Source organism: Paenibacillus senegalensis JC66 (genome assembly GCF_000285515.1).
In the GTDB taxonomy this organism is placed as follows: Bacteria; Bacillota; Bacilli; order Paenibacillales; family NBRC-103111; genus Paenibacillus_L; species Paenibacillus_L senegalensis.
Map to the genome: position 1 here is coordinate 282,563 of NZ_HE610960.1, position 56,426 is coordinate 338,988.

Consider the following 56,426-nt stretch of genomic DNA (forward strand, 5'->3'; position numbering starts at 1 on the left):
ATTAACGAATTCAGCAGGGTTCTCCACTTCAAAGCAAACCAAATCTATTCTTTTTGTTAAATGAATCAATTCCTGAACAGCAATGACGTTTGGGACATTGATTCGTTCTTCCATTTTACCCCTTTTATTCTGGAAACTCTGTGGGTTTATTATATATTTGGTGTATTCTATGAAGACAATCAAGAAGTCACCAGAAAACGTTGAGCGGAATCTTTTCACACTTGCACATTGTAGCCGGGCTGGGCTTCAGTTGCCCATTTTTCATGTGATCTCCTTCATGCGCATAAACGTGGCGTCCGGATCCATTTTGGAGCAGCTGTTGCGATCGCCAAAGCAAGCTTTCTGGGTCTCATATTTGGCAAGTCGAGAGGTTCTTCTGGCGATTCCACTTCATATTCACCTGTTTCCTCGTGCGTGATGGTATGGATGTGCTTTAGCGTTGCCTGCACCTTTGCTTTTAGCTTTTCTTCAAAGCGCAGCGTCGATTTTTTCCACACAAAGGAATACTTATTGGTATCGGCTTCGATCTTCGTGCCATCCAAAAAGTATTGCTCCATCGTGATGTAGTTGTTCTCTTGTTCAATTGAACAAATCAATCTTTAACAGCGATCGGAGACCCCTCTATCCCGCAGTGGTCACCTCATTCTTCAATCAAAAGCCGGAAGTCGTAACCTGATTGCTGCTATACAACAAAAAACGGGGCGTCCAGTCGTCAGTTTTCACTGACTTCCTGCATTTATACGATTTGTCATACAAATCTCGGGTAATCACCCTCAATCCCCTGCGTTTGTACGATTTGTCATACAAATCTCGGGTAATTGCACTTCAATCCCCTGAATTTGTACGACGTTTCGTACAAATCACCGGTATTCGCGCTTCAACCCCATGCATTTGTACGACATTTCGTACAAACCGCAGACAACAGGCCCGCACAGCCTTCCACCCCCGCGAGCCTTGGCTATTTTCATGCTGGAGTTGTGCCTGAAAATTCAATGGCATGACCGTTTTAGCATACACTTTCGCAACAATTTCGCATACACTTTCGCATACAATTCGCCTCGTGTCCGCTGGCCTCAGGTTAGCTGCTTGGGGGTTGCTTATTCTAGCTAGCGGGCTATATCTTTTTCCGCTCATTATATCGGATCGAGGGGAAAATGTAGCCTCAAACCTCGACCGCTGTCAAGCCTTCCAGCATTATGCCGATCACCTCTTCATAGATTTGGGGAAACTGCGATATAGGCAGCGGATTAACACCTTGGCCCGCTTCTACCGTAAAGCCGGGGCGCCTGAACTCCAGGATGAACCAGTCTTTGTACCCTGCATCGCTGCCGGTCAGCCTGACTGGACGATAGCCGCTCACCTCGCCGAAGCGATTGGCGATCGTTTCCGCTTCCGGCGGCTCATAGTCACGATAATTCCAATATATCTCTCTTCCCTGGGTATGAAAGGCGATCACCAAATCAAAGTCCGTATTCCTCGTAAAGTTGGCCATAGTGATCGCTTCCGGCTCCGTCAGCGGAGCCGTGCCCGGATAATCCCTCGGTCCGGGACCCAGAGTAGGCCGGCGATCACGCTCTTCCTCCCAGAAGGCTGGATACTGGTCATTCAGATCCACTCCGCGGATGTTGGCTTTCCAGCCAGTAAAATCATAAGAACCATTGTTCCATTCGAGCAGCTGCCGGTAAAAGGGATGCTGGGAAGAAACCCCTTCCTGAACAAGCTCCACTCCATCGGGATTGACCATAGGCACCAGCCAAAGGGAGGACTGATTATATAAATCCACCGCGCTTCTTCCCCGGATAGTTCCACCCTGTGCATAAGCCGCAGCGTAATCCTCCAGAAATTTCATGATTAAGGGAGTCGTTATCCATTCGTTAGCGTGAAACGCCCCGTTGTAATGGACTTTTACGGGACCCCCTCCAATTTTAACAGCTGTGATTGGTTTGCCCATTACTGAATATCCGATTACAACGGTTTCTAAAAAAGGGTATCTCTCCCGAAGCAAGGCCAAATCCTCCTGCATTTCAGCAAATCCGTAGGGGCCCAACGGGTCGACAATAGTCATTCTGTTTCCTGCAGGAATCACAATGGTCTGCCCAATTTGCAGCGATTGCGGAACAACATTCGGATTGGCAGCGAGCAAATCCTGGATACTGACATTAAAGCGCCTGGCAATATAGTAAAAGGTATCTCCCGGCTGGATAACGTAGCGGTTAACCGGCCGGTCTGGAATTGTAATCACCTGTCCGGGGACTAAGTAGCTTCCATCACCCAGCTGGGGGTTGGCAGCCAACAATGCGGAAACCGATATTCCGTAGCGTCGGCCAATCCGGTAAAGCGTATCGCCTCTTTGCACCACATACGAAGATGGCATGAACGAACCTCCTGAACGTTTGGCTATATTCTATATGTATGTGGCTGCCATTGGCATCATGCTAAATGGGATCAGGCGCCTTTACAATGGCAAAAAGCCCCGCATCACAGGAACGCGAGGCCGCTTATTTTGCCTGACTTCAGCTGAACTGGGCAATTTGCCAGACTACGGGAGTTACTCTAATCTGCTCTTTCAGCCAAGCTTGAGTAATTTGCTGAAACAGCTTTGGATCCCCACTGCAAAAAAATTGGTGAATAGGCTCTTGTCCCTGCCGGGACAGCTGATTACGATGAGACAATAAGGCGCTGATCTCTCTGGCGGTTTCTTCAGCAGAGCTGATCAAAGCCACTGACGGACCCATGAAATCAGCGATTTCATCCGCAAGGAACGGATAATGAGTGCATCCTAAAATTAAACAATCCATAGGTCTGTCTTTAAACGGCCGCAGCACCCGGGCAACTTCATCCTGAGTGTGCCTGCCTTGGAACAATCCCTTTTCCACTAGAGGCACAAAGCTGGGGCAGGCTAGACTGTACACCTCTGTTTGCGGTGAAATTTCTTTCAACGCCCGGACATAGGCGCCGCTTCGGATTGTCCCCTCGGTACCAATGACACCCACCGCACCGCTGCTAGTTGTTTTGATAGCGGCCCGCACACCTGGAAAGATTACGCCAACGACCGGAATGTTCACCATGGAGCGGATATCCTCCAAAGCGACCGCTGTTGCTGTGTTACAGGCAATACAAATCATTTTCGGATTGAACTGCATCAGATATCGGACGATTTGATAAGTAAATAATTTGACTTCCTCGGGAGTACGCGGGCCATAGGGCGCTCTAGCCGTGTCTCCGAAATAAATGATTTTCTCCTGGGGAAGCTGGCGCATCACTTCCTTGACTACGGTCAGCCCTCCAACCCCGGAGTCCAGTATGGCTATCGCTTGCTGCACATTTATACGCTTCCTTTTCTGTAAGTTAGTTTGCAGACTATATGTATAGAGTATGAACGATACCGATTAAATGTACGGGGAGCTGCTGATTCCCAAGCAAATAATTGGAAATTTCTTCATGATCTCCACGATTATTCGTCTGCCGCCGCTTTGCGAAGAAACAGCTGCAGAATGGCAATCAGCACAAACGCGACTAAGGCAAGAAACGGTACCGTTATGAAACCAAACCAATCCAAAGCATCATAAGTACAAGGCACAGGTCCGCAGGTGCCCCCCTCACTGAACAGCGGCGTTTTCTGCATTAAATAATGGTACACAGAAAAGCCTCCTCCAATGATAGTCAGCGGCAAAGCATATCTATAAATTCGGTAATCTTTTTTAATACTGGCGACGGCAAATAAAAGAACGAGCGGGTACATAAAGATCCGCTGAATCCAGCACAGCTTGCAGGGCTCGTACCGTAAAATTTCAGATAAATATAAACTTCCCGACGCAGCCACCAAGGCGATCAAAAAGCTGAGCTGATTTCCGTTGTTCAGAACGAACCTTCTCCAGTCCATTCCTCCATTCCTCCATTTCTGCAAGCAAACTTATGAGTATAAAGTATCTGCTCCGCCTTTCGGATGAGCCCGACAATTCCAAGCTTACCAGATTCCGTTGAAACCCACAAACTTTCATAGAAAACGACTCCGAACTTTCATAGTAAACGACTCCGAAACTAGAATTGTTAAGCTTATTTATCTGTTAAGAAAAAACCATTGACAGATAGGCCAGACTGCTGTATCGTCTATTCTGTTAAACGTTATCCTCGTTAGGTGAGGCTCCTGTGCTGGAGATATGCTGCTGCCCAAAAATGTCCAAAGACGCCAATGGGTCAACAGAAACTATCGACATAAGGTAGTTTTTAATGTAGCTGGCTGCAAGCCTATGCCGCACAGTGCTAAAGCTCTACGACTGGAGGGGCTATTTTGCATGCCGGTGTGTGAAAACACCGTATAATTTGTGTGCAAGCACCTTCCTTCAAACAAGGTGCTTTTTTGTATTGCTGCTAAGTCCTAAATTATTCCTTAAGGAGGTGGTGCAGAATGGACAGTTACCCCGAACCCAGGCCGGAAGATCGACGAACCGTTACGGGTCATGACCCGTGTTGGATAAATGAAATGGAGGGGCTTTATTCTGCACCTGTATACTTGCATACGGAATGAATAGGTTCTCCTCGCAACTAAGAGGAGGTAGCAAAATGAACAGATTGAATGTCAAAAGAAGAAAAGAATATAAAAAGCAAGTTGTTGAATTGCTGATCAAGAGAAGAAGAAGAGTGTTCCGGGAAATGTTCTTGGAGCTGCATCCTACTGATCAGGTAGAGATGTTTCACTCTCTGGATAACATCCTGCGCAAGCAGGTCATTCTCTTTTTAAATCCTGAGGAATTTGCAGAAATCTTCCAGGGGCTTGATCCTGAGGATCAACGGGCTGCTTATGCGGAGCTGGGAAGTCCTTATGTGATCTCCATGTTCAATCATATGTCTGCTGATGATGTTGCCGATTTTCTGGCTCAGCTGGAAGCCGGAGAAACGCAGGCCATTCTCGCGTCGATGGATCAGGAGGAAGCGGAGAGAGTCATTGAGCTGATGGCTTACGCTCCCAAAACAGCCGGCGCTATTATGACTAAAGAGTTCATCAGCCTGGAAGCTTCTTCACTGACCAAAGACGTAATTGAGGAGCTGCGCCAAACAGCGCCGGAAGCGGAGACCATTTATTATTTGTACGTCGTCGATGCAGAGCAAAAGCTCGTTGGCGTCATCTCCCTGCGGGACTTGATCATTGCTTCCCCGCAAGCCATGATTCGCGACATTATGAGCACACAGGTCGTGTCCGTTTCCGAATGGTCCAGTCAAAAGGAAACCGCTGATCTGATTAAAAAATACGATTTTCTCGCCGTTCCAGTGGTGACTAATGAGGGGCGGCTCGTCGGGATTATTACTGTAGACGATGTTATCGATGTCTTGGAGGAGGAAACGACGGAGGATTTCGGCGAATTCACAGCTTCGCGCGGCGCAACGGATCTGACGCTAGGCGCCTTTACCGCGGCCAAGAAGCGCGCTCCCTGGATTATTATTCTTATGTTTTTCGGGCTGGCTACTGCCGAGCTGATCGGGCGCTTTGAGGAAACCTTGCAGCAAATCGTTCTCTTGGCGGCCTTTATGCCGCTAATCATGGGGACGGCCGGAAATACCGGCACCCAATCTCTGGCCGTTGCCGTTCGTGGTCTGGCTGTCGGAGCGATAGAAAAAAACGGAGTGTGGAAAATAATAAAGCGGGAATTCGGCACCGGACTCTTGCTTGGGCTCGTTTGCATGGTTGTGCTGATGGGGATTATCGGACTCTTCTATCAAGGCAATTGGCTGCTTGCGCTCATCGTCGGGGTTTCCTTGTTCTGCGCTTTAAGCATAGCGGCGGTAATAGGGGCAACGGTCCCCTTGATCATTAATAAGCTGAAATTTGATCCGGCCATTGCTTCCGGACCGTTTATTACCACTTTGAACGATGTGCTTGGGTTGCTGATCTACTTTTCCATCGCCACCTTGCTGCTGGGCAGCTTGTAATCAGCTGTCTCTGCCTACTGGCCTTTCTGCGCACTATTGCGCCAGCTTGCCAATTGTGCCAATTGTGCCTTCATTGCGCTATTGTAGCTTCTGTGCGCTATCGCGCCAGTTGTGGCTTCTAGCTCTATTGTGCCCACTCGATCACACTCGATCACACTCGATCAGCTACCAACAGCAGCTGTTTCGTATCACTCGGCCAGAAAAGTCGTAATGAAGGTGAGCTTCTGTCGTTTAATCGGCATTCAAAAAGTGAGCAAGGAGCATGTTTCGGTATACAGCAGTTTTTGCAGCCCGATTGTTGTCCGCGGTAGTCCAGAATGCGGCTCATTTTTGTCCATTGCAGCTAGTTTGCTGTCCATTGTAGTCCGAGTACGGCTCATTCTTGTCGGTTCAAATTCTAACGCTCGCCACCGTCCCTATTTTGCTTCAGATAGCGGTTTTTCAGGCTTGTTGTCACAAATAAGAGCAAGGACGAGCGTTAGAAATAAAAATACAGTATTTTCGCATGAATAAGAGCGAGGGCGAGCGTTAGCGCTGGACACAAGCTGAACAAGTCGCGGGCGCCTTGCGCAGCTGCTCGCTGAACAGCTCGCCCGGCGCATTGTTTCACTAAAAAAAGCGCCAGAGGCCATCGCCCCCGACGCTTTGGTTCACATTACTGAGCTTCTTCGCTTTCCGGTTTTTCCAAGGCCAGTATTTGATCTTGCGGATCGGTTTCAGTTACTGCATCAGTTACTGTTTCTTTCGCAACAGCGACTTCCTTACGCGTTTCTCTCCAAGCTTTTACGTCTTCCGCAACCGAGTTGGCCACGCCTTTGGCCTTATCGATCAGCTCAGAGGTCTGGGCCCCCACTTGCTTCGCGATGTCCTGAGTTTTGTGACTGACCTCAGTGGCTATTTCCTTAGTCTTTTGTCCGATCTGATGAGCCTGTTCAGAAATATCCTGACGCAATTCCTTACCGGATTTAGGTGCTAGCAGCAGAGCGGTAACTGCGCCTACGATACTCCCTACTATAGCTCCTACCAGAAAATCCTTGCCATTTCCGTTTCCTTTTTCAGACATTTGTCATCTCTCCTTTTCATCTACAATATGTGCTTTTCTCGCTTTAATTTGCTGTCGCCATGCGTACCACATTTGTGCGCCTGCAGCCGTCCATTCAATCAAATCCATCAGCCGAGGGGTGGACGAAACCTTACCTTGCTCTCTGGTCGTGGAATTCCGCGTGGAAGATGTCACAGCGCTGGATACTTGGCGAACCGTGTTGGTCACTTGCTGCAATGCCTCACCCGTATGGCCAATCGATTGGCAAAGCGGGTCAAGCGTTCGCAATTTGGCATGAATATCATTTGTTACTTCTTCGCTCGTCTTCACCAAGCGGACCGTTTCTTCTTTCAATACTGTCAGATCATTCTGCACCTTCTGCAAAGTACGGTTAGTTTCGCGTAATGACTCCTGAGCCGCTTGAAGTGTGCGAACTAAGAAATAGACCAGGACCACGAAGCCGACAGCAATGACGACCACGCCTACCTCCCACCAGTTCAATACTACTCCTCCTTTTGTCAGGATAAACCTGGGACAGATGCCTATAGTCTACTCATAGTATAAGAGAATTTCAATCGATTTGACACAAAAAAGGGAGAAAAGTTGAAAAAAAGACAAGGTTTTTCTGGAAATCCAGGAAAATCCCATTTTTCGCGTATTCCTATGTATTCATTACCCTGTTTTTACTATTGTGAAACACCGCCTGAAATTCTGCCCTTAATCTATAAGAAGGTTGCTATATCTGTATGGTGACTTCTACCTGATATGATCAGCTTTTCCCGCTCTGTGCTTCTTCTGCTCCGTGATCAGCCTCTCCCGCCCTGTGCTTCTCTCGCCCTGCTATCGATTTCTTCCGCTCCCGGATCAGCCTCTCCTGCTTTGGGATTGACTTTTCCTCTTTTTAATCCGCGGGATTAACGGTATAATGACTGCATATCTCTAGCGAGCGGAGGAACAAGCTATGAAGTTGGAAGAAGGTTTGCAGCAAGTAAATCATACTCGGATTATCGCAATTGTAAGGGGAGTTGAAGAGGCCCGGATTCTGGATACAGCCAAGGCGCTCCTCGACGGCGGCGTTTCCGTAATGGAGGTCACTCTTAACACGGAAGGAGCACTGTCCATGATCGCCAAGCTGCAGGAGCAGATGGGCGACCGTATGTTTATCGGGGCGGGAACTGTGCTGGACTCAGATGACGCCAAGCAAGCCATCAACGCCGGGGCTTCCTTCCTGGTCAGTCCCAATACGGATGAGGACATGATCTGCTATGCATCAGATCAGGAAATTCCTGTCTATCCGGGGGCTATGACACCAACCGAAATCGTTAAAGCATGGAAGGCTGGAGCTGCCGCTGTTAAGCTCTTCCCAAGCGCAAGTCTCGGTCTGCCTTATCTGAAAGAGCTGTTGGCTCCCCTAGACCGTATTCCTATCATTGCTGTCGGAGGCGTCCGTGAAAATAATATCCGCAGCTACCTCGAAGCCGGCTGCTACGCTGTTGGCATTGGTGGCTCGCTCATTGATAAAGCAGCCATCGCCAGCGGTGAGTATGCAATGATTACTGCGAAGGCTTCCGCTCTGATGCGGGAAGTCCGAGCCTTTCACCAAACGGGAGCACGCTAATGTGCAAAGTCTACTTACTTAAGGAGTATGTTTGAATGGACAAGCTGACCTTTCTGGGCACCGGAGATTCCATGGCTGTGCCCAGAGTTTATTGCCGCTGTAACGTGTGTGAGGAAGCGAGAACGAGCGGGATTAACCGGCGATTGCGCTCGTCCGTCCTGGTAGAGAGCCATCATGAGCACTTTATGATTGACTGCGGCCCATCTTGGAGAGAACAAATGGAACAGCAGCAGCGAACCGATCTGGATCATTTGCTTATAACCCATGCTCATTACGATCATATCGGCGGGCTGCCGGAATATGCCGACCTTTGCCGTTGGCTTCGCAAGAAGGGAAACGTCTATGCTTCGCCGGAGGTTATTGAGCAGCTTCGCACCATCTACCCTTGGCTCGAAAACAATGTAAGCTACCATCCCGTAGACGGTCACCTGAATCAGTGGGGCTGGTCGATTACCTGCTGGAAAGTTTCCCACGGTCATAATGGATTTTCCTACGCATACCGTTTTGACAAGCCGGATTTTGCCTGGGCCTATTGCCCGGATTCCATCAATTTAAGCGCCAAGGAAAAACGTCCGCTTTACGAACTCGATCTTCTCATCCTGGGAACAAGTTTTTATAAGGAAGAGGCGCCTTTTCATTCCCGCTCCCTATACGACATCGTCGAAGCCCTGGAGCTGCTTAACGAAATCCGGCCCGCCTATACCTGCTTTACCCACCTGTCGCACGGAATTGACTGGAGAGAAGATTACGGGCTTCCGCCTAACTGCCGACTGGCTAAAGAAGGACTGAGCCTGCTGTTGGCCAAATAAAATAACGCCGCACCCGCCAAGTGAATCATAGCTTGCAGCAAGTGTTCGTGCTTTGCGGGAGAATCCCGGAAACCGTTAATTTCTTTAACAAAACAAAAACTCTGATGACAGGAGTCAATCAGAGTGAATAATGTATTTGCACTTCCGGCCGCCCTTCGTCAGGCATTCGGTTCTTTCCACACGCGTCCCCAGCAAATCCTCAAACAATGCCTTCTCGCACCGGCAAGCATCCTGGTACTGCTTGGCCACTTCCGCGATTGGACAATTGTATTCCTCCAATACATAATGCCCTTGACGATCATGTTCCACCTTAACCATATAGCCGTTCTCGTCTTGGATTTTGGCGAGTGTCTGGACTTTATCCTCCAGGCTCCTGCCGTCCAGCTGCGGACGGTATTTCTTCAGCAGCCTCTGTTTGCGCGAATCAAATAACCGGCTGACCATCGCTTCGCCCTCTTCGGCATCAAGCTCACCCAATAAGTCCAAAGTCAATATGTGGTAATTTTTAGGAAATAAATGATCGGCTTGATCGGAAAGCGAATATAATGTCATCGGCCTGCCCATAGGCTGACGGGACAACTCGGTTTGCAGCAAACCATCCCGCTCCATGACTGATAGATGACGGCGTACAGCCATCTCGGTAATGCCCAATTCTTGAGCCATGAAGCTGACGCTGATTTTCCCGTTTGTTTTGAGCAGGTTCATCAGCATTTGCCGGGTGGATTGTTCTTTCTGTGCGGCCATTTGTCCATCACCACCTGTTATTTAACATTCTAACGTATTACAGGTGATTAGTAAATTAACAACTAAAGGGACTGCCCGGCCGCCCCAAGCTCACGCTCGATAAAGCTTTGCGCTGAAGCGGCAAACTGCTCAAGCAAGCCGGGCAGCCGCTCCAGATGAGGCTTCAAAGCGGAGCGGTCCAACTCAAAGTAATTCTGGACCAATGGCTTTCTTAACTTGACCAGCTCAATAACAGGTTTCCCGACCTCTTCCGGGAATACCTTCTCCCCCAGCAAAATTTCAACAATGTCTTCATAACTGCTGGCGTCTCTCATTAAAAATCCATCAATCATCAGGCTTCCAATATCGGTTATATTTTCGATCGCCAGGTGAAGAAGCCGCTCTTCTGCCAGCCGCTTCAAGGCATGACTTCCGTCCTCATCGGCTTGGCCTATGACTTCCCTGGAAGCCTCGATCAGCCCTGCCATGAATGCAAAGCGGGCATTTAATTGTTCACGGTTAATATAGTACATGTAAGGCTGCCTACTTTCCTTTTCTTTTTTTCCTCCGGCTCCAAACATACAAGATGATGAAGGTCAGCGGGAGCAGTAAAATAAGCAACATCGCCTGCCCCAGATATTCCATATTCAAAGCGGTCATCTCCTAAGTAGGTTTCAAAATGCCTAGCTCTCTTGGGCAAACAAGGCAGGAGCCTGCGCTTACGCCCGGCTCATCTGCTTGCTATAGGCCCAATGGTTGGTCGGTCCATGACCGGATCCCAGCCCCAATTCTTCCTGAATCGCGAGCGTAATAAACTGCTTCGCCAATCGTACTGACTCGTGCATGGACATCCCCTTGGCAAGCCCTGATGCGATCACCGACGAGAAGGTACATCCGGTTCCATGGGTATGTCTGGTTTCCAGTCTTTCCCCAGGAAGCAGATGACATTCTGACCCGTCAAAAAAAACATCCGTCGGAGGCCCGGAAGCATGGCCGCCTTTCACTACAGCCGAACGAACTCCGATCACTTCAACCAAGTATTTCGCCGCATCTTTCATTTGCTCCAGAGAAGCAACCTCTCTCCCCGTCAAAACTTCGGTTTCCGGCAGATTCGGAGTTACGACAGCTGCCAGCGGCAGCAATTTGCTTCGCAACGCCATAATAGCCTCTTGGGCCAACAAGGACGCTCCCCCCTTAGCCACCATAACCGGGTCGACAACAAGCTTTTCTATTTTGTAATGAGACACTTTGTCGGCTATAAGATCAATGACTTCCGGCTTGGAAAGCATGCCTGTTTTGACGGCATCGGGAGTAAGATCCGTCATAACGGCATCCATTTGCTGGTTAATCCCCTCTAAAGAGACGTCATACACTCCATGAACCCCAAGAGTGTTCTGGGCCGTGATTGCCGTTATGACGGACATGCCATACACCTCGAGCATCTGGAAGGTTTTCAAATCAGCTTGAATTCCGGCTCCTCCGCCACTATCCGAACCCGCAATCGTTAAGGCCTTAGGAATGAAACTCATGATACGCCTCCTCAAGTCCGTCTTGCTGGTTTTTCCTCAATTCGCTTATATTTGCTTATAAAACTTACTTTCTTCAGTGTAGCCCTCGGGCTTATACAGCGTCAAGCGGTGATACAGTTTCGCCACAATTGAAACACTCACGCTATTCCTTTAACCCGGCTAGCATTAATTGCCTGCCAGCTTAGACAGCAGCGCCCAGCGGCGCTCGGATTTCTTCTTGTACTTCGGCAGCCCGCGATAAATATCCAGAGCCTCTGCAAATGCCTGCTTCGCCTCCTGCTGTCTGCCCATCTCCATATACAGCTTACCTAAGCGGTAATAGGCCTCGCAGGAGGAAGTGTGGACATCTTGAAACTGCTCGAGGTAATGCAGAGCTTTATCCGGCGCCTTATCCGCAAAGGCTTTCCCGAGGTGCAAATAAGGCTCCCCGTAGCGCACTCTCGGATTCAGCTCCAAACTAGTGAGCATGTGCTGCTCTCCGCGTTCACTTTGACCGATCTGCAAATAAGCAAGGCCCAGCCCGAAGTGGACCTCGGCCGAGTCTTCCATCTGATGCAGTATGGGCTCCAAATACGCAAGAGCTTCCTCGTATCTTTTCTTTTGCAGCAATAAATTTGCCAGTTCCAGCTTGGAGCTGGTATTGTGTGACTGCAGCTTCAGCTCCTGCTTTAATTGGTTGATTTTTCGGCTTTGCTTGAATGGCTTGGAGATACTGGGAAGCAGCCCGATAAACCTGCGATCCAGGAAATAGAGCACGGCCAGAAGGATCAGCAGGGCAATAATTGGGTTCCCAATCAGCCACCAGAGCAGAGCAAATACAAAAAAACCACGCAAGGGGCAATACCTCCCATATCTTGAAATGAACAGTACCGCTTCTTTTTACACCCGGCTCAAAATCCCGTTATAACCGGCGGACAACCTCAACCTCTGCCTGAGTGTCACCCATTTGATCTACAATCTGATTATAGGAAGCGGAAGTGTGGAAAATGCCTCCGTTCTGCTCGTAAAACGATGCTGTCAGCTTATACAGGCCGTCTGTCGTCTCTGTCCACTCGGCATGCCCCATAGGATGATAGCCGCGCATCCTTTCCCATCCTAAATAATTTTGATGACCGTTGGATTCCAGCAATCCCATCTTGAGGCCAGGCAGCGGCTTCAGCCTGGAGGCGACCATTTTGTTCCAGTCTACCATCCATGGGCTTGCTGTCAAATCTGCGCAGAAGCACGGAATATCTGCATCGTAGGCTGCTTTCGCGACTCTTAGGGAGAGGCTTAATGTTTTGGCCACCGGCTTCAAGGCAAATGCACCGTATCCCAAACGAATTCGCTCTATCGCATCTTCAACGCTGTGTACACTCTCGTCCGCAGCAACACGAACGGGCAGATCGGATACGTCCTCCAGATTCTCCTCGTCAAAAGGCTCTTCAAGCAGCAGAATCTGCTCCAGCGCCCCGATCGCTTTGGCATAATCGAGTAAAGCCTGAACTCTTTGCTTGCTGTCATAGCGGCAGTTCAGATCCAAGTAGTAAGCTATTTTGCCATTATCGGTATGCTTGCAGGAACGGTCTTTGGCCAGCTGATGCACCTTTTCCAGCTGCCTGCAATCCCACTCAAGCATCTTGTCCTGATTGCCGTCCTTGTCGGGGTCAGCCCCAAGCTTAAGCTTTAAGACGAAATAGCCCTGGTCCAACAGCTTCAAAATTTGCTCATCACTCATCCCATAGCTGACAATCGGTGTGCTCGCCAATGTACTATGATGAACAGGCAGCGCTTCCGCAACTTCTTTCGGAATCAGCTTATCAAATTCGGCGGCCGGCGCCTGCTTTGCATAAAGCTGCCATGCTGCAAAATCCAAAGGCACGAGTGCGTTCAAGGCAAATGTCAGCCGGATTTTGCGGTCGATTAACGAGCAGCCCTCTTCATGAATCGGTCCGGCCAAATGATCCAGAAGCTCAAAAGGACTGCTCGCTTCCTGATGTTTTCTCCCCAATTCTACCGCCTTGGAGGTCAAAGCCGCCATCAACTCATTGCCGCGCTCATTGCCTAATTCGGCAAAGAGTCCGGAATCCGACCAAAGCACGCTCTGTACTCCGAGACCTATGCCGCTTTGTCCCTTCTCATTTTCTAGCCTAACGATAGACTGCCATAGCTCATCAACATAGCCACCCTTGAAGCCAAAAGGAGAGATCAGTTTTTCTTTCATTATGGTATGCGTGCCTGCGATCCATTTCAATTTCATGAACTACAACAACCTTTCTTCTATCAACTTGTATGATGCCAGCCTAAAGCCGTACAGCAAAAGGTTTTGTTTTTGCATCGGCTGCTGCATCCGTTAATTCCCTATGGGTCTTATAACAGGATAGCTTGCTAAGGCAGGATGCATTTGCCTGCGCTAGTCGCCTACACTAGCTTGCCTGCGCTAGTCGCCTATGCTAGCTTGCCTGCGCTAGCTTGCCTGTGCTAGCTTGCCTGCGCTAGTTGCCTACGCTAATTTACCTAGCTCTACACTAGTTGCCTGCGCTTGTTGGCCTATGGTATTTATCCGTAACGAAGGGAATATCCATGTTCTAGTATACAGGAAGATCAAGCAGGCGAACAGAACCGAAAGGGGCGACCTGCAAGCCCCCGCTTTGAGCAAATGTCACGAGATCGTCAACAACCGTCCAGCTTTAGGGATTGTATGGCATAGCCAAGAAAGGCTACAATAAGGAGAAAGCCTTCTTGCCGGAAAGGGGTTTTACCATGAATAAGGAAGCTGCAGAACGATGGGGTCAGAGAAGACAGATAGGAAGATCCAAGTTTCTCATCAACTATTGCATTCTTGCCATTGGTCTGCCGATCGCGATCCTGTTGACAGCTTTGGAATTGTTGTATGCTCAAGAGATCCGCTGGCCATTGCTGGTTAGCCGGTTTCTCCTATTCCCGGTCCTCGCCATCCTTTTTGGAATGGGTTATTGGGACTCCAGGGAAAGAAAATACATGGACTATTTAAAAACAACCGAGGAATAAAGACAAGGGTAAGCATCGTGTCCATGCACCCACAGCTCGTTTTTCTTACGAAAACATAAAAACAGATATCAAAATAAAAAAGCGTATTCCTAAGCTCCGCTGCCCTGGAACACGCTTTTTATTTTTCCTAGAAAACTGTGGAAGTACAGGAAACTGTGAACTCCGGTACTGCTTGCAGCCCGCCAACAGCTCGCGCCGGCCTGTAACGCCCGCCGTGAGGCTCGATTAACTGTGAATTGCAGTTTGCTGCGGGCAGTGAGCCCGTTTGCAGACTGCTTCGATTTCTAACGCTTGCCATCGTCCCTATTTTGCTTCAGATTCCGGTTTTCTGGGCTTCTTGTCACAAATAAGAGCGCGGATGAGCGTTAGAATGAATTACCCTGCTTTTTCAGCCAAATAAGAGCGAGGACGAGCGTTACAACTGGGAGGGTTTCTGGGTTTCTTCCTGCGTCTCAGTCCCTGCAGACGCGCAACAGAGGGGCTTTCGCAGCGGCGCCCCCCGCTCCATGCCTGACGTCCAACGACTATTTTTTATAGAATATCGTCATTCAAATTGTCGTAATACGACGGATTCACCATGGTATACCCAGATGATATATCAACATTCAGGGAGAAGCGGATGTGCTCCATGCTTAACAGCTGCTCTATGAGCTTCGATCCCCACTGGTCGTTAATCTGCATCGGCGAGTAAGAGCCAGCTTGTTCCTCGTACAGAGTTTGGAGCGTGTAGCCGTTATCCCCATCACTTTTCAGCGTGGCTATGTACAACTGAGAGGTCCCGGCAAGCTCCAGCTCTACTTCTGCTTCGACTCGACCATCCTCTTCGGAAACAGACAGCCAGCGGGCTTTTTTGATTTGGGGCATCATTCTGAAGTCCCTCCTTTGCTAACACCATTACAAAGGAGTCTTCCCGCACCTCCGTCTTTTATTACCTCTGCGAAAAATTCCATACCGTTTGTTTAGTTATATATCCCGTTGATACCTTTTCGTTCCTCTAGTTTTTGATTCCTGTTGATATCGTTTCCTTTGTCTATTTTTGTACCTTTGATTCCATTACATCTGTTTAGTTTCGGGGCCGACGCTTTACAAGCAATAAATACCCTACGCCAACTGCAGCAATAACCAATAGCCCGCCGGCAATTATAATCAAAGCCAGATTCATGGTTGAATCAGCTGATTCTGTAAGCAAATCAACTTCCCTCTCCGGCTCTGCTCCTGTGCCCAGCGCTTGCAGATCTTCACCCGCCAATTGGATGCTCGCGGTCCGGCTGCACAGGCTCACATTCAAGCGGCCTCCTTCGTCAGCCATCGCATAAATCAAGTAGCTCTGCCCTTTATCAAAATCAACCCCACATGCCGGTTCACTGTAGGCGGTATATATCCACATTTGATTTTGATCGATTCCTTTCCAGATTTGATCCACCTCAATCAGCACTTTCTTAATTCGCTCCCCGGCAGCATGCTTTTCCTCCCGTATCTCCAGCACTTTGCCTGAAAAGACAGCGCTCGACCGGCTTGCCTCGCTTAATGGGTCCAGATTTATTGCGCAAGAGCATGCCTGCGCCGGTTGTGCGGAAATGCCAAGCCCCACGACAAGCAGCAAAACCGATACTAGAATGATTAGCAGCCTCTTTGCTGCGGTAAGCTTCATAAATAGCGGTCACCTCCCTGTTGTTATACTTAAACCTACAGACGGAGGAAGCTGACCATTTGTTCCAAGCTGCTTTTAAACAAATCTTTTTCATACAGGTCAAGCATTTAAGAATGGACGTCGCGCATCTGCCACTGCCTGCAGCTTCGCTTCACCGGAAGCCTGCCCTGGGTCGGCATCTTGGCCAACATCAAATCATTAGAGCAGTACTATTCAAATTTGGGCGCAATTTCATCGTCCAATATTATGACTCTTCCGGTAATTACACCGTTTTCGTCCCTGTGAAATATAACCACTCTATAGACATCGTCAGCGCCGCCGCTTGCGGAAAACCGCTTATCCGTAAAGCCGACTTGATCTTTTTCGAACAGGTTGTCTGAATTTATTTTTATACTCCTTTCCCCATCCGTATAAATAATATTTCCGGAATCGTCAAAGGTCACTTCCTTGATAGAACCGGGTATGGTCTCACCGATTTCTTCTCCCTTTCGCAGCTTGGCCCGAAATTCCAATGACCATCTGCCCCATTCCTCGTGCTCGGAACTCGTATCCTGTGATGGATTCTGCAGTTCTTCCAAATATGCCTCTGCCTTGACAGGATCCGCTTTTGTAATGTCTAATGGAAGATCGAACAGCACCGAAGCGCCGGGATAGTCTTTTCTCGCCTGGATTTCTCCTGTAATCTCATCATACCTGAACGCCTCAACGCTATAAAATGTGGTATCACTGCTGATTGCTAAATATATACCCCTATCTGCAAATATTTCCACCTGATCGCACTCAATCAGTCTGTACATGACTCCATTTATAACAGTCTCATTATATCCGCCCCGCATCGAAGCAATGTTATACCTCACTGGATTCAGTCCTTTAACCAGCGGCGAAACGAAGAACGGTTCCTTGCCATAGTCAGGGTCAGCGGTAGCCGGCATCGCCTTGCCATCCTGCCTGGCGATCGATACTACGGCATAGGTCTTATCCGGGTAGATGTCTTCTGTAGAATGCTCAAACTCTCTCAGCCCTGTTCCCGAAACAACACCATGCAGCGTAAATAGATAGTCTCCAGACGCAATAGTTTGATTAATATGAATAGCATCCTTGCTGGCAAACGCATCTGCTAACAGCTGCTCACCCAAATTTTCGGCAACCTGCTTGGCGCTGAATAACTCAGCCGCCGCATAAGTTGATACCGATAGTACTAGCAACATTACAGCAGCTAGTAGTACTGCGGATACTTTTCTGCTATGTTTATTTTTCATCTGGCCGCGCTCCCTTACTTGATGAATTATGATTTGATTCAACCTTTCTTCAGGCTCTGCTGCAGATGTCAAAGATTGTTTAAGCAATCTCTCCAAATCCTCTTCTTTCACAGGGGATCAACCTCCAATACTTTTCTCATTGTCGCACGGGCTTTATGCAGCCTGCTCTTCACCGTTCCCTCTGGAATTTTCAAAGCCAAGGCGATTTCTTCAATACTCATGTCGGCCGTATAATACATGTATAAAGGGAGCTTCAGCTTGTCATTCAGCCGATAAGCAGCTTCCTGAATTATAGTGCGAAGCTCAAGCGAGAGCACGGTATCCTCCGGCGTTGCTCCGGCTGCAAACAAATCAGGCATAGCTGCCGCTTCCTCAAGATTGGCTGTAGGAGCGATTCTAAATCTCCAAGCCAGCTTGCGACGGTGATTTTTATGCAGCCGAATGGCGATAGATATTAGAAAAGCTTTAGGGTTGCCGTTCACATCCATCCTGGCTTTCAGCTCCACGGCCTTAAGAAAAGTATCCTGGTACAAATCGTCCGCATCTTCTTTATTCCTCGCAAGCTTATAGCAAAAGCCGTAAACCGACTTGCCATGAAGCTTTACCGTTTCGATTAATTCATCGATTTCCAATTAACTTCTCCTTCCTGAATGGCCATTCATCTATATATTGTCATAAGCCAAGGATTGGGTTCATTGATTTTTGCTAACCTCAAAAACAGGAACTCAAGAGCAGTAACTCAAAAGCAGGAACTCAAAGAGCAGGAAGCCGGGGTTTTCATTAATAAGCTTAATGAAAAATCTCTAACGAAGCCCTTTCGAAGAGGAAGTAATTGCGGCAGCTTTCCATGCCAATTAGAAAGCGAGTTTTCAAATATCGAAAACTTCTACTTTCTGACTGAAGCAAAAAAAACAGCTGAAGCCTCTCGTATAAAAGAGACTTCAGCCGTTTAACGCAATTGGTTTGAACCCGGCCCGTCAAGAGGCCCGGACTAATTAATTGACAGCAAAATTAGAATGTGATTTCTTTACCGGTTTCACTGGATTCATAAATTCCGCACAAAATTTTCATCATTTCCACGCCGTCCTCTACAGGGCTAAGCGTTTCCTTGCGTCCGTGGATCGCATCGATGAAATGATTAATTTCGTTCTGGAAGCCACTCTTGAAGTTGAAAGTGGTATCGTTAATTTGCGGGGTCATATTCAGAATCGTATTGTACTTCTCTCCAATAATATGCAGCTCAGGCTCGATTTCCGCGCCGCCCTTGGTTCCATACAGACTGACCGCCAAATTATCCTTCTTCGCATGCAGGGTAAAGCTTACTTCTACGGCCATGGATGCACCATTTTCGAATCGAATCAGGGCATTAGCCATGTCTTCAACTGAGTTCTTGTTGGCATCGTAGTCAGCAGCCTTGTAAAAATCAAGGTTCTGAATATTGTTACGATTGCCGAGCTTGTTGTAGGCATTACCGGTAATCGATTTAACCTTCGGTTTACCCATCAGATACCAGGCCAAGTCAATGACATGGACACCGATATCGATCAGCGGGCCGCCACCGGAGCGTTCCTTGTCGGAGAACCAGCCGCCCGGATTGCCCAATCTGCGGATACAGGCCGCTTTGGAATAATAGATTTCACCCAGATCGCCTTGATCGATAAACTCTTTCAATACTTTCGCATTGTTGCCGTAACGTCTGACAAAACCAACCTGCAGTACCTTGCCGCTGCGTTTTACCGCTTCTTGGACCTCTAGCGCTTCTTCCACAGTCATACAAAGCGGCTTTTCACAAAGCACGTGCTTACCCGCATCCAAAGCAGCGATGCTGATCGGAGCATGTCCATTGTTCCATGTGCACACGCTGACTGCATCAATTTCCGGTAGAGCGAGAAGCTCGTTATAATCTGTGAATACGTGGGTTGCCCCGTACTGTTCTGCTTTTTCCCTAGCTCTTTCTTCGTTGAGATCACATACCGCATAGATTTCAACTTCCGGATTGTTGTGATAGGACTCGAAGTGAACGCCGGAAATGGAGCCCGCTCCAATGACACCTACTTTGGTTTTGGCCAACTTGATCCTCTCCCCTGAATGTTTTCGCTTTCAGTAATAATTTATAGGAAATCTCCACTAGATTCAACACATATGATAGATTGTTTCATAATTTTGATCATTTTGCATAAACATTTTGCAATATTCGTTAAAGCTTCGCTGGAAAATACGCAAAACGCATTATAAATTTGTGGAATTCAACTCCTTTTCATAAAAGGACCATCCCTCTCCCACATGCTCCGGGCGGTGGGCATCAGATCCAAACACAACAAGGATATCCTTGGAAATACACTCCTGGATGAACCAGCTCTCTACATAAGGCTTGCCGCATGCAGGTACTCTCAAGCCTGCCGTATTGACGTCCACCCCAACCTTGGCTTTTTGCAAAAGAGGCAGCAAAGAGCGCTGTCTTTTTTCTAACTGCTGACGATCGAGTTCAGGCAGGACTTGCCGGAACTTCTCAATCAGGTTAATGTGGCCGACCCGCTTCCGTCCCGGCAAGGACGAAGCCCATTCAATCGCTGCTTCCAGATGATTGTAATACTCATCCACCACTGCTTCCATGGATCCATAGTGGGCGAGCAGCCCCTCCTTAAAGTCATCCGGGGTATAATCAATCGACCGCATTCCGCCTTTACCCGGCAAATAATGCAAAGATACGACCAGTTCCTCCAGCCTGCCGCCAAACTGATCGAGCAGCTTCAAGCCTTCATCTGTGCGGCCATGCAAATAGTCCAGCTCCATCCCAACCAGCACTTCCAGCTTATCCTCGTATAGCTGTTTATGTTTTTCCACATAAGCGATGTAATCAGGAATGTCCTCCCAGCTCATCGCGAGCTCCTGCATTAATACTTCGTCATTAATCCAGCCTGCAGGTACCGGGGAATGCTCCGTGACCGAATAGCGGGAAAAGCCCAGCTCCACCGCTCTGTCCAAATATAAGGATAATTCGGCGCTGGTACCGTGAGGGCAAAAAGCGGTATGGGTATGCCCATCCCATTTCAGCAGCTGCAACTCCTACACTCTCCTTCTTCAACCGTCGTAAATACTTAATCTATCCGACTGCGGCTTGGTCGCTTCTTCCCAATCGCTCAGAATTGAGAAAGCTTCCTCGTCCGTATCCCCACACATGTCACGATCCGGCTGCAGGTTGCTGCAAACCGCGGGTCTCTCCGCCTTGCCAAACAAAGAGCATCTCCGCTCAGCCGTTAAGTGCGGACAAGGTACGCCAGCAGGCTTGCCCTGCGGCATTCCCGGCAGCGGGGATGAAATCGATATCACTATACAGCATGCTGCGCAGCCTGGTCTGCATTCCATAGAGACAACCTCCAGTCAACCGATTGTACATAGTGCTTATAGCCATTATAACGAATAACCGCACTCCTAGCTCGCAAAATAATCCCACATAAAGCTTTGCACTCCTTCGAAGCGGCGTCGGATACTATGCTTGGGAGCCTGAAGAAAGTTGGCAGGCCTTCCTATATGGACTGCCTGCAGGATACGCAAAAAAAAGAGAGCCAGAGGGGGGCTCGGCTCTCTTTTTGATACTAGGAGGGGAAACTCCTATGGCAGAAAAAACTGCTGTGAGATATATAGATAAACGTTGAGCAGAAATGCCAATGCAGAATGGGGTACCTGCAGCAAAACCGCCCAAACGTCATCCGCAAGTTACAAACATCTTCCAAACGATAATGATAATCGTTATCAATACAAATAATCTAACAGATCATTTTATTGTTGTCAAGCTTTGTCCGGTGGTTTGTGTTGTTCGGTGCCTTCTTCTGTTTACACCTATCTACTTCTGTTTACACATATTCGGTTATGGGTAACAAAGCTTATCCCCTACCAGAAAGGAGTATTCTCGTTATGGGTAAGCGAAGTTATTGGGTAAGTGTCTCCAATTATGAGATTATAACCGCGCCACAGGACAGCTCCGAGCTGGAAATCGAGGCGACTAAAGAAGAAGTTACCCGTCTTCAGCAAATGTTTGACCAAATAGATCATGAAGATAAGCAGGTAACCGTAACCCGCTCCAAGACACCTTATGAACGATTTGACACGCTGCCGCATGATGAGGATCAGGACAAGCGGAATGAACCGCTGGATCAAAGCCTGGTCGACATTTACCGAATGATCTATGATCTCGGCACAGAGCGAACACGAAAGCACATCGAAGATATGGAGCTGCTGGAGAAGGTCGATCCCCGAGACTAAACTCCTCCTTTCTTCTTCGGCCGCTTTTTCCAAAATATAGGCTCCTGTCTACAGCAGCCCTCTCGTTTCCGCATAGACTATAATGGAATAGGAATATCTGTCTATACTTCTGTCTATACCTATCTCACGCAAAGGGGGCAATCGTGGAAATGCCGGACAATCGCTCTACGCCGCCAAAATCAAAGTGGCCCACCCGCAAAGAAATGCTGGAGGCCCGCAAAGGCCTTGTTTATTTTAGAGGTGATCTTGTTAAAAAAAGAAATCAGCTCCGCGGGCAAACGCGCAGCTTAAAAAAACAGGCTAAAGCGCAAGCAGCGCCGGTATGGGCGGACCAGGTCTATGATCTGTACAGCCAGCCCGATTACAGCTTCTGGAAGATGCTTCGTATTCTGCGCAAGCATAAAATTCTCTAGCTGTCCCCAGAGGACCGGTTTGTTTTCGTCAGACTGGTGCTACCGGGGGAACCGGAGGTACGGCGACCGCCGGCACTACAGGAGATATAACAGGCTCCGCAGCCTCTGCACCCGTGCCTCTGAGCTGGCGGATATGCTTGACTCGGCTTATCGCATGAATATGATGATTGGAGCCTAACTGCAAAATGGATGAAGCCGAAACGCCGAGAATGTTCATAACGCCCACTTGCACCGTGTCGTTCTCATGATGAATGGACAACTCCAGCTGTTCCGTAACGTCTGGCATCGGTACATAGCTTCTGAAAATGGGAAAGGCGGATAAGTTCCCCTCATTGCCTAAAAAATTAGCCCCTTCTCTTTGTACAGCAAATACATTAGCTGCCGGGAAGAGGGAACCAGCATCCCCGGCGATCATAATCGAGCTTAATTCCACCGAGTTTACTTTTATCCATCCGACCACCGTCGTTCTTCTCACCGTCTTACTCCGGAGAGAAGGGTACAAACGGACCCACGATTACTGATTCCGGAGGGGTATCGAATACCGACCCGAGCTGAATTGTTTCGGTATCGCCCACGAGAAGCACGGAGGAGCTTGCCACCCCGATCACGCGGATTTCACCTACTTTAATTTCCTTGTTGACCACTTCCATCTTCATCTTCCTCACTGTCCTTTCCGTAATGTCTTTCAAAAAACTGGCCGATCGCCAGGCGGATATCCCGCTTCACCTTTTTGACAATGTCCGTCTTCGTCTGCTCATCCTGGGAAGCACCCTGCCGCAATTGCTTCAGATAAACAGTAATACGGTGATCCACCTGACGCTGTATATCCCGTACTATCTCTGCTTTCACCTGATCATCCAGCTTTTCATTATAGTTTGTTTCCAGCTTGGATAGATCTTTTTCCAGCTCATTGCTTATATAACGGCGCACCTGGTTCTGAATTTGGGGATATAAAAAATCAGGCGCTCCGTCTTGAGCTTCCTCCGGATCCGGCGCTTCGTTCGAGGGGGAGGATGGAACAACCATGTCCTCAATAGCATTCATGCCATTTGGCGTTAACCCGATGTTCAAAGTTCCTTCCAGTGTTTCCACTTTCAATTGGTCAAAATTGTATTCAATTTTCTCGATATGCGTCCCATGGGAGTCCTTGAGAGCAGATAGCTCGGCCTGCTGCCTGAGCAGAAGCTCCTCCAGCTTTTGAATTTGCCCGTTTTGCCAAAGCAGCATCCCGTGGATTTCCTGGAGCCACTGCAAAAATCTGGGGTCCATATACACGTCCGTCCACCTCCTCACTCTCCTACCAGTCTATGCCGGTTGAAGAATGAGCAATGACAGTTACTTTGCTGCTCACCGAAACAATTAAGCTCAGGCAAAGCTTAAGTGGAAGGAGGAAAGGGAACCAGAGATAGCGGAGACTGCCCGGGCAAAGGGGCCGGACCGGTAAAACCTCCTGTGTTGTACAGATTAGATAATGGTTTGATAATTCCCGCCGTACCAATCTGCAGAACCGATGAATTGGAGACGGCTTCGACTTTTAAGGTATGAATATTGATCGTTTGATGAACGGTTAGATTCATACGCCTCCCGCCCTTACCGTATTGCTGTCCAACAGGTCCGGATCATACGTATTCGTAGCGCTGATTCCGTTATTGACGACGGGCAAATCCCCGGTGATAAAGGAACCGGCACCGGCAAACGTTTTGGTCGTGCTTTCTGGAGAGAGAAAGACGGCGTCCCCGAATTGTACAATGCCTGAGGAGCCGACACTTAATATTTTTACATTGCCGACAATACAAGGCATAGACAGACCTCCTTACTGCCTGGTAGATCCGGTTTTAATAGTTCTCTATCCGTATTGTATGTATTGCAGTGCCCAGACGTTCATATGCTGTCGCGAAGTCACCTCGTTTTTGCAGAGCAGTCCAGGCTGCGCCAAAGCAAATTAACCGGACAAAAAATGAGTTCCCGCTTTTAGCAGCAATCTTTCATGTCAAGTAACCAGCTGGGCTAAGCTTCATACACTGTCGTAAGAATGATATTGATAAGTGAAAGGCGTGAGCCCCATGGCTGGTAAAAACCCGTTCTCGTTTGATTGGAGTTCCATGGAAAAATGGTTTGGCGATTCCTCGCCCTTCCTTAAGGAGATGATCAAATCCAGAGCTAACCAGCAGCAAAACGAATCCTGGGTGGAAAGTTATGTTCGCGAGATGCTAAGCGGCAGCTCGGTTAAGCCGCCAAAGCAAACTTCAATTGAGCATGAAATTACGGAAACTCATAACGACATTATTGTAAAAATACGAGTCCCCGGCAAAACGTCCCCACGGGCCATCAAAGTTCAAGTTAGCGGGTATGCCCTTAAAGTGTCGGGCCTGGCAAACAGCAATCCGCTGTTGATCAATCTGCCTAAAAGCGTCCTCGGCGAATCTTCACGCGCGTACTTTCAGAAGGGCATTCTTAAAGTAAAAATGCCTAAAAACTTCGATGGCGATTTTTTCAATGATATCAAGGTTAAAATCCGCTGAGATCCGTCATCCGCGAATGAAAATAACCGCAGAGGGACATTCTACTAAAAAACAAAAAAAGCGGCATCTGACCGCTATTACGGAGGTTTTATTGAATGAAAGTAGAAGCACCCGAATTTGATATTGCCGACTTGTCAGGTCACGCTCACTTTATTGAAGAAATGACAGAGCTGGAAGCCCGGATGAGAAAGGAGCTCGGACAACAGATCAATCTGATCGCCTACACGAACGAAGCGCAATCATCCCCGTCTGCAAAGCAGTAACAGCCAGGCGCCGGCAAGCCGGCTTTTTATTTGCCAAACCAGCGAAACAGCATAAACAATAAAGAGCCTGCGGCACTGATCAATAAACAGGTCACAATTGGAAAATAAAAGCGGACGTTCTCCTTTTCCACTACGATGTCTCCCGGAAGACGGCCCAGGTTCAGAAAACGTCCGCCCAGCTGCCAGATCAATCCGAGCACAATCAAAACAACGCCACCGCCAATTAACAGCTTCGCTATCGGGTTCAAAATTGCCGCCCCCTTCGTATTTGTATTAGCCTTCGTATTTGTATTAGCCCTCGTAATCATTTTAGCCTTCGTGTTCGTCTCAGCTTCGTTCGTTGCATAAACTGTGAGGTCTTTGTTGTATGTTTGCGCCAAGTGCCCTCTATCTCTTCCATTTACTTTCATTAGCATGCATTCACTTACATTTTCACTATTTACTTCTTATTTTTGCTTACTTGTTATTTGTACAACCTTATTATGGCTCTAATGCAAAATTCAATGCCCGAAATTAAAAAGCTGCTCCACAAGCAGTTAGTTCTTTATATTCTTAGAATCGCTGTTAAGGCAAATCTGCAATCTCTATCCGCTGGCCTTGAGCAGCAGACAGATTAGAGGCTTCCATCAACCGCGTTAAATCCACAGCCATTTCAATATTTTCAACCGCTTCCGTACCTTCTAGAATATGCCGGGTCCACTGCGTAAACGCATCCGGGAGCTCATCAGCAAAGCGCTCGAGCTTCTGCCACTGCGGCGCTGCACCATCTTTGCCCTCTCCGGCACGATAACGGATCGTACGGTCAATATCGGAATAGATCAGGCTGCCCTCGGTTCCATGAACTTCAAGCGTGAACGGCGAATACCGGTTAACAAAGCCAGCCTCTACAATCCCGACCGCTCCATTCCTGTAATGCAGCGTGCTGACCGCATTATCTTCCACCTCTTTGCCTGTGACGTAGCCATACACAGAGTGAACGGCATCCGGCATTCCTAAGATAAGCCGCGTCAAGTACATAGGGTGGCAGCCCAGATCAATCATGGCTCCGCCGCCGCATTCCTGCAGGTTAAAGAAATGCTGCGGAAGCCAGCCCTGCGGGGCTTGCTCGGTAGCAATCGCGCCATTGTGCGATAATCGGCTGCGCACCAGCGTCAGCTGGCCTAATTGTCCTGAGCGTACCAATTCCAGGATAGACTGGGTATAGCCAAAATAAAGACGCGGCAAAGAGACGGTTAATTTGACTCCATTACGGCGTACTGCCTCAACAATTTCCGCAACCTCTGTTAAGGTTGGGGCCACGACTTTTTCCGTAAAAATATGCTTCCCTGCCTCAGCTGCCGCAATCATTATATCGCGATGCATCGTGGTAGGCGTGTCCACAACGACGGCATCCACTTGAGCAAGCAAATCCGCATAAGAGTCCACGAATGGAACTCCCCGCTTCTCCGCCTCTCTCCTCCCTCTGTCCGGGATTTCATCCCAAATACAAACGAGCTCCGTGTTCGGATTCTCCTCAACCTGACGAGCGTAATCACTGGCATGTACATGCCAAAAGCTGGCCATTCCCACTTTTATCACGGGCTTCTCCTCCTAATCGGCATATGAGAAAAAATGCTATAAACAACCCATTCTTAAATGGATTTGTTGTCTGGATTATACCACTCCAAATCCTGGGGGAACAAGAATGGTTCCTTCGAGATTTTATAAAAAGCCCGCTTTATTTTATAAATTCTTTATAAATAGCTTATACAATCAAATAGTCCAGCAATACAGCGCCGCTTTGTTTCTTACCCCTGGATTTAATTGCAACAAATCATGATAAACGAAAGGAAAATTGCCATGCAGCCCTTAACTACTAACAATCGCATTCAGCTTCTCGATATCGCCAGAGGCTTGGCCATTCTCGGCATTCTGCTGATCAATATGACCTTCTTCACCACTTCCCTGCAGGCCATCCAGTTCCAATTGGAGCTATGGCCCGGTTTCTGGGACCGGACGGTCAAGTCCCTGCTTACCTTTTTTGTCTCAGGTAAATTCATTGCTGTGTTTTCATTTTTATTTGGTTACGGCATGATTCTAATCAAAGATGGGGTCGCAAGAAGAAACTCTCAAAACCAATCAAAGGGCCGTTTTGCCGCCATTTATTCCCGCCGGCTGTTCGCTTTAGTGCTGTTCGGCTTAATCCACGGCTTGTTGATCTGGTATGGAGATATCCTTCTGCATTACGCCCTGCTTGGGTTTATTCTTTTGCTGTTCCACAAATGCAAACCAAGAACGCTGCTGATTTGGGCCTCCCTACTATTGCTTCTGGTTCCGGGACTGATGATGCTGAGCGGAACCTCCGGCAGCTACGAGCTGAGCCCTGAGATGAAGTCACAAGTCCTTGAATGGGTGGCCATAGAGGAAACGGTCTACAGCAGCGGCACCTGGGGAGAAATCCAGCAGCTGCGGATGCAGAACTGGAATTCTTCCTTGTTGAACCAGATCATCTTCTATCCGCAAATTCTTGGCCTGTTTCTGTTAGGCGCCTACTTTGCCAAGAAAAAGCTGTTCAACGATCTGGCCGGCAATCGCCCAAAGCTGCTGCGAATTGCCGTATGGACCGGCGGATTTGGTTTTCTTACAGCGCTGCTTCCTTTACTGCTCAAGTTTACTGACCTTTCTGATACAGGGCTTGCCAACCAACTGGAAATCATCCAGTATATGATTGGCCAGCCGTTAGTCGGAGTGTTCTACATTGTGCTGCTGGGTCTCTTGCTCCAGCGGAAAACATGGCAGCGGGTACTAAACCCACTGGCTAATGTTGGCCGCATGGCGTTCACCAACTACTTGCTGCAATCGGTAATATGCACCCTTATTTTCTACAGCTACGGGCTGGGCTGGTTCGGCAAGGTTGGCCCTGCCGCTGCATCGCTGCTCGCTATTGCTATCTTTGCGCTGCAGCTGGTGTTAAGCTCGCTGTGGTTCCGGCGCTTTCGGATCGGGCCTATGGAATGGCTGTGGAGGGGGATTACTTATTTATCCTTTCCCCCTTTATCTGCCACACGGTCTGCGGAGAAATCTACCGAAAGCTAGATGCACAAACGAGCTGTCCGAAAAGTCACAGTTCAACCTTATAACAATAAAGGGAGAGGCTGTCCAATAAGTCCCCAAAATGAAAAGTTGGGCGGAAATTTTCCGTCCAACTTTTTTTGTACAGCTGCAATTGCTCCAGCTCCTTAATAGCTTAAAAGCCTCTGTATTTGTACGACATTTCTGTGAATATAAAACGCCCCACATGATGAGCACTCTCCGGTAATCGGCCTTAATCCCATAACTTGCTGCGAAATTTCGTCTGAAACACTGATGGCATCTCCTTATACCCCGGCATTTGTACGATTTGTCATACAAATCTCGGGTAATTGCCCTTCAATCCCCTGCATTTATACGATTTGTCATACAAATCCTGGGTAATCGCCCTTTAATCCCCTGCATTTGTACGACGTTTCATACAAATCTCCGAAAATCGCACTTCAACCCATGCTTTTGTACGACATTTCGTACAAAGCGCCACAAAGCGCAGGCAACAAGCCTGCGAACCCCGCCAACCTTGGCTATTTTCATGCTGGGGTTGTGCCAGAGAATTCAATGGCATGACCTTTTTCGTATAAAACGATGGGTGCAAGCCCTTAACCCCTTAAATTTGTAGCAGCCCCGATTTTAATGCGTTATTTCAAAACGGATAAGATTTAATTCTAAATGAAACGTACGCACCGCCTTCTGCGCGGTTGGAAAGCGATGCCGTTCCCCCATGCTTCTCCGCCAATGTTTTAACAATGTAGAGCCCTAATCCGGCATGACCCTTATTCCGGGTGCGCGACGGGTCTCCCTGATAAAACTTTTGAAACAGATAGGACATATCCTTGGCGGCAAAGCCCGGACCGCTGTCCTCAACCTCCATAACCGCCTGATTCTCCTCAAGCGTTATGCGCCATAGAATCGTTCCTCCGGGTGGCGTGAAGCGCATGCTGTTGCCGAGCACGTTATCGAGCATTTGCTCCAGCCTGTGGCTATCGACCGTCATCCATCCATTATTGCGGCGCAGAATCAGCTCCGGCACGAATTCAATCTGTTTAGCTTCGCATAAAAGTTTATATTCCTCTATTTTACTCTGGCTGAATGCCACTAGATCCGTATTCTGAAAGGTAAGGGCAAAATCAAGCCGTTCGATTTCTGAAACAGCGTTCATTTCATTGAGCAGCCGAACTGCCCGTTCGGTGCTTTTGCGAATCGTCTGCAAATAATCCTCCAGCCGTTCAGCTCTCTTCGATTCGTTCTCCAGAAGATTATCAACATGCCCCTGAACGATTGTAAGCGGCGTTCTTAAATCATGAGCCAGCGCTGCTACCATATCTCGCCGTTCCTGCTCCATTTGCCATTGTGCTTGCAAGGAAGCATGCAGTGCACTCCGCATCTCCTCAAATGCGGAAGCAAGCTGGGTGATCTCCTTCGAGCCTCCCTCGCCCGTGAAGGTAAAATCAAGATCCTGCCGCTGGATTCGTTCAGCCCCTTGAATAAGTCTCGATATAGGCGGCTCCAGCCTTTTCCCTACCTTGCGGGCCAGCAGCAGAGTAAACAATAAAATAAAGAGAAACGGCGCCGCCATATTACCGATGATAAACAGCAAAATAAAAGCTGAATTGCTCGAATTGCTCGATACAAGATCAAGAGAGTAGCGAAAAATAATCGCGCCGGACAAATGCCCCTGCTCATTCATTACCGGGTGATAGGAATGAAATTTGCCGTTTTTGTATTGTGTGGTATTTAGACTGTCTACTATTTCATTCGGACTGGATACCCAGCTTTCCTCTGTTGAACCATACACGGGCTCGCCGGACAGAGCTACCACCTGATAATCCATCCCTTCAAGCGGGACGACTTCTTCAAGCTCCTCCTGAAACTCCCGCTGCAGCAGCTTTTCTTCATTCTCGCGGACAAACAATGCAATGTCTGGTATCTGCTGTTCGTAATGATTAGCCGGCTGGAATTTGTCGCTATACGTCTTAAGAAAGTATATGCTTGCTCCCCATACAGCTAACGTACACACGATGCTGAGCAGGAATGTAATAGCTAAGGTAATGGCGAATTGGCTGCGGAAGGATAGCTTCTTCATTAGCGGTTTTTCTCCCATTTGTACCCTACGCCCCATACCGTAGCAATATAGGTTCGCCCGGGATCAGCCTCGGCAAGCTTTGCTCTGATTTTCTTGATATGTTCCGTGACTGTGGTAGCATCCCCCTCAGCGTTGAAGCCCCACACCTTCTCATAAATTTGCTCGCGCGTGAATACCTGTCCGGGATGAATGAGCAGGAACTGGACGATTTCCAGCTCCCGGTTGGTCAATGGAACCTGGCGGTTGCGAATATACAGCTCATAGGCGCCCGCGTCCAGCGTAAGATCCTGATCATGCAGCAGCTGCCTGGGCGTGCCTGAACCGCTTCGCTGTTCCCGGCGCAGGTGAGCAGCAATCCTCGCTTTCATCTCTTTTACACTGAATGGTTTGACCATATAATCGTCGCCGCCAACCATCAGTCCTTTTACCCGATCCTCCTCACTCTGCCGCGCACTCAGAAATAAAATCGGGCAGGAAACCCTTTCCCGGATTGCCTGACAAACTTCCCACCCGTTCATGCCGGGCATCATAACGTCCAGGATGATCAAGTCAGGCTGTTCGCCAAGATGGTTAAACACCTCTTCTCCGCTGTAAGCTGTTAACACACGGTAGTCATCATCCATTAAAGCATCTTGCAGAAAGTCGATGATTTCGGGTTCATCATCAACAATAAGAATCGTTTGTTTCATGCAATAATCCATCCTATCCCTCTCTGTGAGCTTTTCTTGCAGCTGTCCATCATGTATTTGTTGATCTCCTACTCCCGTGCTCGCTCATAACGCGTCACCTGCAATCTTGTTCAGCACAGAGGCGGCCGCACCGATTACGATCGCTTCCTCTCCAAGCTTACCCAAGCTGAAGTGAACCTCATACAAGGAGGCTGTATGGGTTTTACTTTTCGCTACGTCCGCGGCCACCTGAAAATATGCCGGATCGGCGTTAAGCAAGGGCCCGCCAAGAATTACCTTTTGCGGATGCAGCATATTGATCGCATTTGCCAATCCGATACCAAAATAAACAGCGGATTGGTGAAATAATTCCCGGACAAGTTGATCACCCTGCTTAAGAGCATAGACCAGCTGCTCGAATTGTACAGATTCCGGAGGAATCTCCTCCAGATAAATGCTCTTTCGTCCCTGCTTGAGCCTGGCTCTCGCCTGATGCTCCAAGGCTGAGATGGTCGCATAGTTTTCCAGACTGCCATAATTCCCGCCTGCCTGAAGCCGGGGGCCATCACTTTGAACGACCATATGACCTAAGGAATCTTCCAAATCAGCCGCACCGTATACGATTTTCCCATCGCTCATCACAGCCGAGCGCAAGCCTACACCGGCATGCACATATAGTAAATGCTTGGCGCTCCCCTTCATCGTAGACCAATATTCTCCGAGAATCGCCATATTAGCTCCGTTATCCAGTACAACCGGAAGTGACAGCTCCTGCTCCAGCAGCTCGCGAATCGGCACACCGTACCAGCCCTCCGCGGGAAAGTGCTGAGGATAGATGAAGCCAGTCGTACGGTCAAGCGGGCCGACGGCGCCAAGTCCCATGCCCATAATCGAAGAAAAAGCCAGCCCTAAAGGCTCAATCATAGCGTGAACAGCAGCCGCAATTTCTTTAACCAGCACGTCAGGGGTTAAAGTGGCGTCCATCTCCCACCGGCGGGAAGCCAGCTTTTCCAGCCGCATATTACACAGGATCAGCAGTGAGTTCTTGCGGGAAATATCGAGACCCAGCACATACCCGTAATCCGGATTAATGCGATACAGGATCGGACGGCGCCCCCCTGTTGATTCGCCAAAGCCGGACTCAATAATCAGCCCTTGTCCGCACATTTCCTCCAAGGTGCGGGTCATCGTGCTTAGCGACCAGCCCGTAGCCTCCAACAGCTGGACCTTAGACACCTGATCCTGTTTGCGAATAAGACGGTATAATGCTCTAGCTTTATCGCCCGCGATAGACTTGATTGATTCCATGGCAGCAGCCTCCTCCCTATGTTTCCAAATTATACACGACAGCAGCAGCCAGTTCGATTTTCCTTTCTACTTTTATCCATTCAGGAATTTTCTTCCTTGATATTACAAAAATTTCTACCGAATGATACATTCTCTTTGTTTTATTCTCATGAATTCATCATACTTTATTTCATAATGGAATAAAGTATGTTAAGATCAGCTTAACTATTATTAACTGACATACTAATGAGGAAGAGAGGTGACCCCTGAGCTTATGAAAGAAAAGGATAGCTGCATTTCGAGCTCGGAATCCTGGCTCCATACCTTGCAAATCGGCTGGGCATTTATGAAGATCAGTCCTATAGCTTTTGGCGGGGGGTTCTCGATGATTCCCCTGATGGCCAGGGAAGTGGTTACCCGCAAGCAATGGATGAGCGATAAGCAGTGGGAGGAAGCCATTACTGCAGCTACCAGCGTACCTGGCGGGGTCGGCATCAATGCAGCCGCTTATATCGGGTACAGGCTGCAGGGCTGGCGGGGATTGGCGGCAGCAGTAAGCGGTATGATTTTCCCCTCTTTCATTATCGTGCTGGCTATGGTGGTCTTTTTCACCCGATTGAATGAACACCCCGCAGTGCTTGCAGCCATGAAGGGCGTGCAAGTCGGTGTTACAGCCCTAATCGCTCACATTGGCGCCAGGATGTTTCGTTCCTCTGTGCGGGATCTAAAGGTGTTCGCCTTGTTCGCGGTTAGCCTGGCTCTGCTCATCCTGTTCTCCGTTCCACCTGCCTACCTGCTGGCGGGAGGCATAGCTGCAGGCTTCTTATGGTATGCCCTCCGTCAAAAACAACAGCAAAAGCGACAGCCTAGAAGGTGAACTTATTGATCTGGTTATTGTTTTGGTCGTTTTTTAAAATTGGTCTTCTGTCATTTGGCGGGGGGTATGCCATGCTTCCCATCATTGAAAGCGAGGTTGCCCGTTATGAATGGATGAGCGGAAACGCTTATGCTCAGACGGTAGCATTAGTCAGTCTCGCACCTGGACCGCTGGCGGCGAACATGGCCGTCTCCGTCGGCTATCATACAGCAGGCATTGCCGGCAGCGCAGCCGCTATGGCCGGTTTTGTCACGCCCTCTATTCTGCTTATCGTTCTTATTGTCGTTATCAGCCAACGCTTTGCCAACAAGGAGCTCGATTCTTTTTACTATGGCATAAGGCCTGTGATTGTTGCTTTTGTTTTTTATGGCGCCTTCCGGATGGCCCAGTCTACCCCTCTCCTGCACTCCTCCCCGGCCGACATGGCTATTACCTGGATCATCGCTGCAGCAGCCTACCTGTCATTCTCCCGCTTCCATCTTCACCCGCTGCTTGTTTTGTCAGGCTCAGGTGTGGCTGGCTGGCTTCTTTTCCAATGAACGGATAATCAGAATCAAGCTGGCGCACTCTAAACATTAAGACTTACCCCACGATTACAAAGAAAAGAAGTGCAAACTATTATGCCCCGTCAATCGGAGCCTTTAAACGAGCATTCTGCGGACGACCTTATTTCAGCCAGCCAAGCTGCCGGCTCTCAGTCCAATGCTGTTGAACCCGCGTATCCTATCAATGAAGCAGCGAGGAATATTTCTTTATACGGCAACAACACGGGAACAGAAGGCTACAATGCATCGCTGGAAGCCGATACAGCAGAGCATCCGGCATTGGACGCAAACCATGCACAAGCCTCCGAGCAATCCGAGCAACCGTTACAAGCAGCGGATACAAGGATTCACTCCGAGAAATTGCGCTATGAGAACGCCGATAACATCTATGAATAAGCCAGCCGCTTTACAGCCGGCATAGTGCTTTAATCTAACTTAAGAGGTGAACGCATGACAGATAAAAAAAATGAGGAGCACCTTACCGACCGGTGGTTCGCTTCCGCCAAGGAACAGGAGTATTACACGAAAATTATTGAGCAAACCTCAGAGGAAACAGCGGGCATCCCTACTCCTCCTGACCAGGAGCATATGGCGGCTACCGATGGAGTCGATGAGTTTGTTGAGAAAGCGATGGATCAAATTCAGGAAACCCTGTTTCCTGAAGAAGAAGAGGACTCTCGATGAGTCCTCTAAATTATTGCAACGCACCTCAATGGTAACGCACCCTAACCGGCAATCGCCGCTTTCGCTTTAATGTTAGCAATCTGTAAAAAACGCACTATTTCTGTGAAAATAAAACTCCCCGCATGATGAGCAATCTCGGGTAATCGTACCCGCGTCATGAGCAATCTCGGGTAATTTAGCTCAATAGTTGAGTCCCTCAATCACATAACTTGTACGAAATTTCGTATGAAACACCGGCTGCACGCCCTTAGTAGCTTAAAGCCCTACATTTGTACGATTTGTCATACAAATCTCGGGTAATCGCCCTTCAATCCCCTGCATTTGTACGATTTGTCATACAAATCTTGGGTAATTGCCCTTCAATCCCCTGTATTTGTACGACGTTTCATACAAATCTTCGGTATTCGCACTTCAACCGCATGCATTTGTACGACATTTCGTACAAAATGCAGGAAATAAGTCCGCGAACCCCGCCAACCTTGCTATTTTCATGCTGGAGTTGTGCCAGAACTGGAGAAGACATGACTGTTTTCATACAAATCTCCGGTATTCGCACTCCAACCCCATGAATTTGTACGACATTTCGTACAAATCCCCCATGGCCTGTCGGCCATCGCCCGCGCAGCCCTCAAACCCCGCCACCTCGACTATTTTCATGCTGGAGTTGTGCCAGAACTGGAGAAGACTTGACTGTTTTCATACAAATCTCGGGTAATCGCACTCCAACCGCATGCATTTGTGCTAATGCTGGTACTACAAAGTACTACAAAAATAGGCCGGGAGGAAGTTAATCATGTCTTTAAAGCGAGTAAGCTTGTAGGTCCAGCTTGTTATTTGTTGCGAATAAAAGCTTGAATGGCCTCGTTAACCGCCGCCGGGTTATCCAGATTTGTAGCATGATGTGCGTTCGGAATCACCTTCAATTCAGCATCGGCAATCTGCTTGCGCATATGCTCCTGCTGATAGTTAGTCATTGTGTCCTGGTCACCAATTAACAGCAATGTGGGACATTTGACCCTGTGCAAATCATGCTTGCTTTCCATCCGCGTTACTGCCGACCATATTCTAATCAAATTGTCATGCGGAATCATGGAAAATGCCTTGAAAATGTAGGCATAATTGGCCGGGTTGTTTTTGGAGAGCATCTTAGCCTGAAGGGACGCACTGGTCTTAACAGGCAGCCACCGGCTGCTGAAACGGTTGATTGGCACAAACAGTCTCTCATACCAATTAAAGCTGTTGCTGCAAGGGGTACCAATCAGAACAAGACGGCTCACCTTATCCGGATACCGGATCGCAGTTTGCAAAGAAATATGCCCTCCCATCGAGAGCCCGACGAGATTGGCCTTTGGCAGCCGCAGGTGATCCATCAAAGCCGCCAAATCCCGGCTGAAATCTTCGGAATCTACCTTACCCTCCGGTAAAGTAGAGTGTCCATGTCCTCTGACATCCCAGGTAACCACCTGATACTTGTCTTGAAAGCAGGCAACTTGTTCCTCCCACTGCCTATGATTCCAGGAGGCACCATGTGTGAAAATGATCGGTTCGCCTTCCCCAGACACCTCATAGTACAGCTTAGTCCCGTTACTCGTAAAATAAGCCATTGCAATTCTCCTATATTTGCATTTGCAGCTTTTTATTGAACAAGGATTGTAATAAGCAGAACGATTTCTCGAGCGGATCGTGAGCTGGTCACAGTTTGTGATTATTATGTCAGAAAAAAATTAGATTGACAATTGAAAATGTCCATGTTTAAAATAACTTTAGCCTAAATTTTGCATTAGGTAAACATTTTTTGTTATATGACAAATTTGTGCCCTGATACACAAATCCAGGAGGGAAGCTGTGCTTGAGAAAACAAAAAATAGATGGACAGAGCCATCTACGACGAACAGCAAGTTAACACCCGCACCGAATTATGCCATGTATAAAAAATCTATCATCATCCTCGGTCTGCTGGCGGTGACCTTACTAGGCGTCATCATTCTCGCTTGTTCCCTTGGCCCCGTTAATATTCCCTTTAGGCAAACGATGATGATTTTCCTTGAGTTCTTACACATCCCCTCCGCAGCATCATTCAGCGAACGGGATTACACGGTGATTACCGAAATCAGGCTGCCGAGAGTTATGGTAGGGGCGATGGTCGGGGCCGCCTTGGGCATTTCCGGCGCCGTTATGCAGGGCTTGTTCCGCAACCCGCTGGTAGAGCCCGGCTATATAGGGGTTTCCAGCGGCGCCGCGGTCGGGGCGGTTCTGGCGATTTTTTGGGGCTGGACCCAAATCAGCAAATGGTTATTGCCGGCTTCTGCTTTTATTGGCGCCTGGGTATCGATTTTCGTCATTCTGTTCATCTGGAAGGCTAGTAAACGAAATGCCATCTCTACCCTGCTGCTAATCGGGCTGGGTATGAATCTATTTTTATCAGCTGTGATCAGTGTATTTGTCGCCAGTGCTCCCAGCGAACAAGAATTGCGAAGCATCGTGTTCTGGCTTCAAGGAGGGCTGGAGGCCCGCACCTGGCAGCATGTTCAGTTAATCAGCCCGTTTATTCTGGGAGCTATCCTGCTTGTCATCCTTTTTGCAAGAGAGCTTAATATGATGCTGCTCGGCGATGAGCAAGCCAAAAGCTCCGGGGTTCATGTCCGCCGAACCCGGTATTTCCTGTTAGGCGCTGCAGCGCTCATGATCGGCGTAGGCGTGGCGGTTAGCGGCACTATCGGATTTGTCGGACTGATTATCCCCCATGTCATCCGCCTGCTTGCGGGTCCCGACCACCGCCTGCTCCTCCCTGCCAGTGCCTTGGGCGGAGCGATTTTTCTGGTGCTGGCTGATATCGTCTCACGAATGATGCTGAATCCGGTCAGCTTGCAGGTCGGTGTGGTGTGCGCCTTGATTGGCGCCCCTGTGTTTTTGCTTTTAACCGTTAAATCCCGAAGGGGGAGTATGTAAGTGCATCAGCTAAATGTCAATCATATAGGCGTGAGCCTTGCCGGACATCCTATTCTTCAATCGATATCCTTTGCGGCCCGGAGCGGGGAGCTGATCGGTCTGATCGGACCAAACGGCTCCGGCAAATCGACACTGCTGCGCACCCTCGCCGGACTGCAGCCCTATCAGCAGGGGGAAATTAAGCTTAATCAAAGCAAATTGCCGGCTTTCCGTCCGCGGGAGCTGGCCCGAATCATCGGTTATGTGCCGCAGGATACCTCGCTTGGATTTGATTTTTCGGTGCGTGACATCGTATTGATGGGCAGGCATGCGCATATTCCCCGGTTCGGCTTGGAAAGCCCGCGGGATTTGGAGATTGTTCAGGAAGCTCTGGAGCGGACAGCTATCGCTGATCTCGCTGACCGCTTGGTTACCAGCCTTTCCGGAGGACAGCGCCAGATGGCCTTTATCGCTAAGGCGCTTGCACAAGAGCCGGGCATTCTGCTCTTTGACGAGCCTGTTTCGGCATTGGATATTAACCGGCAGCTCCAGGTGCTGGAATTGATTCGCGAGCTCGCGAACGAAGGGATTCTGGCGATTGCCGCTTTGCATGATTTGAATCTGGCAGCCCGCTTCTGCGATCGTCTGATCCTTATCCAGGACGGGCAGCTGCAATCAAACGGCGCGCCTGATGAAGTGTTGAACCCGCACACTCTGCTGTCCAGCTATCAGGTGCTGTCCGCTGTGCGTCATGACGAAATGGTCGATGCGGCAGCCGTTACGGCTCTTGGGTACAAGGAGGCCGGCCAATCCTATGAGACGGATGCGGAGCCGCGGCCTTCGGTGTATGTAGTTGGCGGTGCGGGCAGCGCTTCGGGGCTGTTGGCCCTGCTGCACCGGCTCAACTGCAAGGTCACCGCAGGCCCTATGGAAGCCCACGATCCGGATGCGCGCCTGGCTCGGGACCTGGGGATGAAGGTCATTATTTCTCCATCCTTCTGCAAAATTTCTCCCGGGCTTCTGCACCAATGTCAGAAGGAACAGCTGGCTGCGGATTTGGTTATTGCCGCTCCCGTACCGATGGGGGACAACAACCAGGAGTTGCGGAGTGTTTTATCTACAACAAATGTGCTAACATGGCTGCCTGACCGCGAGCCCGGAACAGCTGGCACACCCTTGCTGACCGATTATTTGAACAGCAGCAGCATTGTAAATAAAGAAAACCTGACTACAATCATTCAGCAAAAAAAGGAGGAAATTGCCCGTGAAACGGTCCATTCCTGATTCGATTCCCTTTATCCCGCTAGTACTCTCTCTTTTGTTGATTCTGTTATTTGCCGCCAGCTGCGCATCCGCTGAAGGCCCTGCCGCCCCGGATTCGAGCCTCGACTCGATCTCCCCTTCCCCGGCGGCTAATTCTCCGGAGATGCAAAAAGAAGATGAAGAGGAGACCGGACAGCCATTTCCCCGTACCGTCAAGCTCTATGAGCAAGAAGTCTTAATCGAAGAAAAGCCGCAAAGCATAGCGGCTCTCTCCCTCGATGTTTCGGAAATTGTATTAAGCCTGGTAGAACCGGAGCGGATAGCTGCCGTATCCCGAAGCACCGAAAACGACTATTTATCCCATCATAGCGAGCAAGCCCGGGAAGTCAAAACCAAAGTAGTGGGGGCCAAGATTGATCCCGAGCAGGTGCTCTCCTTCGATACCGACCTCGTGCTCATCACCCTGACCCATGGAGCGGAACAGGATGCTACTGAAATGCTGCAGTCTGCCGGTATTCCCTTGGCCTCCTTTGAGCGTTGGCATACGATTGAATTGTTAAAACAAAACATCGGGCTGATTGGCCAGTTGGTCGGAGAAGAAAATAAGGCACAAAGCCTGATTGAGCAGATCGATGAAGAGATAAGCAACGTTCAGGCCGCAGTGGAAACATTCAAAGAAAAGCCAAGCGTTCTGGTCATATCCCAGGTTTCCTCCAATTCCGGCCCTTATGTTCTGGGTCCTACCAGCATCGCTTATGATATTGTCAAGCACGCGGGTGGCACTCCGGGGTCGGATTTGTTAAACCTGGACCGCACCGCCTCCGTATCTATCGAGCATTTGATAGAGGCCGACCCGGATTATATTATTCTTGCCGAATGGGGAACGGCCAGTGATGAGTTTAGTGAATTGATAGCTTCACCAGGCTTCCAGACGCTTCGGGCAGTCGCTACAGATCAGGTTAAGACGATGAAAGCCAGGGATTTGATGATTTCCAATCCGTATGCTGTGCTGCATGGTATGAAAGAAATCAGTGAATGGCTTCATCCGGACAAATTTCAATGAATGACAAGGAAAGAGGGACTGATATGATCGGCATCATCATATTTGCCTACGGAGCACCTAACTCTGTGGATGATCTGGAAAGCTACTATACCCATATCCGTTATGGAAAAAAACCGACTGCGGAACAATTAGAAGCGGCCAGGCAGCGGTTTGCCCGAACAGGCACGGCCGATTTGCTTGGAGCTGTGACGCAAAGGCAGGCACAAGCCCTGGAGCTGCTGCTGAAACCATACTTCACGGAGCCGCTTAGGGTTTATACCGCATTCAAGCATACCCCGCCATTCGCCCAGGATACAGTATCCCGCATGGTAGAGGAAGGCGTCACCCGCATTCTGACACTGCCCATCAGTCCTTTGTACTCCAAAACCGGTGCCGGACAATATCAGCGTAAAGTACACAAAGCTTTGACCCGACAGTGCCAGGGGGAACCCATTGCGGTTATTGATGTGGATAAATGGCATAATCATCCCGCTTTTGTAAGGGTGATGAGCAAACGGGTGAATACCGCTGTACAGTGGTTATCCGAGCAAGCACGGCTGCAAAGCGTGGTCATCTTCACCGCCCACAGCCAGCCTGGTGCAGCAGAGTCCCATGAGCGGTATCATTCCGAATTTGCTGAGCTGGCTCAGTTAATTGCGCAGGCGCTAGGACTCAGCCGCTGGACTACAGCATACCGCAGCGCCGGCGCCAAAGCCGAGCTGTGGTCGGGCCCCGATGTTAAAGAGGTTATCCAGACCGCAGCGGCAAACGGAATTCGCGGGATTGTCACCTGTGATCTATTGTCCGTCACAGCTAATATCGAAGCCCTGTTCGATATGGGCTTCGATTGCCAGGAGTTGTGTCAGAAATTGAATTTGGAATTCGTAAGAACAGAGTTTTTGAATGATTCTTTTGATTTTATGAACGCGCTCGCTGCTATTGTAAGAGAAAGACTGCAGCAGAGCGTATAGTCAGAATCTGCGGTGAGGGGGTCATAGAGGACAGCATGCTGCCGCAGGCCAGGATAAGGCCGGGCCAGGTCAAGGCCGGGCCAGGGATTAGCTGAAGAATGCGATTGTCCGACACACCCGGCAATAACGGCTCGGCTCCAGGCCCGCTAGCCGTCTGGCGGCCCCGGAGTCCTCAGAATCTGACCTCATGAACCCGCTTGCCGCTTGGAGGGGTCGGCTTTTTTGTGCAGAAGTCCTGCAAAAGACGCCCTGTACACCCACAGCAAAAAAACAGTCAGAACCGTGACAAGAACAGCCAATGGCAGAAGCCCAGGGTCGACAAAAAGATGAAAGGCGAGTATGTTGGCTGCCAGCGGCACCAATGCGAGCAAGGATAGCGGCACGAAGCGCCGGAGCAGAAGCAATAGCCCGCACACCGTTTCAACCGATTTTACTATGGCCAGCAAGTAACCATCCCCGAGAAATTCTGTCGCTTCAGCGCTGGTAGGCATAATGGGATCCAGCTGAACTACCACCAGGAAACCATTCAACCCGGCACCCAAGAAAACAATCCCCAATACAATTTCCGCCAAGCGTACAACCACCCTACTCAATACAACCAGCTCCTCTCCCTTTTTGACCACATGGTCAATATATGCCATATTGTACACAGCATTGACCACATGGTCAACATATGCTATTTTGTATACAGTACCGACCACACGGTCAACAAACCATGCCCCATTGTGCATAGCATTGACCATCTAGTGGACAATATCCTATTGTGCATAGCATTGACTATCTAGCAGACAATGTTCTATTGTACATAGCATTGGCCATCTAGCAGACAATGTTCTATTGTATATAGCATTGGCCATTGGGTGAGCCAGGGGAATGTGAAAGGTTTGAGGGACGAATGCAATCAATTTGGGAGAACGAAACGGATCCGAAAAAAAGAGAGATTGTGAAAGCAGCCTTAGAGGAATTTGCCGTAAAGAGATACGAATTGGCATCCACCAATCGGGTGATTCAGCAAGCAGGCGTTTCCAAAGGGCTTTTATTTCATCATTTTGGCAATAAAAAACAGCTATTTCTTTCCATCGCCGATCAGTGCATCGAATATTTTTTCTGGTACATAAAACAGGCATCCGCTTCATTCAGCCGTGATCCGTTGGAACGTTTGCGCGACCTCCATACCGCCAAAATGAACTTATTTGTTCAGCAGCCCTATATCTACCAGTTATCCGTCTATGCTTTTGTCGAACGCTGCAAGGAAATCCAAGCAGACATTCAAGCTATTGAAGATCAATTTCAACAAAGATACCTTGCCCTGTATCTTGAGAACCTCGATGTTGGCCAGATACGCGAGACCATCCCCCGGGAGCAGGCGCTGCGGCTTTTGCTTGAATCAGTAGAAGCGATCACAAGAAATATCGTGCAAAAACATAAATTCAGCGCAGATAAAGGCCTGGCTTTCCTCGGGACGCTGAATAACGAGTTGGATGCTTTGATCGGTTTGGTGAAGCATGGCTTGTATAAAGTGGACTAGGCGGCCCTTTCGTATAGCAAGTGCTTTTCCCGCGCACCTAACATCATGCTCGATCTTTTCCCGCTTTTATCTAAAAGGGTGGTGAAAAAAGCTATGCGAGCTCTGCCACGGGTCCATTGAATTCCTTTGAACGATTTATCATAATTTATCATACTAAATAAAGGATTTTGAGAGCATTTTGGATGAGAATGTACGATTCATCATGCAAATTCCAGTACCTCAATCACATGATCTGGAGCTTGTACGATATTTCGTCTAGAACACTGGCTGCACGCCCTTAATAGCTTAAACCCCGGCATTTGTACGATTTGTCATACAAATTTCGGTAATCGCACCTCAATCACGTGCATTTGTACGATTTGTCATACAAATCTTGGGTAATTGCCCTTCAATCCCCTGTATTTGTACGACGTTTCATACAAATCTCCGATATTCGCCCTTCAACTCCATGAATTTGTACGACATTTCGTACAAAACGCAAGCAATAAGCCAGCGCAGTCCTCGAACCCCGCGAGCCCCGCCAACCTTGGCTAGTTTCATGCTGAAGTTCTGGCTGAGATTTAAATGGCATGACTGTTTTCATATATGACTGTTTTCATATAAATGAAAGTACGCTGGATTTGCAGGTCGCAGCGCGCAGCGCTGCAGACGGCTTTTGTACTGATTGTCGGGCGCTGTCTGGGCTTTTCGTTCGCAAGCAATATAATCCTGCATCGTTAAAATATCGTCTCGCGACAAGCGTATTTCGGGAGCATATGCTAACAGCGATCGGAAGCCCCCTCATTCCCCGCAGCGGCATCTCTGATGGAAGTCAAGCACTGATTTTTAGATTGAGCCTTTTTCACATATGAAAAAAGCAAGTTCCAGAAGAAGCAACATTCTCTGAAACTTGCAAATCTTGCTCTGAAACTTGCAAATCCTGCTCTAAAAAAATGAGTTATACAATAATTTCTAGCGGGCGGCGGCGAGCTGGGTAAGCTTCTCCAGATGCCTGACCGAAGGCGTCAGATTGGCGAAAAAATAAGCCTCGCGCAAACGCCGGGAAGCGCTGCTGTATTGCGTGTAACCGGCACTGCCTTGATGAAGCATGCCGTATTGCGCGGCCTGCAGGACCAGGTAAGCTGTACGCAGCCGAAGCTGCAGCACGCTCTCCCAGTACTCAGCCACATTGCCTCGCAATGCCAGCTGATGAGTTTCGTCAATCAGACTATTTACTTGCTCTTCCAGCTGTTCGGGCTGAACCTTAAGGTACCGGTTGCAGCCCTGCTGCAGATTGCTGCTCTTACGCATCGACTGCACAGCCGCTTCAACCAGGCCAAGTCCTATCGGAATTTGATACAGAATGAAAATACCCCTAACGTCACACACCCACTGGTCCGCATCATGTGCAAGCACCCATTCTTCAGGCACGTTCGTGCGATCGAATGCACAGGAGTAAGTCGCACTTCCGTTTAAGCCGAGATAACCGGTCCGTTCAGTCATCTTCATACCTTCCAGCGAGCATGGCACGAAAAATGCAACACGCTCCTCCCCCGCAGCAGCAATGGCGGCAAACCAGTGGTCCGGCCCGAGATTGGAAACCATCGGCAGCGTTCCATTGATTTCGAAGCCGCCTGACTCCAATCGGGTCGCCCGCAGATACAGCCGGTCCAATCCGGCGTAATACTTCATTGGATTGGAGAGCCCCGTACCTCCGATCAAATCCCCGTTCAGCAAACCAGGGAGCACTTGGCGCCGCAGCGCCTCGTTGCCGCTGATACACACGTAAGTAACTGCAGCGAGATGACACCAGACATTGAAGCCCGTAGTTAAACAGCGGCGGGATGTTGCACGGATCAGGTCAACGTTGTCCCGAATCAAGGCTCCATCCCCTTCTTCAGAGGATGGATAATACAAACCCTGCCTTCCCAGTTCACGCAAATATTCAACCGGATAAGCTCCCTCTTCATCGATTTGTCTAACATGAGGTTTCAAATGCTGCTCAATGACCTGCGCGATAAGCCTTTCACGATCCGTTTGGCTCATGGTTCGCTGCGGTTGCCCGACTTGCCGGATCGGGCCGCTACCTCCGTGATGGAATCAATAGGCGTGCTGACCGCCTCGCGGGCTCTTTTAACGGCGTCCTCGTCCGGGGCATTGTAAAAACAGAGGCATTTGCTCATATCCTCACAAACATAGGTACGGGCGAATTTGACCTCAGGCACCTCTGCATAATGCACGGAATTGCGTTTTTTGCGCTCCAGATATTTGTCCATCGTCAAATCCGCCGGCAAGTTCCATTCCACCACATAGTTGGTTTCTTCGTCGCGGCCCGCTTCCTCAAGCTCCTGACCGACAAGGCGCACCTGCTTGATCAGCGAGGCTGGCGTATTCGCCGCTTCGAGAGCTTCCTTGACATTCTCTTCCTGCTCACCCTCCACGATGAAAAACGCCCGGCGGTAATCTGCGGATACTTGAACCTCCACCAGCCGCAGCTTGCGCTGACCAAGGGATTCCCGGATAATTTTCACCTTCTCTTCAAAAAGCTCCCTGCTGGATACCCCATTGTCAAAAGTCGTTTCAGCCAAGTAAAGTGCCATATTGCTCTCTCCTTTTCAATTAGTGTAAAATAGTTACCAAATTGCAGAAATATACTTTATAGGCATGCCTAACAAACGGAGGTTCCCGTATGAAAGACCGTTACCCTATCCCATGCAACATCGCTCAGTCACTCAATATCATCGGGGATCGCTGGACCCTATTGATCATCCATGAAATCCTTGTAGGACGAACAACGTTTAACGAAATCAAGAAAGCGCTGGACGGATTGTCGTCCAAACTCCTGTCTGAGCGGCTGAAATTTCTGGAAGCGCAAGGCCTCGTCGTTTCGCGGCTCTATTCCGATCACCCGCCCCGCTATTGCTATCAGTTGACGGACAGCGGCAAGGACCTGGAGGATGTTTTCCATGCCCTGGTGCTGTGGGGACGGCGCAATCTGCAGAAATGCTATAAGAAGCTCGTGCACCGCAGCTGCGGACATGAGGTCGAAATTGCCTATCATTGCGAGCACTGCGCCCGCCAGGTCGAGGACATTGAAGTGGTAGAGCTGGCAGCGGAAGAACGCTCATCCGTCTGAGTTTTTCCTCCCCTGCATGGATTGCCGATTACTTCTCGCCAACCATTCCCCAATGTCTGCCAACCCAATTCTCGAACAAGCGAACCGCCCTATCGAGCAGCAGTCCACATATTCCGATTAAGACGATTCCGGACATGACCAGATCCATACGCAGTGTATTGCGGCTGTCAATAATCAGAAAGCCAAGTCCAGACTGCGCCCCGATCATCTCACCCGAAACGAGGAAGATCCAGGCGGTGCCAATGGCAAGATGGAGTCCTCCGGCAATGGACGGAAAGGCCGTCGGGAAGATGATCCGGGTCAGCAATTGCGAACGGCCCATCTCCATATTGTGCGCCACTTTAAGATAGACCGGCTCGACGTTGCGCACGCCGGATACGGTTGCCAGCAGCACGGGGAAGAAGGCCGCGATAAAGATGATCACAATCGCTGGCGCATTGCCGATGCCAAACCAGAGCACAATGAATGGAGCCCAGGCAATGGGCGATATCGGCCGCAGCACCTGGATAACCGGATCGACTGCAGCCCACACGCGTTTGCTGCGGCCGAGCAGCAGCCCCAGCAGGATCGCCAGCACACTGGCGGTCAAATACCCTGCGGCGAACCTCCCGAGACTGACTTTTAGATGCTCCAGCAGCACTCCGCTTTCCATCATTTCGCCCAGACCCTGAACTACGCTGAGCGGAGAAGGAAATAGAGCTGCCGATTCATTGCGGATCCAGACCAGCACCTGCCAAAGGAGCAAAAGTGCCAATACGCCGCCTATACCGTATAAAGTTTTGGCTCTTTTCGTCATAAGGATTGCAGCGCCCTCTCAATGAACGTATTGTCTACAAAGTCCTCGTAAGCCGGTGGATTTTCCGTCAGCCCCATTTCCACCAGGTACTCACTCAGCTTGCGGTAAGATTCCTCATCCAGCACCAGATCATCATAATGAATCCAGCCCAGCGATAAATCCAGCACTTCCTCGTTCACATTCAGGAAGTTTCCAAGAACAGCCTTGGCATGGTCATCCTTGTGCTCAGCCAGCAGTCCTGCTTCTACATACTTCTGGACGACCTTCTGGGTTAATTCAGGATTGCTGTCAATCCATTCCTGTCTAAGCACCAGCACGCAGCATACGGAATTCGGCCACAATTCATCGGATTGGAACAGCACCTTGCCGTGTCCTGCAGCAACTGAGCTAGCACCGAACGGCTCGGCTACCACGTAGCCGGAGATGCGGCCTTCTGCCAAGGCCACCGGCATTTCCGGAGGAGCCAGCTCGATCACATTCACTTCATCGTAGCCTACTCCGGCTTGCTTAAGCATTTCATACAAAAGGATGTTATGGCTGGAAAAGCGGCTCGGAATAGCGTAGCTCTGCCCCCGCAAATCGGTCACATCCTCGATATCCTGGCCGGCAACCAGCACATTCCCGTCTTTATGTCCAAGCGCTACCGTTTTAAGATCAATCCCCTGCTCCTTGGCCCGCATCGCCAGCTGAACCAGCACGGAAGCGCCGTCAATATGACCGGTATTCAGTGCATCCATAAGATCTGGCCAGGAGCCGAATTTGACCAGTTCAATTTCGTATCCTTCCTTTTCCAGCCCCTGCTCCAGGTAGAGCGGAGCTGCATGGGTGATCGGCAGGTAGCCAATGCGGATCTTCTTTTTCCCGTTACCCTCGCTCCCATGTGACTCACCGCCGGCTCCACAGGCCGACAGCACCAATAGCGAGATCACAAGCAGCAATGCCATCAGGCTTTGGTTCTTCATCCGTTTCATTCTCTGTCCTCCCGTTTTCCGAATCAAATGCTGTACTCTTCAGCCGGCAGCACACCCGTAAGGCGAAAGGCCTCCAGAATAAGCTTCCGGTAATGCTGGAAATTACCGTCGCCGCGGTCTCGCGGTTTCATAAAGGGGATTGCAAGCTCCTTGCATATACGGCCCGGATTCGCCTCCATAATCAGCACTTTATCCGACAAATAGACCGCTTCATCGATATCATGCGTTACTAAGATTACTGTCGTTCCTTCAGCCTCTTGTATCCGCAGCAGTTCATCCTGCAAATAGTAACGGTTAAACGTATCCAGGGCGGCAAAAGGCTCATCCATAAGCAGCACGCTCGGCTGCAAAGCCAGCGCTCTGGCCAGCGCTACCCGCTGTTTCATCCCCCCGGACAGCTGGTGGGGGAACCAGTCCCCTTTATCCTCGAGCCCAACCAAGGCCAGATACCGCCTGATTCTTTCCTGCCTCTCCGAAGCATTAAGCTGCAGCGAGAGCAGGCCGAGATCTACATTGGCCCTAACCGTCCGCCAAGGCAGAAGACCGTAATCTTGAAACAGCATCTGACAGCTGATTCGGGGTCTTCTGACCGGTTCTCCGCCAACATGAATCGTCCCCTTATCAGGCACGGTGAAGCCCCCGATCAAATTGAGCAAGGTACTCTTCCCGCATCCGCTCTGCCCCAGCAGAGATACAATCTCCCCCTGCTCGACCCGCAGCGAGATATCTGCCAGCACCTGCTCCGCTCTGCCTTTATGGGTGAAGCTCTTAGCCAGCCCGTCAACCTCTACGATTGGCTTTTTGGCCATTGTTATAGTCCTCCTTCAACAGCAAAAATCGTTCCTGTCCTGGGTGACGACTTCTGCAGTCTTATTGCTGCCGTGTGCGGCCTTTTTGCTGCTGCTGCTGTGTGCGGCCTTTCACGCTGTCGTGTGCGGCCTTTTTGCTGCTGCGTGCCTCAAGTCGTCTTGTCAGCCGTTCAGCTTTAATCCCTACATAACTGATTGGATTAATATAATTAAAGTTATTTTATTATACCTTGTTAAATAATGCAACCTACTTTTTTTATAACTGCACAGCACACGAAAACTATACTCCGGTATATGCTGACCTTACTTCGAATAAAAAGGCTCGGTGGCTGTCAAATAACTTTTAATAACAGTGTGTAACGGTCGGTGAGGTCATTTGCAATCTGCTTAGAATTCAACGCTTGCCGCTGTCCTAATTTTGCTCAGACTTACGGTTTTTCCGCCCATTTGTTACAGATAAGTGCGAGGGTGAGCGTTAAAAATAAAACTCCTGCTTTTTCGGCTAAATAAGAGCGAGGACGGGCGTTACAATTAAGAGTGGCCTCTTTAGCACCCGAAATCATTGACCTGAAGCAAAGGTCCATAGTTAATCGTTCTGTTAAAACGTTATTTGGGATGACATTGTCTAAATTTTAAAAGCCGCTCCCCAACACACTTATTACTTGGACAAAAACAAACAGCCTGCCTACATCGACAGGCTGTTTGCTTGGCTAATCAGATATGAGCATTTTGCGTGATTCAACGATACGCTGGATAACGGTACAGGGGGTCTCATAGACATTTTCACCATTCAGCACAACGCCGATAAGCCAGCAAACCCGGTGGAGACTCGACCAGAGCTTCCTGCGATTCTGCATGCGGCTTGCGGCCTCGACCCTAGCGATAAGCAGCTACTCTGAAACAGAATATCTGGCAGCCAGCTCAAACGTATCGCTTGCACAGCGTGGGCAGCCGGCATTTTTAAGCAGCTCAATCGTCGCAAATTCCCCATGCTTGCCAACATATATATTTCGCGAGCATTGCTTGCAATGATAGGTACGGAGCGTCTGCTTCACTTCCCCTGTGTACAGTGCACCGGTAAAAGCCCCCTTATGCTCCGGCTCAGTCTGGTCAGTCGTCCGCAAAATATACATCTGGCTTTGATTGGCGATCATTTCCGCACCCTCATATACATTAAATCTCGGGAAATTAGCGCTGACTGTAAGCCCCATGCGGACGAATTCACGCTGCATGGCCAGCATGAACGGAGGAGATTTATGGGCGAAGGATAAAAATACGGGCAGCCCCTTCTCCTTCTTCAGTGCTTGAATGCCGCGCGAGAGGAACAGACTCATCCCTTGAAGTGTGTAAGGCGGATCGGTGAAAATAGCATCGTATTGTCCAAACAGCTCTTCCGGCCAAGCCTCCCGCAAATCCAGCCGCCGGCATTTAATAGGCAGATCGTATTCCTGTGCAATGTTCCTGATAAAATGCAAAATCCGTTCATCCATGTCCACCACATCAATCCGAAAGGCGGAATGCCTGCTGTCAGTAAACAAGCTCCGCAGCAGCAGGCCGATGGATACACTAACCAGATCGTCATCTCCTACGCATAGAAGCTGCTTGCCTAGCAGCGCATGCTGCTGCAGTGCGAGGATGGCTCGGCGGAGGCTCGTTTCGGGTGTGCAAAGGGATTGGTCTATGCGCACATCCGCGGTCGGCCGATCCTTGAAAATCGTCTTCAGCAGAACAAGTACTGCACGCGCCTCTTTCGGCAAAGGGGATTCGTGAAGCAAGGAGCGTAAAAGCTCCCGTTTTAGCCCGAACCCCCAGGCCTGGTCAATCCTCGGCCGTGCAGCGCACACCCCGCTCCTGAATTAACGCCCCCGCCTTAATCAATTCACGCTTAATCGCAGCGGTGACAGGTGTCGGCAGCAGGACTTTGCGTGCCAGCGCTTTTGTGGAAATTCCAGGGTTGAGGTAGCATTCTATCAGCACCTGTTCAATAGCCTGGACCCCTTCTTGCAGCCGGATATTCTTGGCCGCTAGTTCAATATAAGCTCTCAAAATTCACAATCGCTCCTTATCATACAAAATGCTGAAACAAAAAAAGAGCAGAGATGAACATACGTCATCCCTGCCCTGGTAGAGACATGCCTAAATTAGAGGCGTTAACACACAAAAATCCGCGCTGAACACAGCACGGAAGACAAGTGTAGTAACGACAGGCACACGCCTGGCTATGGTAGTATCCGCTGTTCTTAACTAATAAGAAGCCTTCCGTCTCGCATACTTAAATAAACCGGCTGATACTATCAGCTGGTCTCTACCGCATGCAGAAAACTTCTCCTATGAAATTAATTAGTTAAGAACAACCGCCGACATCAAAATCTCCCCTTCGAAGAGTTTTACTAACGAGTCTAGCATACAGGATTTAAACCGGTAATGCAACAGAACTATACATAGTTTTAAAAATATGGCAGCATTCCGCATACTAACCGCCAAAACCAGTTGTGCAGCGGGCGTTGAGCGTTGGCAGTTGCAGGCCATTGCTTTGCTTACACCTGCTTATGGCTCTCTTACCCTCTAATGGCCAGCTCCGAATTCTAACGCTCGCCGTTGTCCTTAATTGAGCAAAATGAGGGGGTAAAAATTGTAGCGCTTGCCATAGTCCTTATTTTGCTTCAGATTCCGGTTTTCGGGGCTTTTTGTCACAGATAAGAGCGAGGGCGAGCGTTAGATATTAAATCCCTGCTTTTTCGGCTAAATAAGAGCGAGGGCGAGCGTTAGCGCTGGAGAGGCTCACTGAAGCTTACTGAGACTCACATGGTCTACATCAATCAGCTGCTTCTTAGCGGAGACGTGCGCTTATGGCTGTCGGAACGGCAGGTTCCATAGAGGAATGCCCCTACCTGGCCGTTTCCTTCACTTCGTTTGCCGGCTTTGTCCGAAATACAGTTTGATTAAGAAAGATTAACCCGATCAACAGCACCGCACTGACCACACCGACGACTTGAATTCCTGAGGAGAAAGCCTCTCTCGCCGCGTCCATCAGGTAAAGATAACTCGGATCGTTAAGATTCTCCACCGCCGCAGCAGCTCCAGCCAAAGAGTCAGCGACCGCTTCCGCCATCTCTGCAGGGGTATTTTCCGGAATGGCTCCGGCCATTAGACGCCGGTAAGTGGCAGTGCCTATTATTCCTAAAATGGCGATCCCCAGCGCCATTCCCATTTCACTGCTCATTTCCGACAAAGAGGAGGCAGACCCGGTCTTCTCCGGCGGAACTGATGCAACGACTCTATCTGTGCTGAGTACCATTAACGGACTAAGACCAAGCATGACAAGAATGCTTCCGCTAACCATAACTGCAAGCCCGGGCAGCGACAGCCAGACTGCAATGTTGTAGAACAGAAAGCCAAAGCTGGCCAATGCCAAACCGAGGGCGATCAGCTTGGAAACAGACATCCGGTTCGCCAAACTCGGTGTTATCATCGCACCGACGATATTAGCGAGGGCATACGGAATCATCCACAGGCCTGCCTTTAACGGGGTCAAGCCTTCTACCAGCTGCAAGTACTGTGCAAAAAACAACACGAACCCGCCTAGCGCAAAAACGGCTATCAACAGACCGATTAACGCGCCGTTAAAAGCCCGGTTGCGAAAGAAGGTCAGATCCAAGAGCGGCTCCTGCACCCGGCGCTGTCGGCGTATAAAAATATAGCCGGCTCCAACACCAAGAACAAGCATGGCGATCGGGAAGGCTTGTATGCCATAGCTCGCTATTTCCTTCAAAGCATAAATGACCGACAATACAGTCACAAGGGAAATAGCCACGCTCGGAAGATCCAATTTCCCTGCTTGTGGAGTGCGAAATTCCGGCAGCAAAAAAGGAGCGGTCAACAGCAGCAAAAGCATAACTGGAACACCTAATAGAAAAACAGAGCCCCACCAAAACCACTGCAGCATCAACCCGCCAATTAGGGGGCCAATCGCGCCTCCTGCCGAAAAACAACTGAGCCATACAGCTATAGCTATCCCCCGCTGTTTCGGCTTGCGAAACATATTTCCGATTAACGATAAGGTAGATGGCATTAAAGTTGCTCCCGCCATTCCCAAAAGCGCTCTTGTGATAATAAGCATCTCGGCTGACACTGAATATGCCGCTGCAATGGAGCAAAGTCCAAACAATCCCGCACCTGTCATCAGCAGTCTTTTGCGTCCAATCCGATCGCCAAGCGTCCCCATCGTAACAAGGAAACCAGCAATCATAAATCCGTAAATGTCCAAAATCCATAGCTGCTGAGTGCTGCTAGGCTGCAAATCGGCAACCAAATATGGAAGTGCCAGATGCAGGACTGAAAAATCGAGCGCAAGCAGCAGAGTAGCAAGCGCTAAAACACCTAACCCCAGCCATTGCCGCATTCCTGCCGTTTCAGGTACAACGCCCTCTTGATTGTGTACTGACATATTCTTCACCTCATGATCCAATCGACTTGATTTGTATAGCTTCAGCGTAATACAAATCCTGTGGAAAAGGATCAATCCGGTGTCTGAACTTCAAGGTAAGACTTAAGTCGTAGAATAAGCAATATTAGGAATAATGGTATTATCAAAGAATGGAATGAAAGTAACATCACTAACTATTAGTTATATTTCTACAGTAAGCGAACTTTTAGCCCAATGAATAAGACTCAGCAGTTTGGAGCTAAAGCTCAAACCATTTATTTCTTAGTGCATAGACCGCGGCCTTTGTCCGATCCGGCAGCTCCAGCTTGCCAAGTATAGAGGTGATATGGGTTTTAACTGTCTTTTCCGATATAAATAATTGATCGGCAATTTCTTTGTTGCTCTCTCCTAATGTGATATGGTAGAGCACTTCTTTTTCTTTTGCCGTCAACTGTTCAAAATCATTAACCGCTTCCCTTTCTCCTCGAACATTCAGCACCAACTGGTTGGTCACTTCCGGATGAAAAGTACGATTGCCCTGCATGACTGCTATAATCGTATCTGCCAGCACGCCGGGCTCTACATCCTTAAGCTGATAGCCCACTGCCCCAACACGAATAGCGGGGATTACGGAATCCCGGTCCGAAAAGCTGGTCAGCATAATGACTTTGACAGCCGGATAGTTCTGCGTAATTTGTCTTGTCGCCTCAATACCGTCCATAACGGGCATCTGAATATCCATCAGCACAACGTCAGGCATGAGCTGCTTGATCTTTTGCAAAGCCTCTTCTCCATTACGGGCTTGTCCAACAACTTCAATCTCATCGTGAACCTCTAGAAAGTATTGAAGTCCTTTTAGTACGACCAAATGATCATCAACCAGCAATACTTTTACTACCACTTCCGCTTACCCCCCTCGTTCAAAGGAAGCTCCACCTCAATGACCGTACCCCGGTTTTCTTCACTTCTAATTTCCAAACTGCCGTTCAATAGCTCGACCCGTTCCCGCATACCGACCAGGCCCAATGTGCCAAATGGGGGAGCAGATAGCTTAAAACCGCGGCCTTTGTCTTCTATTTTCATCCGAACTCTATCCTGTTCATAAAGGATTTCGGCTTCCACACTTTCTACTCCGGCATGCTTTTTCACGTTATTAAGAGCCTCCTGGCCAATTCTCCAAAGAGCTTCCTCAATCCGGGGAGAAAGACGCATGTTCTCCCCCGGCTTCATATTCAGGCTTAAGCCAAGCTTGCCGGCATAGTCTTTAAGCAGTTCAGCAGCTGATCTGTAGTCTTCCTCAGAACGCAGCCCCCAGATGAGCGATTTCATCTCGGCCAGGGCCTCCTGGGCAAGTCCGCCAATTTCGAGAAGCCCCTCCTGGACGACCGAATTTTCCTTGCCTGCCCTCATCCTTAAGCCTTGTGCTACTAAGGAGAGGGAAAACAGCTTCTGATTCACCGAATCATGCAGGTCTCTCGCCAAGCGGCGGCGCTCTTCCTCCAATACCAGCTGCTCGTTCTCTTCATATAGCTTGACGTTATCGATCGCTAGCGCTACATGCTCTGCCAGGTCATGGATGATTCCTATTTCACAGGAATCGAAGGCCTCGTCTTCTCTGCCGATCAGCAGCACACCGATCATTTCATCGCGGTTGCTTAAGGGAATGGCGAGCCAATAGAGTCTCTGTAACGAGGGATCTTTCACGGTCTGATCGCTTAAAACGGAAAAGCTGGCCAGCTTTCCTTCGTTTTGTATCGCTTTCTCCAGCTTTACAGCGTCTGTAATGACATCGGCTTTTGCTGCTTTTTGGAGCGGCATTTTATCAGCAGCATCATCATTAATGGATGCCTGATCATCGTTGGCAGCCGTTTTTATATCGTTCAGATTGATCGACTCATCCACGAAGTGGAGCACTTTTTGACTATAAAAAGTGTTCAGATGAAGGAAATTTCTCCGTTTGAGAAGAATCGCAGCTGTGTGCCAGCCAAAATGAAGCCCGATTTGCTCAGCAAAGGTTTGCAGCAGTTCCCCCGTATCTCTAATTCTCCATGTGCTGCGAATTACTCTTCCGATTGTGGCATAATATTCTGCTACTCTTTTTTCCTGCTCGTACAGATCCATGTTCCCCATGTTCTTCCCCCTCTATAGCTGAATGAAGGTTTGGGCAAAATTTTTACAATAGCCAAAATAGTAGGGAACCGCCAATCGCTCCAGTCAAAACGACAACCCACGGGGCCGCCTTCCAGAATACCAGCATACTAAATAAAACCGCGGCAAAGGCAAAATCAAGCGGACTTATGATAGTGCTTGTCCAAATCGGCTGGTAAAAGGCTGAGAGCAGGATGCCTACTACAGCTGCATTAACGCCCATTAAGGCGGCTTTCATTTTCGGATGGCGGCGCATCGCGTCCCAGAACGGGAGCGTACCGAAAATCAACAGGAATGCCGGTAAAAAAATGGCGGCGGTTGCCAGCAGTCCTCCTGTCCAGCCATTGATGATTGTCCCTAAATAGGCGGCGAAGGTAAACAAAGGCCCTGGAACAGCTTGAGTCGCCCCGTACCCGGCCAGGAACGCCTCCTCACTCACCCAGCCCGTCGGCACAAATTCCCGTTCAAGCAGCGGAAGCACAACATGGCCTCCGCCAAACACAAGAGAGCCTGAGCGATAAAAGCTGTCGAACATAGCTATCCATGATACGGAAGTGATCTCACGGAGCAGCGGAAGCAAAAACAGCAGTCCGAAAAACAAAGCTAAGCAAATGACTCCTGCCCTTTTGGAAATCGGAAAAGGAATACGCGAGCCGTTATCGTTTGGATTTGAATCTGAATGGTTTTTATAGATAAAATAACCGATCAAAGCGGACAGCAATATCATGACGACTTGAGCATATATCGTCTGCCACAGCAAAGTGACGACCAGCGCCAGTAAAGCGATCGCTTTGCGCTGTGAGTCAGGGGTTAGATTTTTCCCCATCCCTAGAATCGCGTGGGCAACGATGGCTACGGCTACCAGCTTGAGTCCGTGAATCCAGCCAGCCTCCCCGATCCCGAGGCCCTGCATAAGCAAAGCCAAGATCATTAAAGCAATGACAGATGGGAGCGTAAACCCGATAAAAGAAATCAGCCCTCCGAAGAGACCGCCGCGAATCGCTCCAATACCGATGCCGACCTGACTGCTTGCCGGTCCTGGAAGAAACTGAGACAGAGCGACTAAATCCGCATAGCTCTTCTCATCCATCCATTTTCTTCTGCGGACATATTCCTCATGGAAATAGCCCAAATGCGCAATCGGTCCTCCAAATGAGGTCAGCCCTAGCCTTGATGATACGAGCAATATCTCCAGCCAATTCTTCAGCGGCCTGTGCCCCTGCCGGCTTGGCGGGCCCTGCTGCGGCTGTGGACTCTGCGAGTCCTGCTGCGGGCTCGCAGGTTGCTTATTAAAATCCAATCTGAATGTCTCCCTTCAAAACGGTTAGCTTGCCGTCTTATTCTCCCTGCTAAACCAGGGCTTTAACCTGCTCTTACTAACTATAGCTTAAGCTTTCATGAAAATCTGAACTATTTGTAAATCTCCAGCGAATTTTTACAATCAGGCACACGTAATGGGAAAAAATTATAACGGATGAAGGATGAAATTGTCCAGGCCGGCTATGAACATGCCAAGGAACTGATACGGGTCCCCTGGAATCGTCCAGTTGATTATTCTTTGCTGGGGAAAATAATTCAGTTTAATATAGAGGATAAGGCAGATTGTTCAACTTTTTGGCGAAAGTAACAAAAGCGGTGGAACAGCCATTATCATAACCGGGAAGGAAAGGTGACCTGTATGCATGATGAAAAAGAGTTTGCCGGGGAACAGACCACAGTCACGGTGAACATGTTAATTCGGCGGCCGGTGCAGGAAGTGTATGAAGCTTTTATCAACCCCGAGATCACGACAAAATTTTGGTTTACGCGCAGCAGCGGACGCCTGGAGAAAGGGAAAATCATACGCTGGGATTGGGAAATGTACGGTGCCGGTGACGACCTGGAAGTGCTCGAGCTGGAGGAAAACAAACGGATTCTTATTGAGTTTGCTTCTGACCGGACCACGGTGGAATGGCTGTTTTCCCCGCGGAACGATAATGCTACCTATGTAACGATTGTTAATAAAGGCTTCAACGGGTCACCCGAAGAAATGATGCAGCAGGCCATCGACGCCAAAGGAGGTTATATGATAGTAGTAAGCGGACTGAAGGCGCTGCTGGAGCACGGCATCAGACTGAACCTGGTCGCTGATCAGTTCCCTGATGATCATGTCCGGTCTTGCTTATAAAATTCAATTACCGACATTGC

The 56,426-nt window shown here is 49.2% G+C and carries 62 protein-coding genes, 2 pseudogenes and 1 riboswitch (1 of these 65 cut by a window edge); of the genes and pseudogenes, 22 read left to right on the forward strand and 42 right to left on the reverse strand.

Going from position 1 to position 56,426, the window contains the following annotated elements:
- Window positions 1-241: 241 nt before the first annotated feature.
- From PSHG_RS31880 to PSHG_RS16880, 4 genes and pseudogenes are all read right to left on the reverse strand, one after another.
- Window positions 242-545 (reverse strand): annotated as a pseudogene (locus PSHG_RS31880) (IS5/IS1182 family transposase); the annotation flags it as partial.
- Between the two features lie 617 nt (window positions 546-1,162).
- The gene (locus PSHG_RS16870) at window positions 1,163-2,374 is read right to left on the reverse strand and encodes a M14 family metallopeptidase (protein ID WP_010275028.1); all 1,212 of its coding nucleotides are present in this window, start codon (window positions 2,372-2,374) and stop codon (window positions 1,163-1,165) included.
- 139 nt (window positions 2,375-2,513) lie between these two features.
- Window positions 2,514-3,323, reverse strand: a complete 810-nt coding sequence (racE, locus tag PSHG_RS16875; RefSeq protein WP_010275032.1) for a glutamate racemase — start codon at window positions 3,321-3,323, stop codon at window positions 2,514-2,516.
- A gap of 131 nt (window positions 3,324-3,454) precedes the next feature.
- A complete protein-coding gene (locus PSHG_RS16880) occupies window positions 3,455-3,883 on the reverse strand; it encodes a disulfide oxidoreductase (protein ID WP_010275034.1) in 429 nt (142 codons plus the stop codon).
- Window positions 3,884-4,123: 240 nt separating this feature from the next.
- A riboswitch (M-box (ykoK) riboswitch) is annotated at window positions 4,124-4,290 on the forward strand.
- Window positions 4,291-4,563: 273 nt separating this feature from the next.
- Here PSHG_RS16880 and mgtE point away from each other — a divergent pair.
- Complete coding sequence (gene mgtE, locus PSHG_RS16885; protein ID WP_010275039.1) at window positions 4,564-5,928, forward strand: magnesium transporter; 1,365 nt, start codon at window positions 4,564-4,566, stop codon at window positions 5,926-5,928.
- Between the two features lie 655 nt (window positions 5,929-6,583).
- On the opposite strand, the gene PSHG_RS16890 is transcribed toward mgtE, so the two are convergent.
- The gene (locus tag PSHG_RS16890) at window positions 6,584-6,991 is read right to left on the reverse strand and encodes a YtxH domain-containing protein (RefSeq protein ID WP_010275041.1); all 408 of its coding nucleotides are present in this window, start codon (window positions 6,989-6,991) and stop codon (window positions 6,584-6,586) included.
- A gap of 3 nt (window positions 6,992-6,994) precedes the next feature.
- A complete protein-coding gene (locus PSHG_RS29475) occupies window positions 6,995-7,471 on the reverse strand; it encodes a DUF948 domain-containing protein (protein ID WP_010275042.1) in 477 nt (158 codons plus the stop codon).
- 460 nt (window positions 7,472-7,931) lie between these two features.
- On the opposite strand from PSHG_RS29475, the gene PSHG_RS16900 reads away from it, so the two are divergent.
- Both PSHG_RS16900 and PSHG_RS16905 read left to right on the forward strand, forming a co-directional pair.
- A complete protein-coding gene (locus PSHG_RS16900; protein ID WP_010275044.1) occupies window positions 7,932-8,588 on the forward strand; it encodes a bifunctional 4-hydroxy-2-oxoglutarate aldolase/2-dehydro-3-deoxy-phosphogluconate aldolase in 657 nt (218 codons plus the stop codon).
- Between the two features lie 35 nt (window positions 8,589-8,623).
- Window positions 8,624-9,397 (forward strand): MBL fold metallo-hydrolase, encoded by a 774-nt coding sequence (locus tag PSHG_RS16905; RefSeq protein ID WP_010275046.1) that lies wholly within the window; start codon window positions 8,624-8,626, stop codon window positions 9,395-9,397.
- Window positions 9,398-9,511: 114 nt separating this feature from the next.
- Here the strand turns inward: PSHG_RS16905 and PSHG_RS16910 are convergent, their stop codons facing one another.
- The 5 genes from PSHG_RS16910 to PSHG_RS27925 form a co-directional block, all read right to left on the reverse strand.
- Window positions 9,512-10,141 (reverse strand): helix-turn-helix transcriptional regulator, encoded by a 630-nt coding sequence (locus PSHG_RS16910; protein WP_010275048.1) that lies wholly within the window; start codon window positions 10,139-10,141, stop codon window positions 9,512-9,514.
- A gap of 62 nt (window positions 10,142-10,203) precedes the next feature.
- Entirely contained in the window at window positions 10,204-10,653 is a 450-nt protein-coding gene (locus PSHG_RS16915; RefSeq protein WP_010275050.1) for a DUF86 domain-containing protein, read from the reverse strand.
- A 186-nt stretch (window positions 10,654-10,839) separates the two neighbouring features.
- Window positions 10,840-11,649 (reverse strand): bifunctional hydroxymethylpyrimidine kinase/phosphomethylpyrimidine kinase, encoded by an 810-nt coding sequence (gene thiD, locus PSHG_RS16925; RefSeq protein WP_010275055.1) that lies wholly within the window; start codon window positions 11,647-11,649, stop codon window positions 10,840-10,842.
- 165 nt (window positions 11,650-11,814) lie between these two features.
- Window positions 11,815-12,483, reverse strand: coding sequence for a tetratricopeptide repeat protein (locus tag PSHG_RS16930; RefSeq protein ID WP_010275058.1), 669 nt, complete (start codon window positions 12,481-12,483; stop codon window positions 11,815-11,817).
- A 67-nt stretch (window positions 12,484-12,550) separates the two neighbouring features.
- Entirely contained in the window at window positions 12,551-13,888 is a 1,338-nt protein-coding gene (locus tag PSHG_RS27925; RefSeq protein WP_010275063.1) for an enolase C-terminal domain-like protein, read from the reverse strand.
- A gap of 503 nt (window positions 13,889-14,391) precedes the next feature.
- On the opposite strand from PSHG_RS27925, the gene PSHG_RS16940 reads away from it, so the two are divergent.
- Window positions 14,392-14,658: a hypothetical protein gene (locus PSHG_RS16940; RefSeq protein ID WP_148497758.1), complete on the forward strand. Its 267-nt coding sequence runs from the start codon at window positions 14,392-14,394 to the stop codon at window positions 14,656-14,658.
- Between the two features lie 531 nt (window positions 14,659-15,189).
- On the opposite strand, the gene PSHG_RS16945 is transcribed toward PSHG_RS16940, so the two are convergent.
- The 4 genes from PSHG_RS16945 to PSHG_RS16960 form a co-directional block, all read right to left on the reverse strand.
- The gene (locus tag PSHG_RS16945) at window positions 15,190-15,525 is read right to left on the reverse strand and encodes a hypothetical protein (RefSeq protein WP_010275069.1); all 336 of its coding nucleotides are present in this window, start codon (window positions 15,523-15,525) and stop codon (window positions 15,190-15,192) included.
- Window positions 15,526-15,721: 196 nt separating this feature from the next.
- A complete protein-coding gene (locus PSHG_RS27930; RefSeq protein ID WP_010275073.1) occupies window positions 15,722-16,309 on the reverse strand; it encodes a hypothetical protein in 588 nt (195 codons plus the stop codon).
- A gap of 209 nt (window positions 16,310-16,518) precedes the next feature.
- Window positions 16,519-17,679, reverse strand: a complete 1,161-nt coding sequence (locus PSHG_RS27935) for a hypothetical protein (protein ID WP_010275076.1) — start codon at window positions 17,677-17,679, stop codon at window positions 16,519-16,521.
- Window positions 17,676-18,200 (reverse strand): RNA polymerase sigma factor, encoded by a 525-nt coding sequence (locus PSHG_RS16960; protein ID WP_010275080.1) that lies wholly within the window; start codon window positions 18,198-18,200, stop codon window positions 17,676-17,678. Before PSHG_RS16960 ends, PSHG_RS27935 begins: the two co-directional genes overlap by 4 nt.
- Window positions 18,201-18,263: 63 nt before the next feature.
- On the opposite strand from PSHG_RS16960, the gene PSHG_RS16965 reads away from it, so the two are divergent.
- Window positions 18,264-18,521, forward strand: a complete 258-nt coding sequence (locus PSHG_RS16965) for a hypothetical protein (protein WP_010275083.1) — start codon at window positions 18,264-18,266, stop codon at window positions 18,519-18,521.
- A 58-nt stretch (window positions 18,522-18,579) separates the two neighbouring features.
- On the opposite strand, the gene PSHG_RS16970 is transcribed toward PSHG_RS16965, so the two are convergent.
- The 3 genes from PSHG_RS16970 to PSHG_RS16980 form a co-directional block, all read right to left on the reverse strand.
- Window positions 18,580-19,638, reverse strand: coding sequence for a Gfo/Idh/MocA family protein (locus PSHG_RS16970; RefSeq protein WP_010275086.1), 1,059 nt, complete (start codon window positions 19,636-19,638; stop codon window positions 18,580-18,582).
- A 159-nt stretch (window positions 19,639-19,797) separates the two neighbouring features.
- Window positions 19,798-20,631 carry a histidinol-phosphatase HisJ gene (gene hisJ / locus PSHG_RS16975; protein WP_010275089.1) on the reverse strand — a complete coding sequence of 278 codons (834 nt, stop codon included), beginning with the start codon at window positions 20,629-20,631 and terminating at the stop codon, window positions 19,798-19,800.
- 18 nt (window positions 20,632-20,649) lie between these two features.
- The gene (locus PSHG_RS16980) at window positions 20,650-20,934 is read right to left on the reverse strand and encodes a YkgJ family cysteine cluster protein (protein WP_010275093.1); all 285 of its coding nucleotides are present in this window, start codon (window positions 20,932-20,934) and stop codon (window positions 20,650-20,652) included.
- 549 nt (window positions 20,935-21,483) lie between these two features.
- On the opposite strand from PSHG_RS16980, the gene PSHG_RS27940 reads away from it, so the two are divergent.
- Both PSHG_RS27940 and PSHG_RS16990 read left to right on the forward strand, forming a co-directional pair.
- The gene (locus PSHG_RS27940) at window positions 21,484-21,831 is read left to right on the forward strand and encodes a hypothetical protein (RefSeq protein ID WP_010275097.1); all 348 of its coding nucleotides are present in this window, start codon (window positions 21,484-21,486) and stop codon (window positions 21,829-21,831) included.
- A gap of 149 nt (window positions 21,832-21,980) precedes the next feature.
- Entirely contained in the window at window positions 21,981-22,244 is a 264-nt protein-coding gene (locus PSHG_RS16990) for a hypothetical protein (RefSeq protein ID WP_010275100.1), read from the forward strand.
- Window positions 22,245-22,272: 28 nt separating this feature from the next.
- On the opposite strand, the gene PSHG_RS16995 is transcribed toward PSHG_RS16990, so the two are convergent.
- The 5 genes from PSHG_RS16995 to PSHG_RS17015 all read right to left on the reverse strand — a co-directional run bounded on the left by PSHG_RS16995 (window position 22,273) and on the right by PSHG_RS17015 (window position 24,045).
- The gene (locus PSHG_RS16995; protein WP_026021432.1) at window positions 22,273-22,719 is read right to left on the reverse strand and encodes a spore germination protein GerPE; all 447 of its coding nucleotides are present in this window, start codon (window positions 22,717-22,719) and stop codon (window positions 22,273-22,275) included.
- A gap of 4 nt (window positions 22,720-22,723) precedes the next feature.
- Complete coding sequence (locus PSHG_RS17000) at window positions 22,724-22,900, reverse strand: hypothetical protein (protein WP_026021433.1); 177 nt, start codon at window positions 22,898-22,900, stop codon at window positions 22,724-22,726.
- The gene (gene gerPC, locus PSHG_RS27945) at window positions 22,869-23,513 is read right to left on the reverse strand and encodes a spore germination protein GerPC (protein WP_042122287.1); all 645 of its coding nucleotides are present in this window, start codon (window positions 23,511-23,513) and stop codon (window positions 22,869-22,871) included. Before gerPC ends, PSHG_RS17000 begins: the two co-directional genes overlap by 32 nt.
- Window positions 23,514-23,620: 107 nt before the next feature.
- Window positions 23,621-23,821 carry a spore germination protein GerPB gene (locus PSHG_RS17010; RefSeq protein WP_010275109.1) on the reverse strand — a complete coding sequence of 67 codons (201 nt, stop codon included), beginning with the start codon at window positions 23,819-23,821 and terminating at the stop codon, window positions 23,621-23,623.
- Entirely contained in the window at window positions 23,818-24,045 is a 228-nt protein-coding gene (locus tag PSHG_RS17015) for a spore germination protein (RefSeq protein WP_010275112.1), read from the reverse strand. The genes PSHG_RS17010 and PSHG_RS17015 overlap by 4 nt, the downstream gene beginning before the upstream one ends.
- 262 nt (window positions 24,046-24,307) lie before the next feature.
- Between PSHG_RS17015 and PSHG_RS17020 the strand changes: the two genes are divergently transcribed.
- A complete protein-coding gene (locus tag PSHG_RS17020; RefSeq protein ID WP_148497759.1) occupies window positions 24,308-24,766 on the forward strand; it encodes an Hsp20/alpha crystallin family protein in 459 nt (152 codons plus the stop codon).
- 95 nt (window positions 24,767-24,861) lie between these two features.
- Window positions 24,862-25,029: a hypothetical protein gene (locus PSHG_RS30640; protein ID WP_157213464.1), complete on the forward strand. Its 168-nt coding sequence runs from the start codon at window positions 24,862-24,864 to the stop codon at window positions 25,027-25,029.
- Window positions 25,030-25,055: 26 nt separating this feature from the next.
- Here PSHG_RS30640 and PSHG_RS17030 read toward each other — a convergent pair whose 3' ends face one another.
- Together PSHG_RS17030 and PSHG_RS17035 are read right to left on the reverse strand one after the other, a co-directional pair.
- Complete coding sequence (locus PSHG_RS17030) at window positions 25,056-25,277, reverse strand: DUF2905 domain-containing protein (protein WP_026021434.1); 222 nt, start codon at window positions 25,275-25,277, stop codon at window positions 25,056-25,058.
- 316 nt (window positions 25,278-25,593) lie between these two features.
- Window positions 25,594-26,607 (reverse strand): Gfo/Idh/MocA family protein, encoded by a 1,014-nt coding sequence (locus PSHG_RS17035; RefSeq protein WP_010275124.1) that lies wholly within the window; start codon window positions 26,605-26,607, stop codon window positions 25,594-25,596.
- Window positions 26,608-26,868: 261 nt separating this feature from the next.
- Here PSHG_RS17035 and PSHG_RS17040 point away from each other — a divergent pair, with 261 nt between their 5' ends.
- On the forward strand, window positions 26,869-28,104 hold the full coding sequence (locus PSHG_RS17040) for a DUF418 domain-containing protein (RefSeq protein ID WP_010275126.1): 1,236 nt from the start codon (window positions 26,869-26,871) through the stop codon (window positions 28,102-28,104).
- A gap of 637 nt (window positions 28,105-28,741) precedes the next feature.
- On the opposite strand, the gene PSHG_RS17045 is transcribed toward PSHG_RS17040, so the two are convergent.
- From PSHG_RS17045 to PSHG_RS17055, 3 genes are all read right to left on the reverse strand, one after another.
- Window positions 28,742-30,181: a sensor histidine kinase gene (locus tag PSHG_RS17045; protein ID WP_010275128.1), complete on the reverse strand. Its 1,440-nt coding sequence runs from the start codon at window positions 30,179-30,181 to the stop codon at window positions 28,742-28,744.
- Window positions 30,181-30,870, reverse strand: a complete 690-nt coding sequence (locus tag PSHG_RS17050) for a response regulator transcription factor (protein WP_010275131.1) — start codon at window positions 30,868-30,870, stop codon at window positions 30,181-30,183. The genes PSHG_RS17045 and PSHG_RS17050 overlap by 1 nt, the downstream gene beginning before the upstream one ends.
- Window positions 30,871-30,954: 84 nt before the next feature.
- On the reverse strand, window positions 30,955-32,157 hold the full coding sequence (locus PSHG_RS17055; RefSeq protein ID WP_010275134.1) for an ROK family protein: 1,203 nt from the start codon (window positions 32,155-32,157) through the stop codon (window positions 30,955-30,957).
- 253 nt (window positions 32,158-32,410) lie between these two features.
- Between PSHG_RS17055 and PSHG_RS27950 the strand changes: the two genes are divergently transcribed.
- The 4 genes from PSHG_RS27950 (at window position 32,411) to PSHG_RS17075 (ending at window position 34,242) form a co-directional block, all read left to right on the forward strand.
- Entirely contained in the window at window positions 32,411-33,013 is a 603-nt protein-coding gene (locus PSHG_RS27950; RefSeq protein ID WP_010275137.1) for a chromate transporter, read from the forward strand.
- A 5-nt stretch (window positions 33,014-33,018) separates the two neighbouring features.
- A complete protein-coding gene (locus PSHG_RS27955; RefSeq protein WP_010275140.1) occupies window positions 33,019-33,552 on the forward strand; it encodes a chromate transporter in 534 nt (177 codons plus the stop codon).
- Window positions 33,553-33,633: 81 nt separating this feature from the next.
- Window positions 33,634-33,954 carry a hypothetical protein gene (locus tag PSHG_RS17070; protein WP_010275143.1) on the forward strand — a complete coding sequence of 107 codons (321 nt, stop codon included), beginning with the start codon at window positions 33,634-33,636 and terminating at the stop codon, window positions 33,952-33,954.
- A gap of 54 nt (window positions 33,955-34,008) precedes the next feature.
- On the forward strand, window positions 34,009-34,242 hold the full coding sequence (locus tag PSHG_RS17075) for a hypothetical protein (RefSeq protein WP_010275146.1): 234 nt from the start codon (window positions 34,009-34,011) through the stop codon (window positions 34,240-34,242).
- Window positions 34,243-35,072: 830 nt separating this feature from the next.
- Here PSHG_RS17075 and PSHG_RS17080 read toward each other — a convergent pair.
- Window positions 35,073-35,846, reverse strand: coding sequence for an alpha/beta fold hydrolase (locus tag PSHG_RS17080; RefSeq protein WP_010275149.1), 774 nt, complete (start codon window positions 35,844-35,846; stop codon window positions 35,073-35,075).
- 241 nt (window positions 35,847-36,087) lie between these two features.
- Between PSHG_RS17080 and PSHG_RS17085 the strand changes: the two genes are divergently transcribed.
- The 4 genes from PSHG_RS17085 to hemH are packed head-to-tail and all read left to right on the forward strand — an operon-like array spanning window position 36,088 to window position 40,446.
- Entirely contained in the window at window positions 36,088-37,191 is a 1,104-nt protein-coding gene (locus PSHG_RS17085) for a FecCD family ABC transporter permease (protein ID WP_010275152.1), read from the forward strand.
- Complete coding sequence (locus PSHG_RS27960) at window positions 37,192-38,454, forward strand: ABC transporter ATP-binding protein (protein WP_010275154.1); 1,263 nt, start codon at window positions 37,192-37,194, stop codon at window positions 38,452-38,454.
- Entirely contained in the window at window positions 38,435-39,496 is a 1,062-nt protein-coding gene (locus PSHG_RS27965) for an ABC transporter substrate-binding protein (RefSeq protein WP_010275158.1), read from the forward strand. The genes PSHG_RS27960 and PSHG_RS27965 overlap by 20 nt, the downstream gene beginning before the upstream one ends.
- Before the next feature lie 23 nt (window positions 39,497-39,519).
- Window positions 39,520-40,446 (forward strand): ferrochelatase, encoded by a 927-nt coding sequence (hemH, locus tag PSHG_RS17100; protein ID WP_010275162.1) that lies wholly within the window; start codon window positions 39,520-39,522, stop codon window positions 40,444-40,446.
- A gap of 185 nt (window positions 40,447-40,631) precedes the next feature.
- On the opposite strand, the gene PSHG_RS17105 is transcribed toward hemH, so the two are convergent.
- Window positions 40,632-41,189, reverse strand: coding sequence for a hypothetical protein (locus tag PSHG_RS17105; RefSeq protein ID WP_010275167.1), 558 nt, complete (start codon window positions 41,187-41,189; stop codon window positions 40,632-40,634).
- Window positions 41,190-41,341: 152 nt separating this feature from the next.
- Here PSHG_RS17105 and PSHG_RS17110 point away from each other — a divergent pair, with 152 nt between their 5' ends.
- Window positions 41,342-41,974: a TetR/AcrR family transcriptional regulator gene (locus PSHG_RS17110; RefSeq protein WP_010275171.1), complete on the forward strand. Its 633-nt coding sequence runs from the start codon at window positions 41,342-41,344 to the stop codon at window positions 41,972-41,974.
- A 951-nt stretch (window positions 41,975-42,925) separates the two neighbouring features.
- Here PSHG_RS17110 and PSHG_RS17115 read toward each other — a convergent pair.
- Together PSHG_RS17115 and PSHG_RS17120 are read right to left on the reverse strand one after the other, a co-directional pair.
- Window positions 42,926-43,999, reverse strand: coding sequence for an acyl-CoA dehydrogenase family protein (locus PSHG_RS17115; protein WP_010275173.1), 1,074 nt, complete (start codon window positions 43,997-43,999; stop codon window positions 42,926-42,928).
- Window positions 43,996-44,553, reverse strand: a complete 558-nt coding sequence (locus PSHG_RS17120; protein WP_010275176.1) for a DUF4242 domain-containing protein — start codon at window positions 44,551-44,553, stop codon at window positions 43,996-43,998. Before PSHG_RS17120 ends, PSHG_RS17115 begins: the two co-directional genes overlap by 4 nt.
- 89 nt (window positions 44,554-44,642) lie before the next feature.
- Here PSHG_RS17120 and PSHG_RS17125 point away from each other — a divergent pair, with 89 nt between their 5' ends.
- Window positions 44,643-45,089 (forward strand): winged helix-turn-helix transcriptional regulator, encoded by a 447-nt coding sequence (locus tag PSHG_RS17125; protein WP_010275179.1) that lies wholly within the window; start codon window positions 44,643-44,645, stop codon window positions 45,087-45,089.
- Between the two features lie 28 nt (window positions 45,090-45,117).
- On the opposite strand, the gene PSHG_RS17130 is transcribed toward PSHG_RS17125, so the two are convergent.
- The 9 genes from PSHG_RS17130 to chrA form a co-directional block, all read right to left on the reverse strand.
- Complete coding sequence (locus tag PSHG_RS17130) at window positions 45,118-45,885, reverse strand: ABC transporter permease (protein WP_010275181.1); 768 nt, start codon at window positions 45,883-45,885, stop codon at window positions 45,118-45,120.
- A complete protein-coding gene (locus tag PSHG_RS17135; protein ID WP_010275184.1) occupies window positions 45,882-46,856 on the reverse strand; it encodes an ABC transporter substrate-binding protein in 975 nt (324 codons plus the stop codon). The genes PSHG_RS17130 and PSHG_RS17135 overlap by 4 nt, the downstream gene beginning before the upstream one ends.
- 23 nt (window positions 46,857-46,879) lie before the next feature.
- Window positions 46,880-47,665 (reverse strand): ABC transporter ATP-binding protein, encoded by a 786-nt coding sequence (locus PSHG_RS17140; protein WP_010275187.1) that lies wholly within the window; start codon window positions 47,663-47,665, stop codon window positions 46,880-46,882.
- An 890-nt stretch (window positions 47,666-48,555) separates the two neighbouring features.
- Window positions 48,556-49,440, reverse strand: coding sequence for a bis-aminopropyl spermidine synthase family protein (locus tag PSHG_RS27970; RefSeq protein ID WP_316244845.1), 885 nt, complete (start codon window positions 49,438-49,440; stop codon window positions 48,556-48,558).
- 43 nt (window positions 49,441-49,483) lie between these two features.
- Entirely contained in the window at window positions 49,484-49,711 is a 228-nt protein-coding gene (locus PSHG_RS31885) for a hypothetical protein (protein ID WP_316244846.1), read from the reverse strand.
- A gap of 841 nt (window positions 49,712-50,552) precedes the next feature.
- The gene (locus PSHG_RS17150) at window positions 50,553-52,112 is read right to left on the reverse strand and encodes an MFS transporter (protein WP_010275189.1); all 1,560 of its coding nucleotides are present in this window, start codon (window positions 52,110-52,112) and stop codon (window positions 50,553-50,555) included.
- A 238-nt stretch (window positions 52,113-52,350) separates the two neighbouring features.
- Window positions 52,351-52,992, reverse strand: a complete 642-nt coding sequence (locus PSHG_RS17155; protein WP_010275191.1) for a response regulator — start codon at window positions 52,990-52,992, stop codon at window positions 52,351-52,353.
- Window positions 52,986-54,221: a GAF domain-containing sensor histidine kinase gene (locus PSHG_RS17160; RefSeq protein ID WP_010275194.1), complete on the reverse strand. Its 1,236-nt coding sequence runs from the start codon at window positions 54,219-54,221 to the stop codon at window positions 52,986-52,988. Before PSHG_RS17160 ends, PSHG_RS17155 begins: the two co-directional genes overlap by 7 nt.
- A 43-nt stretch (window positions 54,222-54,264) precedes the next feature.
- Window positions 54,265-55,446, reverse strand: coding sequence for a chromate efflux transporter (chrA, locus tag PSHG_RS17165; protein WP_026021438.1), 1,182 nt, complete (start codon window positions 55,444-55,446; stop codon window positions 54,265-54,267).
- 264 nt (window positions 55,447-55,710) lie between these two features.
- Here chrA and PSHG_RS31995 point away from each other — a divergent pair.
- Together PSHG_RS31995 and PSHG_RS17175 are read left to right on the forward strand one after the other, a co-directional pair.
- Window positions 55,711-55,866 (forward strand): annotated as a pseudogene (locus tag PSHG_RS31995) (iron chaperone); the annotation flags it as partial.
- A gap of 51 nt (window positions 55,867-55,917) precedes the next feature.
- Window positions 55,918-56,406, forward strand: a complete 489-nt coding sequence (locus PSHG_RS17175) for an SRPBCC family protein (protein ID WP_010275202.1) — start codon at window positions 55,918-55,920, stop codon at window positions 56,404-56,406.
- Here PSHG_RS17175 and PSHG_RS17180 read toward each other — a convergent pair.
- Window positions 56,385-56,426, reverse strand: the final stretch of a protein-coding gene (locus PSHG_RS17180) for a helix-turn-helix transcriptional regulator (RefSeq protein WP_010275206.1). The gene runs 972 nt beyond the window's last position; 42 of the gene's 1,014 nt are visible here — the last part of the coding sequence; its start codon lies off the right edge, out of view; it ends in the stop codon at window positions 56,385-56,387. The two genes, PSHG_RS17175 and PSHG_RS17180, sit on opposite strands and share 22 nt — an antisense overlap.

Bases quoted from the DNA above. Each gene is read 5' to 3' on its own strand.
- PSHG_RS16870 (WP_010275028.1), bottom strand. From the start codon at position 2,374: ATGCCATCTTCGTATGTGGTGCAAAGAGGCGATACGCTTTACCGGATT.
- PSHG_RS16880 (WP_010275034.1), bottom strand. From the start codon at position 3,883: ATGGACTGGAGAAGGTTCGTTCTGAACAACGGAAATCAGCTCAGCTTT.
- mgtE (WP_010275039.1), top strand. From the start codon at position 4,564: ATGAACAGATTGAATGTCAAAAGAAGAAAAGAATATAAAAAGCAAGTT.
- PSHG_RS16890 (WP_010275041.1), bottom strand. From the start codon at position 6,991: ATGTCTGAAAAAGGAAACGGAAATGGCAAGGATTTTCTGGTAGGAGCT.
- PSHG_RS16900 (WP_010275044.1), top strand. From the start codon at position 7,932: ATGAAGTTGGAAGAAGGTTTGCAGCAAGTAAATCATACTCGGATTATC.
- PSHG_RS16905 (WP_010275046.1), top strand. From the start codon at position 8,624: ATGGACAAGCTGACCTTTCTGGGCACCGGAGATTCCATGGCTGTGCCC.
- PSHG_RS16910 (WP_010275048.1), bottom strand. From the start codon at position 10,141: ATGGCCGCACAGAAAGAACAATCCACCCGGCAAATGCTGATGAACCTG.
- PSHG_RS16915 (WP_010275050.1), bottom strand. From the start codon at position 10,653: ATGTACTATATTAACCGTGAACAATTAAATGCCCGCTTTGCATTCATG.
- thiD (WP_010275055.1), bottom strand. From the start codon at position 11,649: ATGAGTTTCATTCCTAAGGCCTTAACGATTGCGGGTTCGGATAGTGGC.
- PSHG_RS27925 (WP_010275063.1), bottom strand. From the start codon at position 13,888: ATGAAATTGAAATGGATCGCAGGCACGCATACCATAATGAAAGAAAAA.
- PSHG_RS16940 (WP_148497758.1), top strand. From the start codon at position 14,392: ATGAATAAGGAAGCTGCAGAACGATGGGGTCAGAGAAGACAGATAGGA.
- PSHG_RS16945 (WP_010275069.1), bottom strand. From the start codon at position 15,525: ATGATGCCCCAAATCAAAAAAGCCCGCTGGCTGTCTGTTTCCGAAGAG.
- PSHG_RS27930 (WP_010275073.1), bottom strand. From the start codon at position 16,309: ATGAAGCTTACCGCAGCAAAGAGGCTGCTAATCATTCTAGTATCGGTT.
- PSHG_RS16980 (WP_010275093.1), bottom strand. From the start codon at position 20,934: ATGGAATGCAGACCAGGCTGCGCAGCATGCTGTATAGTGATATCGATT.
- PSHG_RS27940 (WP_010275097.1), top strand. From the start codon at position 21,484: ATGGGTAAGCGAAGTTATTGGGTAAGTGTCTCCAATTATGAGATTATA.
- PSHG_RS16990 (WP_010275100.1), top strand. From the start codon at position 21,981: ATGCCGGACAATCGCTCTACGCCGCCAAAATCAAAGTGGCCCACCCGC.
- PSHG_RS17000 (WP_026021433.1), bottom strand. From the start codon at position 22,900: ATGAAGATGGAAGTGGTCAACAAGGAAATTAAAGTAGGTGAAATCCGC.
- gerPC (WP_042122287.1), bottom strand. From the start codon at position 23,513: ATGGACCCCAGATTTTTGCAGTGGCTCCAGGAAATCCACGGGATGCTG.
- PSHG_RS17010 (WP_010275109.1), bottom strand. From the start codon at position 23,821: ATGAATCTAACCGTTCATCAAACGATCAATATTCATACCTTAAAAGTC.
- PSHG_RS17015 (WP_010275112.1), bottom strand. From the start codon at position 24,045: ATGCCTTGTATTGTCGGCAATGTAAAAATATTAAGTGTCGGCTCCTCA.
- PSHG_RS17020 (WP_148497759.1), top strand. From the start codon at position 24,308: ATGGCTGGTAAAAACCCGTTCTCGTTTGATTGGAGTTCCATGGAAAAA.
- PSHG_RS30640 (WP_157213464.1), top strand. From the start codon at position 24,862: ATGAAAGTAGAAGCACCCGAATTTGATATTGCCGACTTGTCAGGTCAC.
- PSHG_RS17040 (WP_010275126.1), top strand. From the start codon at position 26,869: ATGCAGCCCTTAACTACTAACAATCGCATTCAGCTTCTCGATATCGCC.
- PSHG_RS17045 (WP_010275128.1), bottom strand. From the start codon at position 30,181: ATGAAGAAGCTATCCTTCCGCAGCCAATTCGCCATTACCTTAGCTATT.
- PSHG_RS17050 (WP_010275131.1), bottom strand. From the start codon at position 30,870: ATGAAACAAACGATTCTTATTGTTGATGATGAACCCGAAATCATCGAC.
- PSHG_RS17055 (WP_010275134.1), bottom strand. From the start codon at position 32,157: ATGGAATCAATCAAGTCTATCGCGGGCGATAAAGCTAGAGCATTATAC.
- PSHG_RS27950 (WP_010275137.1), top strand. From the start codon at position 32,411: ATGAAAGAAAAGGATAGCTGCATTTCGAGCTCGGAATCCTGGCTCCAT.
- PSHG_RS17070 (WP_010275143.1), top strand. From the start codon at position 33,634: ATGCCCCGTCAATCGGAGCCTTTAAACGAGCATTCTGCGGACGACCTT.
- PSHG_RS17075 (WP_010275146.1), top strand. From the start codon at position 34,009: ATGACAGATAAAAAAAATGAGGAGCACCTTACCGACCGGTGGTTCGCT.
- PSHG_RS17080 (WP_010275149.1), bottom strand. From the start codon at position 35,846: ATGGCTTATTTTACGAGTAACGGGACTAAGCTGTACTATGAGGTGTCT.
- hemH (WP_010275162.1), top strand. From the start codon at position 39,520: ATGATCGGCATCATCATATTTGCCTACGGAGCACCTAACTCTGTGGAT.
- PSHG_RS17105 (WP_010275167.1), bottom strand. From the start codon at position 41,189: ATGGTCAATGCTATGCACAATGGGGCATGGTTTGTTGACCGTGTGGTC.
- PSHG_RS17110 (WP_010275171.1), top strand. From the start codon at position 41,342: ATGCAATCAATTTGGGAGAACGAAACGGATCCGAAAAAAAGAGAGATT.
- PSHG_RS17115 (WP_010275173.1), bottom strand. From the start codon at position 43,999: ATGAGCCAAACGGATCGTGAAAGGCTTATCGCGCAGGTCATTGAGCAG.
- PSHG_RS17120 (WP_010275176.1), bottom strand. From the start codon at position 44,553: ATGGCACTTTACTTGGCTGAAACGACTTTTGACAATGGGGTATCCAGC.
- PSHG_RS17125 (WP_010275179.1), top strand. From the start codon at position 44,643: ATGAAAGACCGTTACCCTATCCCATGCAACATCGCTCAGTCACTCAAT.
- PSHG_RS17130 (WP_010275181.1), bottom strand. From the start codon at position 45,885: ATGACGAAAAGAGCCAAAACTTTATACGGTATAGGCGGCGTATTGGCA.
- PSHG_RS17135 (WP_010275184.1), bottom strand. From the start codon at position 46,856: ATGAAACGGATGAAGAACCAAAGCCTGATGGCATTGCTGCTTGTGATC.
- PSHG_RS17140 (WP_010275187.1), bottom strand. From the start codon at position 47,665: ATGGCCAAAAAGCCAATCGTAGAGGTTGACGGGCTGGCTAAGAGCTTC.
- PSHG_RS17150 (WP_010275189.1), bottom strand. From the start codon at position 52,112: ATGTCAGTACACAATCAAGAGGGCGTTGTACCTGAAACGGCAGGAATG.
- PSHG_RS17160 (WP_010275194.1), bottom strand. From the start codon at position 54,221: ATGGGGAACATGGATCTGTACGAGCAGGAAAAAAGAGTAGCAGAATAT.
- PSHG_RS17175 (WP_010275202.1), top strand. From the start codon at position 55,918: ATGCATGATGAAAAAGAGTTTGCCGGGGAACAGACCACAGTCACGGTG.